54 protein-coding genes and 1 riboswitch (1 of these 55 only partly in view) are annotated in these 52,515 nt (G+C 42.5%); of the genes, 31 read left to right on the top strand and 23 right to left on the bottom strand.

The genetic code is table 11. The features are described from left to right. Positions 1-217: 217 nt before the first annotated feature. Positions 218-772 carry a chromate efflux transporter ChrA gene (chrA, locus tag ACIQXU_RS14600; protein WP_402955437.1) on the bottom strand — a complete coding sequence of 185 codons (555 nt, stop codon included), beginning with the start codon at positions 770-772 and terminating at the stop codon, positions 218-220. Further along, positions 772-1,359 carry a chromate efflux transporter ChrB gene (gene chrB, locus ACIQXU_RS14595; protein WP_402867579.1) on the bottom strand — a complete coding sequence of 196 codons (588 nt, stop codon included), beginning with the start codon at positions 1,357-1,359 and terminating at the stop codon, positions 772-774. The genes chrA and chrB overlap by 1 nt, the downstream gene beginning before the upstream one ends. 273 nt (positions 1,360-1,632) lie before the next feature. Between chrB and ggt the strand changes: the two genes are divergently transcribed. The 5 genes from ggt (at position 1,633) to sipW (ending at position 7,425) form a co-directional block, all read left to right on the top strand. Beyond that, on the top strand, positions 1,633-3,213 hold the full coding sequence (gene ggt, locus ACIQXU_RS14590; RefSeq protein ID WP_402990350.1) for a gamma-glutamyltransferase: 1,581 nt from the start codon (positions 1,633-1,635) through the stop codon (positions 3,211-3,213). A gap of 700 nt (positions 3,214-3,913) precedes the next feature. After that, positions 3,914-4,507: a TasA family protein gene (locus tag ACIQXU_RS14585; protein WP_402990347.1), complete on the top strand. Its 594-nt coding sequence runs from the start codon at positions 3,914-3,916 to the stop codon at positions 4,505-4,507. A gap of 77 nt (positions 4,508-4,584) precedes the next feature. Beyond that, complete coding sequence (locus ACIQXU_RS14580; protein ID WP_402990370.1) at positions 4,585-6,174, top strand: M4 family metallopeptidase; 1,590 nt, start codon at positions 4,585-4,587, stop codon at positions 6,172-6,174. 230 nt (positions 6,175-6,404) lie between these two features. After that, a complete protein-coding gene (locus ACIQXU_RS14575) occupies positions 6,405-6,878 on the top strand; it encodes a hypothetical protein (protein WP_402955444.1) in 474 nt (157 codons plus the stop codon). Positions 6,879-6,909: 31 nt separating this feature from the next. Then, positions 6,910-7,425 carry a signal peptidase I SipW gene (gene sipW, locus ACIQXU_RS14570; protein ID WP_402990367.1) on the top strand — a complete coding sequence of 172 codons (516 nt, stop codon included), beginning with the start codon at positions 6,910-6,912 and terminating at the stop codon, positions 7,423-7,425. 106 nt (positions 7,426-7,531) lie between these two features. Here sipW and uraH read toward each other — a convergent pair whose 3' ends face one another. Genes uraH through ACIQXU_RS14555 form a run of 3 tightly spaced genes read right to left on the bottom strand, consistent with a single transcriptional unit; the run spans position 7,532 to position 9,775 of the window. Further along, complete coding sequence (uraH, locus tag ACIQXU_RS14565) at positions 7,532-7,891, bottom strand: hydroxyisourate hydrolase (protein ID WP_402867583.1); 360 nt, start codon at positions 7,889-7,891, stop codon at positions 7,532-7,534. Between the two features lie 46 nt (positions 7,892-7,937). Next, entirely contained in the window at positions 7,938-8,435 is a 498-nt protein-coding gene (uraD, locus tag ACIQXU_RS14560; protein ID WP_402990345.1) for a 2-oxo-4-hydroxy-4-carboxy-5-ureidoimidazoline decarboxylase, read from the bottom strand. Between the two features lie 14 nt (positions 8,436-8,449). Next, entirely contained in the window at positions 8,450-9,775 is a 1,326-nt protein-coding gene (locus ACIQXU_RS14555; RefSeq protein WP_402990342.1) for a nucleobase:cation symporter-2 family protein, read from the bottom strand. 342 nt (positions 9,776-10,117) lie between these two features. On the opposite strand from ACIQXU_RS14555, the gene ACIQXU_RS14550 reads away from it, so the two are divergent. The 4 genes from ACIQXU_RS14550 to ACIQXU_RS14535 all read left to right on the top strand — a co-directional run bounded on the left by ACIQXU_RS14550 (position 10,118) and on the right by ACIQXU_RS14535 (position 13,876). After that, on the top strand, positions 10,118-10,435 hold the full coding sequence (locus ACIQXU_RS14550; protein ID WP_402990339.1) for a DUF3870 domain-containing protein: 318 nt from the start codon (positions 10,118-10,120) through the stop codon (positions 10,433-10,435). A gap of 148 nt (positions 10,436-10,583) precedes the next feature. Beyond that, a complete protein-coding gene (locus tag ACIQXU_RS14545; RefSeq protein WP_402990336.1) occupies positions 10,584-11,744 on the top strand; it encodes a DUF819 family protein in 1,161 nt (386 codons plus the stop codon). Between the two features lie 15 nt (positions 11,745-11,759). Beyond that, positions 11,760-12,842: a dipeptide epimerase gene (locus tag ACIQXU_RS14540; RefSeq protein WP_402990333.1), complete on the top strand. Its 1,083-nt coding sequence runs from the start codon at positions 11,760-11,762 to the stop codon at positions 12,840-12,842. Between the two features lie 26 nt (positions 12,843-12,868). Further along, on the top strand, positions 12,869-13,876 hold the full coding sequence (locus ACIQXU_RS14535) for a C40 family peptidase (RefSeq protein WP_402990330.1): 1,008 nt from the start codon (positions 12,869-12,871) through the stop codon (positions 13,874-13,876). Positions 13,877-13,962: 86 nt separating this feature from the next. Here the strand turns inward: ACIQXU_RS14535 and ACIQXU_RS14530 are convergent, their stop codons facing one another. The 4 genes from ACIQXU_RS14530 to ACIQXU_RS14515 all read right to left on the bottom strand — a co-directional run bounded on the left by ACIQXU_RS14530 (position 13,963) and on the right by ACIQXU_RS14515 (position 17,607). Next, positions 13,963-14,472 (bottom strand): DUF2798 domain-containing protein, encoded by a 510-nt coding sequence (locus ACIQXU_RS14530; protein ID WP_402990327.1) that lies wholly within the window; start codon positions 14,470-14,472, stop codon positions 13,963-13,965. 149 nt (positions 14,473-14,621) lie between these two features. Next, positions 14,622-15,182, bottom strand: coding sequence for a TetR/AcrR family transcriptional regulator (locus tag ACIQXU_RS14525; protein ID WP_402955466.1), 561 nt, complete (start codon positions 15,180-15,182; stop codon positions 14,622-14,624). 263 nt (positions 15,183-15,445) lie between these two features. Then, positions 15,446-15,820: a VOC family protein gene (locus ACIQXU_RS14520; RefSeq protein WP_402955469.1), complete on the bottom strand. Its 375-nt coding sequence runs from the start codon at positions 15,818-15,820 to the stop codon at positions 15,446-15,448. 170 nt (positions 15,821-15,990) lie between these two features. Then, entirely contained in the window at positions 15,991-17,607 is a 1,617-nt protein-coding gene (locus tag ACIQXU_RS14515; protein ID WP_402990324.1) for a PucR family transcriptional regulator, read from the bottom strand. Positions 17,608-17,897: 290 nt separating this feature from the next. Between ACIQXU_RS14515 and ACIQXU_RS14510 the strand changes: the two genes are divergently transcribed. From ACIQXU_RS14510 to ACIQXU_RS14490, 5 genes are all read left to right on the top strand, one after another. Then, positions 17,898-18,953: an aromatic ring-hydroxylating dioxygenase subunit alpha gene (locus tag ACIQXU_RS14510; RefSeq protein ID WP_402867595.1), complete on the top strand. Its 1,056-nt coding sequence runs from the start codon at positions 17,898-17,900 to the stop codon at positions 18,951-18,953. Positions 18,954-19,155: 202 nt separating this feature from the next. Continuing rightward, positions 19,156-20,403 (top strand): allantoate deiminase, encoded by a 1,248-nt coding sequence (gene allC, locus ACIQXU_RS14505; protein ID WP_402990321.1) that lies wholly within the window; start codon positions 19,156-19,158, stop codon positions 20,401-20,403. Between the two features lie 14 nt (positions 20,404-20,417). Next, positions 20,418-21,674 carry a pyridoxal-phosphate-dependent aminotransferase family protein gene (locus ACIQXU_RS14500; RefSeq protein WP_402990318.1) on the top strand — a complete coding sequence of 419 codons (1,257 nt, stop codon included), beginning with the start codon at positions 20,418-20,420 and terminating at the stop codon, positions 21,672-21,674. A 53-nt stretch (positions 21,675-21,727) separates the two neighbouring features. Then, entirely contained in the window at positions 21,728-23,077 is a 1,350-nt protein-coding gene (locus ACIQXU_RS14495; RefSeq protein ID WP_402990313.1) for an allantoinase, read from the top strand. 384 nt (positions 23,078-23,461) lie between these two features. After that, positions 23,462-24,052 (top strand): DedA family protein, encoded by a 591-nt coding sequence (locus ACIQXU_RS14490; RefSeq protein WP_402990308.1) that lies wholly within the window; start codon positions 23,462-23,464, stop codon positions 24,050-24,052. Between the two features lie 43 nt (positions 24,053-24,095). Here ACIQXU_RS14490 and ACIQXU_RS14485 read toward each other — a convergent pair whose 3' ends face one another. Continuing rightward, the gene (locus ACIQXU_RS14485) at positions 24,096-24,278 is read right to left on the bottom strand and encodes a YjcZ family sporulation protein (protein ID WP_402990305.1); all 183 of its coding nucleotides are present in this window, start codon (positions 24,276-24,278) and stop codon (positions 24,096-24,098) included. 210 nt (positions 24,279-24,488) lie between these two features. Between ACIQXU_RS14485 and ACIQXU_RS14480 the strand changes: the two genes are divergently transcribed. The 5 genes from ACIQXU_RS14480 (at position 24,489) to ACIQXU_RS14460 (ending at position 28,833) form a co-directional block, all read left to right on the top strand. Beyond that, entirely contained in the window at positions 24,489-25,232 is a 744-nt protein-coding gene (locus tag ACIQXU_RS14480) for a metallophosphoesterase family protein (protein WP_402990302.1), read from the top strand. Positions 25,233-25,304: 72 nt separating this feature from the next. Further along, on the top strand, positions 25,305-25,442 hold the full coding sequence (locus ACIQXU_RS14475) for a hypothetical protein (protein ID WP_402867602.1): 138 nt from the start codon (positions 25,305-25,307) through the stop codon (positions 25,440-25,442). 151 nt (positions 25,443-25,593) lie between these two features. Continuing rightward, the gene (locus ACIQXU_RS14470; RefSeq protein ID WP_402867603.1) at positions 25,594-26,517 is read left to right on the top strand and encodes a cation diffusion facilitator family transporter; all 924 of its coding nucleotides are present in this window, start codon (positions 25,594-25,596) and stop codon (positions 26,515-26,517) included. 209 nt (positions 26,518-26,726) lie between these two features. Beyond that, entirely contained in the window at positions 26,727-27,416 is a 690-nt protein-coding gene (locus tag ACIQXU_RS14465; RefSeq protein WP_402867604.1) for a response regulator transcription factor, read from the top strand. Further along, positions 27,406-28,833: a HAMP domain-containing sensor histidine kinase gene (locus ACIQXU_RS14460; protein ID WP_402868516.1), complete on the top strand. Its 1,428-nt coding sequence runs from the start codon at positions 27,406-27,408 to the stop codon at positions 28,831-28,833. The genes ACIQXU_RS14465 and ACIQXU_RS14460 overlap by 11 nt, the downstream gene beginning before the upstream one ends. 54 nt (positions 28,834-28,887) lie before the next feature. Here ACIQXU_RS14460 and spx read toward each other — a convergent pair whose 3' ends face one another. Then, positions 28,888-29,283 (bottom strand): transcriptional regulator Spx, encoded by a 396-nt coding sequence (gene spx / locus ACIQXU_RS14455; protein WP_402867605.1) that lies wholly within the window; start codon positions 29,281-29,283, stop codon positions 28,888-28,890. Positions 29,284-29,462: 179 nt separating this feature from the next. On the opposite strand from spx, the gene ACIQXU_RS14450 reads away from it, so the two are divergent. Continuing rightward, positions 29,463-29,624 (top strand): hypothetical protein, encoded by a 162-nt coding sequence (locus tag ACIQXU_RS14450; protein ID WP_402867606.1) that lies wholly within the window; start codon positions 29,463-29,465, stop codon positions 29,622-29,624. After that, positions 29,621-30,274, top strand: coding sequence for a molybdate ABC transporter permease subunit (gene modB, locus ACIQXU_RS14445; RefSeq protein ID WP_402867607.1), 654 nt, complete (start codon positions 29,621-29,623; stop codon positions 30,272-30,274). Before ACIQXU_RS14450 ends, modB begins: the two co-directional genes overlap by 4 nt. Here modB and ACIQXU_RS14440 read toward each other — a convergent pair whose 3' ends face one another. Then, complete coding sequence (locus tag ACIQXU_RS14440; protein WP_402867608.1) at positions 30,275-30,718, bottom strand: GNAT family N-acetyltransferase; 444 nt, start codon at positions 30,716-30,718, stop codon at positions 30,275-30,277. Between the two features lie 109 nt (positions 30,719-30,827). Here ACIQXU_RS14440 and ACIQXU_RS14435 point away from each other — a divergent pair, with 109 nt between their 5' ends. Both ACIQXU_RS14435 and ACIQXU_RS14430 read left to right on the top strand, forming a co-directional pair. Further along, positions 30,828-31,322, top strand: a complete 495-nt coding sequence (locus tag ACIQXU_RS14435) for a hypothetical protein (RefSeq protein WP_402867609.1) — start codon at positions 30,828-30,830, stop codon at positions 31,320-31,322. 203 nt (positions 31,323-31,525) lie between these two features. Continuing rightward, positions 31,526-31,723 carry a cold-shock protein gene (locus ACIQXU_RS14430; protein WP_028393295.1) on the top strand — a complete coding sequence of 66 codons (198 nt, stop codon included), beginning with the start codon at positions 31,526-31,528 and terminating at the stop codon, positions 31,721-31,723. Between the two features lie 65 nt (positions 31,724-31,788). Here the strand turns inward: ACIQXU_RS14430 and ACIQXU_RS14425 are convergent, their stop codons facing one another. From ACIQXU_RS14425 to ACIQXU_RS14415, 3 genes are read right to left on the bottom strand one after another with little or no spacing between them, the layout of a single operon-like run. Further along, positions 31,789-32,208 carry a flavodoxin domain-containing protein gene (locus ACIQXU_RS14425; protein WP_402990299.1) on the bottom strand — a complete coding sequence of 140 codons (420 nt, stop codon included), beginning with the start codon at positions 32,206-32,208 and terminating at the stop codon, positions 31,789-31,791. Further along, positions 32,198-33,250 (bottom strand): ribonucleotide-diphosphate reductase subunit beta, encoded by a 1,053-nt coding sequence (locus ACIQXU_RS14420; RefSeq protein ID WP_402867611.1) that lies wholly within the window; start codon positions 33,248-33,250, stop codon positions 32,198-32,200. The genes ACIQXU_RS14425 and ACIQXU_RS14420 overlap by 11 nt, the downstream gene beginning before the upstream one ends. A gap of 42 nt (positions 33,251-33,292) precedes the next feature. Beyond that, positions 33,293-35,587, bottom strand: coding sequence for a ribonucleoside-diphosphate reductase subunit alpha (locus tag ACIQXU_RS14415; RefSeq protein WP_402990296.1), 2,295 nt, complete (start codon positions 35,585-35,587; stop codon positions 33,293-33,295). A gap of 137 nt (positions 35,588-35,724) precedes the next feature. Further along, positions 35,725-35,906, bottom strand: a riboswitch (cobalamin riboswitch). Positions 35,907-36,194: 288 nt separating this feature from the next. Here ACIQXU_RS14415 and ACIQXU_RS14410 point away from each other — a divergent pair. Then, positions 36,195-37,124, top strand: coding sequence for a manganese-dependent inorganic pyrophosphatase (locus ACIQXU_RS14410; RefSeq protein WP_402867612.1), 930 nt, complete (start codon positions 36,195-36,197; stop codon positions 37,122-37,124). A 48-nt stretch (positions 37,125-37,172) separates the two neighbouring features. Here the strand turns inward: ACIQXU_RS14410 and ACIQXU_RS14405 are convergent, their stop codons facing one another. The 3 genes from ACIQXU_RS14405 to ACIQXU_RS14395 form a co-directional block, all read right to left on the bottom strand. Continuing rightward, entirely contained in the window at positions 37,173-37,319 is a 147-nt protein-coding gene (locus ACIQXU_RS14405) for a hypothetical protein (RefSeq protein WP_402867613.1), read from the bottom strand. Positions 37,320-37,400: 81 nt separating this feature from the next. Then, positions 37,401-38,849 carry a SulP family inorganic anion transporter gene (locus tag ACIQXU_RS14400; protein WP_402990293.1) on the bottom strand — a complete coding sequence of 483 codons (1,449 nt, stop codon included), beginning with the start codon at positions 38,847-38,849 and terminating at the stop codon, positions 37,401-37,403. 1,135 nt (positions 38,850-39,984) lie between these two features. After that, the gene (locus ACIQXU_RS14395) at positions 39,985-41,199 is read right to left on the bottom strand and encodes an MFS transporter (protein ID WP_402990290.1); all 1,215 of its coding nucleotides are present in this window, start codon (positions 41,197-41,199) and stop codon (positions 39,985-39,987) included. A gap of 230 nt (positions 41,200-41,429) precedes the next feature. On the opposite strand from ACIQXU_RS14395, the gene ACIQXU_RS14390 reads away from it, so the two are divergent. Beyond that, positions 41,430-42,734: a CitMHS family transporter gene (locus tag ACIQXU_RS14390; protein ID WP_402990288.1), complete on the top strand. Its 1,305-nt coding sequence runs from the start codon at positions 41,430-41,432 to the stop codon at positions 42,732-42,734. Positions 42,735-42,907: 173 nt separating this feature from the next. Continuing rightward, positions 42,908-43,537 carry a superoxide dismutase family protein gene (locus ACIQXU_RS14385; RefSeq protein WP_402990285.1) on the top strand — a complete coding sequence of 210 codons (630 nt, stop codon included), beginning with the start codon at positions 42,908-42,910 and terminating at the stop codon, positions 43,535-43,537. A 271-nt stretch (positions 43,538-43,808) separates the two neighbouring features. Here the strand turns inward: ACIQXU_RS14385 and trhO are convergent, their stop codons facing one another. After that, complete coding sequence (trhO, locus tag ACIQXU_RS14380) at positions 43,809-44,774, bottom strand: oxygen-dependent tRNA uridine(34) hydroxylase TrhO (RefSeq protein ID WP_402867619.1); 966 nt, start codon at positions 44,772-44,774, stop codon at positions 43,809-43,811. Between the two features lie 143 nt (positions 44,775-44,917). Here trhO and ACIQXU_RS14375 point away from each other — a divergent pair, with 143 nt between their 5' ends. The 3 genes from ACIQXU_RS14375 to ACIQXU_RS14365 all read left to right on the top strand — a co-directional run bounded on the left by ACIQXU_RS14375 (position 44,918) and on the right by ACIQXU_RS14365 (position 46,644). Beyond that, positions 44,918-45,964: a nitronate monooxygenase gene (locus ACIQXU_RS14375; RefSeq protein ID WP_402990282.1), complete on the top strand. Its 1,047-nt coding sequence runs from the start codon at positions 44,918-44,920 to the stop codon at positions 45,962-45,964. Further along, positions 45,954-46,415, top strand: coding sequence for a GNAT family N-acetyltransferase (locus ACIQXU_RS14370; RefSeq protein WP_402990279.1), 462 nt, complete (start codon positions 45,954-45,956; stop codon positions 46,413-46,415). The genes ACIQXU_RS14375 and ACIQXU_RS14370 overlap by 11 nt, the downstream gene beginning before the upstream one ends. A gap of 67 nt (positions 46,416-46,482) precedes the next feature. Further along, positions 46,483-46,644, top strand: a complete 162-nt coding sequence (locus tag ACIQXU_RS14365; RefSeq protein ID WP_402867622.1) for a hypothetical protein — start codon at positions 46,483-46,485, stop codon at positions 46,642-46,644. A gap of 44 nt (positions 46,645-46,688) precedes the next feature. Here the strand turns inward: ACIQXU_RS14365 and ACIQXU_RS14360 are convergent, their stop codons facing one another. Beyond that, positions 46,689-47,267, bottom strand: coding sequence for a GNAT family N-acetyltransferase (locus ACIQXU_RS14360; protein ID WP_402990276.1), 579 nt, complete (start codon positions 47,265-47,267; stop codon positions 46,689-46,691). A gap of 105 nt (positions 47,268-47,372) precedes the next feature. Between ACIQXU_RS14360 and pdxR the strand changes: the two genes are divergently transcribed. Continuing rightward, positions 47,373-48,767 (top strand): MocR-like pyridoxine biosynthesis transcription factor PdxR, encoded by a 1,395-nt coding sequence (pdxR, locus tag ACIQXU_RS14355; RefSeq protein WP_402990274.1) that lies wholly within the window; start codon positions 47,373-47,375, stop codon positions 48,765-48,767. A 45-nt stretch (positions 48,768-48,812) separates the two neighbouring features. Here pdxR and ACIQXU_RS14350 read toward each other — a convergent pair whose 3' ends face one another. Then, complete coding sequence (locus ACIQXU_RS14350; protein ID WP_402867625.1) at positions 48,813-49,235, bottom strand: MarR family winged helix-turn-helix transcriptional regulator; 423 nt, start codon at positions 49,233-49,235, stop codon at positions 48,813-48,815. Between the two features lie 318 nt (positions 49,236-49,553). After that, entirely contained in the window at positions 49,554-49,757 is a 204-nt protein-coding gene (locus ACIQXU_RS14345; protein WP_402867626.1) for a hypothetical protein, read from the bottom strand. Positions 49,758-49,884: 127 nt separating this feature from the next. On the opposite strand from ACIQXU_RS14345, the gene ytvI reads away from it, so the two are divergent. Next, on the top strand, positions 49,885-50,931 hold the full coding sequence (ytvI, locus tag ACIQXU_RS14340; RefSeq protein ID WP_402990271.1) for a sporulation integral membrane protein YtvI: 1,047 nt from the start codon (positions 49,885-49,887) through the stop codon (positions 50,929-50,931). 370 nt (positions 50,932-51,301) lie between these two features. Here ytvI and ACIQXU_RS14335 read toward each other — a convergent pair whose 3' ends face one another. Next, positions 51,302-52,515, bottom strand: partial view of a hemolysin family protein gene (locus tag ACIQXU_RS14335; protein ID WP_402867628.1) — the 3' portion only. It continues 139 nt past the right edge of the window; only the last 1,214 of its 1,353 coding nucleotides appear in the window; the start codon falls outside the window, past its right edge; its stop codon occupies positions 51,302-51,304.

Raw genomic sequence — 52,515 nt, 5'->3', positions numbered from 1 at the left:
TCGATGCAGGCGATGCTTACTTTCGCTGCCATGAATTTAAAGAAGATGGCCAATTGGACATGGCGAGATTCAAAAATGGCCTAATATAGTGGGCTAGTAGAGACCCAAGCTCTTAATCTTGAGCAAAATTCCAAGAAAATATCAAAAGGGATTCGGAATGAAACCATTCCGAACCCCTTTTGTCTACAAACTGAAACCACCTTTAAGGTGGTTTTTTTTATGTGATCGGGAGGATGAACCCTCCATAGGCAAAGGCAAAAATGATGACGAAGGCAGGGTGAATCTTGAATTTCCCCAATGCTAGGAAGGCAATTCCGGCAATGATTAAGGAATGAATATATCCAATGGAGCCGACAGCGTCAGCAGCCATATGCCATGTAAGCAATAGCATCATGATGGCAATCACGGGCTGAACGAGTAAGGACATGCCTTTTACGATGGGCGACTGCTTGTATTTTCGCAAGATTTTCAATAAATAAATCAAGGCCACGGCAGAAGGAATGATCGTCCCCGCCAAAGCGACGAAGAACCCGGGCCATCCGTAAACATCGTAACCGACATAGGCGGCGATTTTTGTGGCAATCGGTCCTGGGAGGGAGTTTCCAAGCGCAAGCATTTGTGAGAATTCCGTATTAGAAAGCCAACCATAGCGGGTGACAATTTGGTCGTACATAAGCGGAATCGAAGCTGGACCTCCTCCATAGCCAAGGATATTCGCTATGAAAAATGCCAAGAACACAGCTACACCAATCGGGATGAAAATGGCACCCATTATGCTGATTCCTCCTTCTTATCCTGTTTCTTATTTTTCAATCTGTTCTTCAATTTAAAATGAAAGGCACCATATAAAAGGAAAATCATGATGACGATACCAGGATGCAGGGAAACGACCTGAAGAAGTAAGAAGGAGATGGAAAAAAATAAGATGCCAAGCACTTTCCCTAACCCTTTAACGGCCTTTTCACCAAACTCATACGCCATTTGTCCAAGCATGACAGCAACGACTGGCATCACGGCAGCAATCATATTGGTAATCATCGCCGAATTACTGAGGACGTTTATGAAGGCGATCAAGAATACCATGGCAAAGGCAGATGGTAAGATATGCGCCGCCACACTTACGATGGCACCAGGCCATCCTTTCAGTTTGTACCCCAGATAGGCGGCCATCTTTGTGGCAATCGGACCAGGGAGTGTATTGGCAATGGCCAATGTATCACCGAATTCGTCATCATCTAGCCAATGATAACGGGAAACTGCTTCATGCCGGATGAGTGGAATGACCGATGGACCACCACCGAACCCTAAAATCCCCGTCCGCATCATTCCTACGGTTAATTCGCCGTATGGATTGTTCACATTGATTCCTCCTCTGTACGAATAATATTTTCCATGATTATCTATTAATCATAACAAAATAGATTTCGAAATGCTCATAAAATTTTAATGAAAGTATCGAATTGTACTGTAATTATATAACTTATTAGTTCAATAGATGATTTAAAGATGAAAATGATTTCTATTTGTTAATAAAAACAAATAAGTGTATTACGTATTGTGAGTGAATGGTTTATAATACAAATATAGTTAATTTTCAGAAAAATAAAATAAATAGATGAAAGGAGCAACTGTATGACACAATCGATTATCGGAACGAAGAGCATGGTAGTGAGCCCTCACTATTTAGCATCGATGGCGGGAAATCATATTCTCGAAAAAGGTGGCAATGCGTTTGATGCAGCGGTGGCTGTCAGCGCCTGCCTGGGTGTTGTTTATCCGCATATGACGGGACTTGGCGGTGATATGTTCTGGCTGAATTATGAAAATGGTGACGGGAAAATAAGTGTTTATAATGGTAGCGGACGATCTGGGGCAAATGTCAGCCGTGAAACTTATGCAGGGGAAGCGGCCATTCCCTTTCGTGGCATAAGGAGTGCCATCACCGTTCCGGGAATGGTAGATAGCTGGGATGCTATATTAAAAGAATTAGGTACCTTATCATTGGCTGAGGTTCTTGTACCGGCAATCGACTATGCGGAAAATGGTTTTCCCATTACGAAGAACCAAGTGGACTATACAAAGCAGAACTGGGACTGGCTTTCAAAGATGCCGATCACGGCCGATATTTATGCACCAGGAGGAAGAATTCCGGAAGTGGGGGAACGTTTTTTCCAAAAAGACTTGGCTCGTAGTTTAACCTGGATTGCTGAACGGGGGAGGGATGTTTTTTATCATGGCGAACTTGGCCAATCCATCGTTACTTATTTGCAGGAACAAGGTGGACTGTTAACGGCTGCTGACTTTGCTAACCATGAAGGTAACTGGGTCGAGCCCATATCCACTACCTACCGGGACTATACCATTTATCAAGTCCCACCCAACTCTCAAGGATTCGTCGGTTTGATGGCATTAAATATTCTAGAGAACTTTGACTTGGAAAACATGAAGCATGGTTCTGCCGATTATTATCACCTATTGGCTGAGGCGTTAAAAGCAGGGTTCCGTGACAGAAACGAGGTATTAACGGATCCCGAATTCTTTGATATTCCACTGGATAAGCTGCTTGATAAGCGATACGCTGCCAAGATTGGGGCAGCCATTCAACAAACGAAGGCAGAAAAGGTGGCAAGCCCGCCGATGGGCAGTGACACCGCTTATGCCGCCGTTGTAGATAAGGATGGAAATTCCGTATCATTCATTCAGAGCCTGTACTTCGAATTCGGATCTGGCGTCGTTGCCGGTGATACAGGAGTGATTCTTCAAAACCGGGGGTCTTTTTTCTCGCTTGATTCCAACCATGTCAATACTTTGGAACCTAACAAGCGTTCCTTCCATACCTTGATGCCGGCAATGGCCTGTAAGAATGGAAAACCTAGCATTATTTACGGAACACAAGGTGGGGAGGGTCAACCGCAGACGCAAACCGCAATCATTACCCGAATGATCGATTATGGGATGGATCCCCAAACGGCCATCAATGAGCCTCGTTTTGTCTGGGGCAGGACCTGGGGAGAATCTAGTGAGGCGTTACGCATCGAAAGTCGTGTAGAGAAAGATACTATTGAGAAACTTCAAGAAAAAGGGCATCTTGTCGAAGTCGTGGAGGAGTTTGATGGGGCGATGGGACATGCGCAGGCCATCCGAATCGATGAGCATGGATTCCTTAAAGGTGGAGTCGACCCACGGGGAGACGGTGCAGCTGTCGGATCTTGAAAAGAGTACGAACGTAACCTCGATATAACCTGATTTCATTTCATAAAAAACGTAGGGCCCAGGCTTTTAAGCCGGGGCCCTACGTTTTTTACTATTACTTTTGATAGAGTTACTAACTTTGAGGTAAATAGTATTCACTCTCACTAAATGTATTTTAAATGAATAAAATGTTAGTCAGATCCTACAGATAATACTACTTTAGTCTAGTGATATGTCGAATATAGGTAAAAAATACCATGTTAATCTTCGGTAGCTACCTTTTAATATACGTACCTGGCAATTCTGACGCCATTATAAGACGACTATCAGAAGCTCTTTCTCGCTATTTTCCTACTTTTATACAAGGATTAATTTAGGGAAAATGTCGAAGAATAAGGGTAAATGAGTGATTTAACAGAAAATATTTTTTGAAATCCTAAAAGATTATAAACATATAGGACTATATACAATAATATGTAAAATTAGGTAATATTGTGTAAATACATTCTTTATTGAGAACTAAATAATCTTAATAAAGAATATCATAGAGTGAATGTACTCCTAGATTAGTATGGAAAAGCTGCTTCAAGAGTATTCATACGAGTAAAAAATAAAAGGGAGGAGATATATTTATTTTATATTCTGTATTATACGACTTGTAACATGAAGACGGTTACTAAAGATTTTGAGAAAGTAAAATAGAGATGCGGGGGGAATTGAAGTGGGTATGAAGAAAAAGTTAGGTTTAGGTATTGCATCAGCAGCATTAGGACTATCACTGATTGGTGGGGGTACATATGCTTATTTCAGCGATCAAGAAGTAACGAATAATACGTTTGCAGCAGGTACATTGGATTTGTCCATTAATCCACAAACCATCGTCAATCTTGAGAATATGAAACCGGGTGACTCAAAAACAACTGAATTTAAATTAGCGAATAATGGTTCGTTGAAAATTAAAAACGTCAATCTAAAAACGGCATATTCGATAGTCGATGCGAAGGGTGACAATGGTTCTGAAGATTTCGGGAAGCATATCCGGGTGAATTTCTTATGGAACTGGGACAAAGAGAATGAACCTATTTTTGAAACAACTCTACTAGAATTGAAAAATATGGATCCAGATGTTGTTAAAAAGAATGTTCTTGACCCTTTCTTTGCAAAAAATGGTGGGCTTGAACCGGGTGCTGTAAATGATCTTTGGGTACAGTTTGAATTTATCGATAACGGTGAAGATCAAAATGTATTACAAGGCGATCAACTTAAACTTGACTGGACATTTATCGCCAATCAAACGGCTGGTGAAGCTAAGTAAAATTTCTCATATACCTATGAGAAGTAATTTAAAAACTATTTATCAGGGAGATGAGATAATTGAAAGTAAATAAGAAAATGGTTTCTACTACTTTAGCTCTATCCGTTTTTTTAGGGACGTTCGGTACAGGTGGATCGCTTGTAGGTGCTCAGGATAATATTAAATATAATGATGAATATAAAACTCCTTCTTTTATCGGGGAAACTTGGTCCCCAAAAGGGAAAAGTGGCTTAAGCAAGAAGGAAATCGCCTATTCTTTCCTTAATGAGAATAGTAAGAAGTTTAAATTAAAAGGTGATATGAAAAAAAACTTTAAAGTAATAGATGAACAAGCTGATAAAGAAGTTGGAACCCATCACTTTAGACTGGTTGAACAGTATAAAGGAATTCCTATATACGGATCGGATTCGACGATAGCGATTGACGAGAATAATAATGTTACGTCTTTCTTCGGTGAAGTAGTACCTGATCTAGAGAATGAAAATATCAAGACAGAGGTTGCCATTTCTGAAACAGAGGCGATTGAAGCAGCAAAACAGGATATTGAAAAGAAAATTGGCAAGGTGGATCAGTACGATGGTGACATTGCCGTTGAACAGTATATTTATGAATTCGATGGAGCATTTCATAATACGTTTCTAGTTAAAGCTTCAACTATTGAACCAGAGGTTGGATACTGGCATTATTTCATTGATTCTACCAATGGAAAAATTGTAGATAACTATAATGCTGCCCATGAAGTTACGGCATTCGGTAATGGCGTATTTAATAACAAGCAGATGTTTGAAGCGCAATTTGCTAACGGAGTGTATGGACTCACTGATGTGACAAGAGGAAAAGGCGTAGTCACCAATGATGCAAAGAATGGCAATCGACTAGTCACAAGTCTTATTAAAATGTTTAAAGACGGTGCTGCTGTAGATGCACACGCAAATGCACAAAAAACCTATGATTATTTCAAAGGCACATTTGGGCGTAATTCGGTGGATGATAATGGCCAACAGTTAATTTCTTCGGTCCATGTGAATAATAATTGGAATAATGCATCCTGGAATGGAAGAACGATGTCATATGGTGATGGTGATGGCATCGCCTATCATAATTTCGCTGGAGGGTTGGATGTTGCTGCGCATGAGATGGCGCATGGTGTGACTCAACATACAGCAAATCTAGTCTATCGAAATGAATCCGGGGCATTGAACGAATCCATGTCAGATATATTTGCTGCCATGGTAGACAGAAGTGATGAAGAATGGCTAATTGGAGAAATGATCGTTAAGGATGGAAGAAAGGGACTGCGTTCCATGAGTAATCCTGCAGAAATCGTTGACGTCAGAACGGATAGCGGATTTTCTCCAGATCATTGGAGTAAAAGGTATACAGGTACTTTAGATAGTGGTGGCGTTCATATCAACAGTAGTATCAATAACAAGGCCGCTTACCTGATCTCAGAGGGTGGAACCCATTATGGGGTTACCGTGAGTGGGGTTGGACGTGAAGCGACAGAACAAATTTATTACCGCGCCCTTTCAAAATACCTGACAGCCAGTTCAAACTTTACAATGATGAAAGAAGCCGCCATTCAGGCTGCAACGGATTTATATGGAGCTAGCTCAAAAGAAGTTAGAGCTGTAAAAGCCGCATATATCGCTGTTGGTGTGAACTAAGGATTTAAAAAGTGGAGGTGTCCCAAAAGTGTTCTTTTGGGCACTTCTTTTATATCGAATACTTGAAGTACATTCTATACATAGGAGTTCCAGAGCATTAGTCTAGGAATCGTAAATCTGAAAGGCAGCAAGCACTATAAAGAATGAAGCCTAGGAAGAAGGGGTTTCCAATACTAAATAAAAAGGGAATTTGGAAGAGAAAAAAACTATTATGGACATTAACCAAGCTGGTGGCTATATGGTATTTATTTTTAGGAACAGTGGTGGCTGTTACGGGGCAAACGAATGCCTATTACACCGACATGGAACTAGTAAACCAAGAGATTCAAATTGGGACTTGGGAGATAGCCGAGGACATGGATTGCTCTAACGCAAAAGAGAATGAAAATCATGAAGAATGTGAAGAAGTGAAGGAACCGATCGACGATGAGCCAGATCCAAATGAAAATCAGGAGAATGAGAGTGCTGAGCCCGAAACTGAGGAGAATGAAGAAGCAAAGGACTCTGATGAAAAAGTAGAGGATTCCACTAAAGACGAAATTGAAAATAAGCCTAAAGAAAACGAGGCTATCGATAAAGAAAAAGAAGAAAGTGAGTTACCGATTAAAAAGGACCCTATTACAGAGGATGAGAACACAGATGGTAAGGTAGATAATAAGTCAGGAGGCGAAGAGTTTGAAAAGAACGCTGAAAGTAATAAGTAATTTGATTACAGTGGTACTATTTTTAAACTTAATGGTAATGGTATTTCTTATCATATCTTCAAAAGCGTCTGGGGGGGAACCCCAGGTTTTGGGGTATCAGCTTAAAACTGTTTTGTCCGGATCGATGGAACCTACCTTTCAAACCGGGTCAGTTATTGCTGTCAAGCCGCTAAGTTCAGACGAGAAACTAGCCCTTAAAAAAGGGGACATCATCACATTCCAAACAAGTGAGGAAATACTCATAACGCATAGGATTGCCAAGGTGAACAGTAGCGGAGAGCACGTTCTTTACGATACGAAAGGTGATAATAATAAAACGATAGATGCCGATCCGGTTCTATCCGATAATATTGTAGCTCTATACTCTGGATTCACTATTCCTTATGTAGGATATTTCATCGATTTCACCCAATCAAAAGAAGGTGCTGCTCTCTTACTGATTGGTCCGGGTTTATTGCTCTTAGCTTACTCAGGTTTTTGCATCTATCAAGGATTAAGAGAAATGGAATCAACTGAAAAACTAACACCCAAGAAAAAAATAGTGTGATGGTGTATGGGCTTAAAAAGTCTAATCAATAAGCAGGAAACCCCCGGCAAAGGGACAATGCATATGCCTCTTTGCCGGGGGTTTGTTTGTAGTATTCCTAAATTCATTAACTTCCCCGGTATACCTGATAGCCCCATGGGGAGACGAGTAAAGGCACATGATAGTGGGAAGCGGGGGACGCTAGACCGAAGCGGATAGGAACTTGGTCCAAAAAGGGAGGGTCAGGTAGCTCAATTGATTGACCGCGGAAGTAATCGCCGATATGAAAGACGATTTCGTACTGTCCGGTTTTTGCCTCTTCCCCGGTGAGGAGAGGGGCATCGAGCCGCCCATCCGCGTTCGTGACAGCTGTTTGGAGTAGCTGCCAGGTAGAGGATGATGATTCGGAGTAATATAATTCAATCGTGACGTTTGCAGCGGGTTTCCCGTGTGTTAAGTCCAAGATATGCGTTGTTAAACCAGACATATATGTCTCCTTATCCCTTGCATTCTTCGGCCAAGGCCGAGACTATTTAGCTTTTGATTTTTTCCTGTAAACGAAAGAACGCTATTTGATAAATCTCTGCTAAGGCCGTTTCAAACTCGGTTTCTTCTGTATGGTGAATCCTCAATTCCATTGCTTCATATATGTCATGCTTATCCTTGCCGCGTACTGCGAGGATGAAGGGGAAGTTAAACTTTTTTTGATAACGTCTATTTAATGAAAGGAAATTTTCGTATTCTAAAACGGTAAGGTCCTTTAATCCCGCTCCTCGTTGTTCCTTGGTCGAGTCAGCTGTCATTTCGACTTTGTCACCTAGGTTTGGGTGCTTCCTTATTAAATCCATTTGCATTTCCTTAGGTGCGTGGTTCACGATATCGACCATGCATTGATGAAGGCTTAATAAGGAAGAAAACGGCCTGGACGCTGAGGCTTGCTCTGGAATCCAAGGTGAGTGCTCGAAAGTATCCCCGAGAATCTCCGTGAATTCCTTATGGCTTTTTTTCTGTAACATCTCCAATGTGATCATGTTCTAGACTCCTTTTATACGCTTTTGGCTAAGAGGTGGTCCGTTTCAGGCACCACTCTTGGATCTGATTTTTTATTGCGGGGAGTTAAAATTAAGTTCAGGATGATGGCTGTCAGGCTACCGGTAATGATTCCATCGCCGACAACGATACGGATCGCTTCCGGCAGGCTCGAGAACAATTCGGGAACGACCGTTGCGCCGAGACCCAAGGATACCGAACATGCGATGACCAATAAATTCGAGTTATCGGAAAAGTCTACATCGCCTAACATCTTGATTCCTGAGGATACAACCATCCCGAACATGACGACGGTGGCTCCACCAAGAACGGCTGTAGGAATCAATGTAGCGAGTGCTGCAATTTTTGGAACCAGTCCAAGCCCGATTAAAATGAAACCGGCCGCGATGGTGATGGATCGTTTTTTCACGCCGGACAATTGAACCAGTCCGACATTTTGTGCGAATGTGCTATAGGGAAAGGCGTTGAAGATTCCTCCTAAAGTGAAGGCTAGCCCTTCTGCACGATAGCCCCGGACGATATCCCGTTCCTTTAAGTCACGCCCGGTTATTTTTCCAAGGGCAAGGAAGGCACCGGTCGATTCGATTAGGATGACCGTTCCGACTAGCATCATCGTCAGGATAGGCGCGATTTCAAAGGTGGGTACGCCGAAGTAGAATGGAGCCGGGACATGAAACCACGAGGCTTCCATGACGGCGGAAAAATCCATTTTTCCTGTAAATGCGGAAACAATCGTTCCTGCGATGATGCCGACCAATACGGAAATGGCGCGGATGAATCCAGTGAAATACCGATTCATCAGTAAAATGATGAAAAGGACACCGAATGAAAGCATCAGGTTTTCTGCTGAACCAAAGTCTTTGCTTCCAGCACCGCCAGCCATGTTTTTAATGCCGGTGGGAACTAAGGATAACCCAATGATGATGACGACTGTCCCAGTCACGACAGGAGGAAATAACTTTAGTAGCTTGCCGAATATATTGGAGAAGAAAATGATGAATAGACCTGCTGCGATGATCGATCCATATATGGCGGAAATGCCATAGTTACTTCCTATGGAAATCATGGGAGTGACCGCTACGAAGGAAGTCCCTAAAACAATCGGAAGCCCAATGCCGAAGAATTTGTTTTTCCATGCTTGGAGTAACGTCGCGATTCCACAGGTTAATAAGTCAATAGCAATGAGGTAAGCAAGCTGTTGAGGAGTGAAGCCTAAGGCGCCTCCGACGATGATGGGCACCAGGATTGCCCCTGCATACATGGCGAGGACATGCTGTAGGCCTAAGGAGAAAACCTTGGACTTGCCAACTTTTTCATTCATATAAGTAAAACTCCCTTCTTGAAAAAAATGTCATATAATATAACGCATGCTTGTTATGATTAATATCATCATAATAAATATTCTGATAATTGTCATTGGGTATTGTAACTAATTTTCAGAGGGGATTATGGACAGACTATATAAAGAGAGAACAAGGTAGTCCAAAGGATGATAGAGTATTTTCCTGCTGGCTTACTTGAAAAGTGGGAATTTGTCGTAATATGCGAAATATATTGACAGATTCATAATGAACATATTAGTATATATGTAATCATTTGGTTGGAATTTAGATATCTCCATATATACCTGTTGGATGTCTGTAATGACAGGAGGCCACTAAGGATGTTTCAGGAAAATACAGTGTACATAGTGGGCGAGTCAAAGGCGGCGTCCAATAATCCGATTACTCAGCAGTTTAACTGCTTTTTTATTGGATTGGTCATTGATAGCGATACACATGAGATCGTGGATGTGGAATGTTCGACTACAATATCGCTTACATCCAAGTTCATTCGCTCCATGTTGAATGGACATTCCATTCTTCAACCTGATGTGTTGGAGAAGGAAATTGAGAAACGGTATTTTGGTTCTTCTCAGAAAGCTCTGACCGTTGCCATAAGGAATGCAAGTATTAAATATCTTCAACTTAATAAGATATAGCTGCTTCTTTTGTTAGACGCAATTGAAATCCAGCTGTTAAAGAGTGTATTCGTGCGCTCTTTGGCAGCTGGATTTTTTTATTAGGGACATGTTGACTAAATCATAGTTTAGTAGAACGGAATCCCTTGAATATAAGGAGGTATGGGAAATGATTCAAGATGGCGTGATGTTTGTCTGTTTTTTATTGGCATTTACTGCTGCGATTGCCGTAGTGGAGAAGAAAGTAGGAGGAAAGTTCTTCAAGTATGTACCTGGCATTGTCCTCATTTATATTGGAGCGGCCTTGATGAAGACATTTGGGCTCTTTTCAGACAGTGAATCAGTCGAAAATGCATATGGTACTGTCAGGGGTCTCCTGCTTCCAGCCATGCTGATGCTTATGTTGTTACAGTGTGATATACGTAAAATATTGAGACTAGGACCGAAGATGCTTTTAACTTTTTTTGCGGCGTCAATCAGTATCGTAGGAGGATTCACTCTAACTTACGTCCTAATGAATGGTTTTTATGCGGAAGGAACTTGGAAGGCATTTTCTGCTTTAAGTGCAAGTTGGACAGGGGGATCCGCCAACATGGTGATCCTGCAAGGGATATTGGATGTACCTGAAAATATCTTTGGTTATGCGTTAATCATGGATACAGTCAATTACTCCATTTGGGTCATGTTTTTGTTCTGGTTGGTACCTCTAGCTGGGAAATTCAATTTTTGGACCAAAGCGGATACCTCTTTCATTGAACAAATGACCTCGGAGCTTGAAGCGGGGGAAAAGACAAAGACGGAATTTGGCTTCGTGGAATTGATCGGTTTCTTGGCTCTCGCTTTAATCGTATCAGCAGGGGCGACAAAAATCGGGGAAAATCTGCCGGTGTTGGGTGCTGCAGTGAATGGGACGACGTGGACCATCATCATCGCTTCGACTGTAGGGTTGCTTCTGGCCGTCACGAAGGTTGGGCGTATCGCGGGCTCCATGGAAATTTCCAAAGTCATGCTGTATATAGTCATTGGCTTAATTGCCTCCCATGCCGATTTTTCACAGCTGTTTCAAGCGCCTGTGTATATTCTATCCGGTTTCATGATTCTGTTCTTCCATGGATTGATCATGGTCATTTTGGCAAAAGTCTTCAAGTTGGATCTATTTACAATGGGAGTTGCCTCATTGGCTAATATAGGAGGGGTTGCTTCAGCTCCGATATTGGCGGGCGCATTTAACCGGGCTCTAATACCCGTCGGAATTCTGATGGCTGTTTTGGGTAGTCTTCTGGGTACCTATTTTGGAATATTTACGTCATATATACTATCAAGCTTTTAAGGAAGGAATGTTACGATGAAGATTGAAAGTTTACAAGTATCAGTGGAAACTCTACCACTCATCAAACCATTCAAGACTGCCTTGCGCACTGCAATGGAAATTGAGAACATCATGGTTTCCGTGAAGTTGGAGGATGGTACGGAAGGATTGGGTGCAGCAGCCCCGACGGTTGCCATCACAGGAGATTCCACTAATGGAATCATGACGGTCATTGAAGAAGTGATCACGCCACATCTCATTGGCCGTGACATCGAGAATATTCAAGTATTGTCTCAGGTAATCCAACAATCCTGTGTAGGCAATACAAGTGCAAAAGCTGCTGTTGAAATCGCTTTGTATGATGCAGCCAGCAAAAGGTGGCAGCTCCCTTTATATCAATATCTGGGTGGGAAATCGAATGAGCTGAAAAACGATATGACAATCAGTATTGATACACCTGATGAAATGGCAAAGGCGGCCTTGTCCCTAATAGAAGGTGGATTTTCAACGATGAAAATCAAGCTGGGGAAGGATTGGAAGAGTGATGTGGAACGGGTCTCCCGCATTCGAGAAGCTGTGGGGGATCAAATCATCATCCGGGTCGACGCGAATCAAGGATGGACAACAAAACAAGCAATCTCCATCATTCATGAAATCGAGGAGAGGAAGCTGAACGTTGATTTGGTGGAACAGCCTGTGCAAGCACATGACATCGATGGTTTGAAAGAAATAAAGAGGTCGGTGAACGTGCCGATCATGGCCGACGAAAGTCTGTTTTCCCCTCGTGATGCCTTGAGACTTTTAAGTGAACGGGCTGTTGATTTACTGAATATTAAATTAATGAAAACCGGAGGAATTCGGCGTGCACTTCAGATCGCGGATATGGCAGAAGTAGCCGGGGTTGAATGCATGATCGGAAGTATGATGGAATCAACCATAAGTGTAGCGGCCGCAGCACATCTGGCAACCGCACATCCAAACATCACGAAGATTGATCTGGATGCACCATTATGGATTAAGGATGAATCATTTGAAGGACTTCAATTTAAGAAAGACCAACTCTTCATTACCGATAAACCTGGACTAGGGGTCAAGAGGAAATCCTCTTTTACTCAATAAAACTTTTTGGAAGGGTGATTATGTAGATGGAAAGAAAAAAGGTATTGGTTTTAGTTCTATCTTTCTTTGCACTTAGTATTTTACTATTCAGTTCAAGTGAAGCAAGCGCAAAAGAAAAAGTGAGAAGTGCCTATGTAGATGTAGCGGTTGCCACTCTGTGGACGGAGCCGGACCTATTAAGACAATTGGATGCTCCTTCTGCGTCGAACCCCGTTGATTTGAATGCCTGGATCAAGTCCATGAAGTATGAGGACAAGCTGTGGCTTGTGGGTAACCTGGAAACACAGGCGTTATATGGGTCAAAAGTGACCATACTCGAAGAACGAGGAAATTGGGTGAAAGTAGCAGTAGCCAATCAGTTGACATCCCGAAATGAAGCGGGTTATCCAGGATGGATGCCAAAAGGGCAATTGAAGACAGCAAAGGCCTTTGAAAAACAACTCTCTAAAGGGTTAGTCCTTGTGGATGCTCCCAAGACTTGGCTTTATTCGGATTCGAAACAGCGGTCGAAATTCATGGAAGTCAGCTTTGATACACGCCTTCCACTTTTACAGGTGAAAAAAGATAAGGTAAAAGTTATGACACCAAGTGATGGAGCCAAATGGATAGATAAGAAAGACGTAGAGATCTATCAAAATGAAAATCAAATTCCAAAACCGACGGGTACGGACATCGTGCAATCGGGCAAAGGATTTTTAGGTCTTCCTTATCTATGGGCCGGAATGTCTGGTTTTGGATTTGACTGTTCCGGGTTTACCTATACGATGTACCACGCTAATGGAATAACGATTCCAAGGGACTCTTCCGTTCAGGCGCAACAGGGGGAAATGGTGAAACGGGAAAACCTTGAACCAGGCGATTTACTCTTTTTTGCCTATGATAAAGGAAAAGGGAAGGTCCACCATGTAGGGATGTATATAGGAAAAGGGAAGATGATTCATTCACCAAACACCTCTACACATGTAAGGATAGATGAAATCGATACATCGGGTTACGGTGAAGAATATGCTGGGGCAAGAAGATATCTAGATTAACTTTAGGCGTTATGATAGTCTAAAGGGGTTCGAAATCTTCATTTCGAACCCCTTTTATTTTGATATTCAGTTCGTCATCCTGGGCATTATTTTATAATGGCAACGGCAGGATCTTTTTTATCTTGATTAGCATGTATTTTTACCATGGCCATTCTTGCAAGGGGTTGAATGACTAAACTCTCAGCAATAAGAACGATGAAGAAGTTTCTTGGCCAATATGAAATAAAGTTGCTAAAGGTATCCGAATTAAAACCGTTACCGATGATTCCGCCAATGAAAGTCATGCACATGGACATGCCGAATACAGTGAATACGATACGGAATAAAATCTTTGCGTTAAAGCTATCTGTTGGTTGAGTGAACTTTTTTACCATGTTTTCTGCAATGCGTCCTACAAGGACTGGCTCAATGACCATGGCGATAATAAACATGATTGGCCAAATTTTGATAATATCCATTGCAACTTCCCCGTTAAATTCACCAGTTACTGTAATGATACTGAATGACGACATGAATAAAGAGGTAAGAAAACAGATGATACCTCCGTATAATGCGCCCTCTTTGCCGTTTCTTGGTAATCTAGTTTCGTTTTTCAATGTTTTCTTCCTTCCGAAAATACATATTTAGACGTTGTGGCTACGTGATCAATACACGTAAAAAGTATTTACACTACTGATTCTAAGGCGTAATGAAAATCCCTCAACAAGCAAGTCGAGGGGCTTTGTATGGACGTAATTATATTACATTAATACGCCTTTAATAAATTGGGCAATCCCTTCGAAATCGTTCTTAATGGTTCGCTCGAGTTTTTTGTTAAACAAAGCATGATCCCACCTTCGATGGTAGCGGTCAGCATTAATGCCAGTGCCTGAGCTGCTTCTTTGGAAAAGCCATCTTCTATTAATTTGATTGAATAAATATCTTGAATCTTTGTGAAAGTGAGAGCACAAGTGGTTCTCACTGGTTCGCTTAGCGATCCCATTTCGCTTACCATACTACTGAATGTATAACCACTAATCATCCCATCACGATCATACTGAACGGCCAGTTTTTCAATCATCGATTGAGTAGCCATTTGTGTAGTTGGATGTTGTTGGAAAATTTCTTTCATATCCGAAGTGATAATAGTATTCAAAGATTGAAGACAAGCGATGAGTAATTCTTCTTTTCCGTTGGGGAAATGGTGATAAAGTGAGCCTTTTGAAATGTTACATTTCTTTAAGATTTCATTTAATCCTACGCCTAAATATCCTTTTTTCTGAAAAAGGTTTGTAGCGATGTCAATGATCAGTGATTTTGTATCCAATCGCAGTAAACCTCCTCTAAACCAACCGGTCTGTTTTTAAATATATCAAAATAATGTTTTATAAGTCAAGATAATTATAAATTCACATTTTTAAGAAATTAAAGTTTATCCCCATTCCACAATCCTACTGGGATAACGCATATGTGGATGGTATATACAACGGTATATTCTTTGCTTCCATAAAAAAGAGAGCCTTTAACAGGCTCCTGAATACTCCCAATCATTCTTATTCTTTGTAAGTTCGGTCGAATCTTGGAAGGTATTTAGCTTTTTACCCGTTCAAGCAATTCCATGCGGTTACCGAAAGGGTCGGAAATGAAGAATCTTTTAACACCTGGGATTCTATCGTCCTCCATGACATCGATTCCATTTGTTACTAAATGCTGTTTTAAAGCTTCTATATTCTCTACTTCAAAAGCGGGATGAGCTTTTTTTGCCGGATAAAATGGTTCTTCGATTCCGATATGTATTTGGTGATTGGCGAATTCAAACCAAACGCCACCGCGTTTCTTTAGGGCTTCAGGTTTCTCGACTTCATCAAAGCCTAGCAGGTCCTTGAAAAATGTTCTTGCCTTGTCCTCGCTGCCTTTAGGGGCGGCGAGCTGAATATGGTCAATGGACTTAAAAGTAAATGGCATGTAAATCAATCCCCTCTGGATCCAAATGGATAGTATGTTCTTGATTCAAATCTTACACCTATTGTAATAATAAGGAAATTATAAAGTTGTTATTTAAGTTGATAAGTCTTGCTTATGGTTAACGATCCTAACGTGTTTGTAATGGAAGGATGTAATTGGAAAGATGAAATCTAAGTAGTTAGCAGGGTGTTGATCCTTAAGGCAAGTCGTATTTGCAGTGTGGTTTCAGGGTCTTTCAAGCTCTTCCCAAGTAGTTCCTCGCATTTCTCGAGTCTGTATACAACGGTGTTCCGATGAACAAATAATCTCTTGGCTGTTTCGGAAATTTGGCAATGGGTCTCCAGGTAGACGGATAGTGTCTGCAATAATGGTTCTTGCTCTTCGTTCTTTATTTTCGAAAATCCTTGTAGGGCGAAGTGGTTAAAGTTCTTTAGGTCTTCTTCAGGGATGATTCGTAGCAATTCCATGATGTCTTTTGTCCGGAATGTCTGGATATATCCAGCCCTTTTTGATAGACCGCCTTCCTTGAGGGAGTCATTCGCTTCCTTGAAGGCGTGTTTGATCTGAAGAAATTTCGGGGCCATATGGCTGACTCCGAACGACATGGTACAGTCAAATTGTTTATTCACTGTTCTTTGCAAGGCATGTAAGGAGGATTCTACATATTGAAGGGAACGGTTTGAATCTTCGTTTACCTCATATAAAAGAATGCACTTCTTTCCTTTTGTAAAGAGGTGGATAGGGAGGGTTGAGTCGAGAAGTTCCTCTTCTAAAAATGCATAAACCGAATCGGCTTTTTCCTGTTGCTGTGTATAGTTTTTACTTTCATGGGTTTCGTCCATTTTCCCAACGACGCATATATATGTTTGTTCGTTATGTAAGGAGAACTCTTTTGCCCGGTTTATGATTTCCTCATGTGAGGAGAAGCTGCCATCAAGGACATGGAGGAAGAATTCATTTCGTATATTTCGATCATGCTGTTTGAGTGCGTGCTCTTTCATTAATGCGAAGGAGATGACGTTTGTGGCCTGTTCGATTGTTAAGGTAATCAAATTGTCGCTGGACTTGATTTCTCCTGAAATGGTCAAATATCCAAATGTTTTTCCATCCAGATAGATGGGGAAAACAGTATAGGTTTGCTGATTGGATAGGACTGAAAATGAGAAAAAAGGAGACTTGGTTAGTTGGAAATTGTATCCTTCACTGATAATTTTTTTGATTATTGAAAAAACTGAAGAGGTGCGATATGGATGAATCATCGGTTTAAGGTATTGATCAACCAATGTGATGGGATATTCAATCATATTGGATAAATGATCGAGTAATTTCTGAATTCCTTTTCCACGCATAATGAGATTGGTGAATTGTTTATGTGTTTCCATCGCGTGCGTTAATTCATTGGCTCGTTGATCGAGAATTTGCCGGAGTATGAGATTGGTGATTTCACCGAGAGACAAGTCTGCGGGAAGATCGATGATAGGAAGAGAGAGTTCGTTGGCAAGTTGAAGTATCTCCTCAGGTACTTCCTTCAAGTACCGTCGAGTCTTGATGCCGAGTGCGGCACAACCTTGTTTGGCCATGCCTTCGATGAGAGTCTTGAATAAGAGTGGTTGGTCCTTCAGGTGGTACGCGGTCGTTACGAGAAATTCATTAGGTTTTAGAAAATGGATGATATCCGGGGCATCCATCATGTTGACCGTTTGTACTTCCCCATCCAATCCTAATTCTCCAGCGATAACGTGCATGCCGGGTAAAAACGGCAAATGTAAAAGTTCGGCTACCTTCATCTAAACACACCTCATTCATTAAGATTTTGATTATCTAGGGGTGTGCGAGTGTAATAGTCTTTTCCTATAGAACGTGCTGTGGACTATTTCCTTATCGCCTTCATGATGTGAGTTTTTTTCTATCATATCATACAATTCCTTTGACAATCCTTACAAATTTTCCATTTTATTTTGTTGAGATAGCCAAAATTATATTTTAATGTAAGGTTTTATAACATTGGTGGTGACATAATGTCTGAATATTGGTACTATTTATAAAAAGCTATGAATGAAAAAGGGGAGATGAAGGAATGAAGGAAACCAATGTTGCTACGAAGAAGAAAAAAAGAGTGACACCCTATCCAAAAGAATGCACGTTCAGTAAAGAGGATTGGGATGTATTGACGCAGTATTGGTTTCCGGTGGCGGCGGTCGAGGAAGTGACGGAAAAGCCCCTCGGCATTAAATTGCTGGATGTCCATCTTGTACTTTACCGTGCGAGCGGAAAAATCATTGTGGCTAGGGATCTTTGTCTGCACCGGGGGGTTCCGCTAAGCATGGGGTGGGTGGAAGAAGACAATATCGTTTGTCCTTATCATGGATTTAGATACGGGCCAGAGGGGAACTGCACGGGAATTCCCGCACACCCTAATGCGAAAATATCTCCTCGTCTTTGCATTACCATCTATCCGACGGTAGAACGTTATGGATTGGTCTGGACTTCGATAGCAAGCGATGTTGAGGATATCCCGCCATTGCCGGCATGGGACGATCAGGCATACCTGAATATTCTGCCTCCGTTCATCGACATTGCTGGTTCTGCAGGAAGACAGATGGAAGGGTTTTTGGATGTATCTCATTTTGCCTGGGTTCACTCAGAAAGCTTCGCTGATCGTGATAACCCCGTTGTGCCAAGTTATAAAGTGGATAAAACGGAATACGGCTTACATGTCGAGTATAGAAGTTCGGTCAGCAATTACGGAAAAGACCTGAAACATTTGGAACCGCCGAATTTTGAGTGGCTACGCGTGTTTGACATTTATCCTCCATTAGCGGCGAGGTTGACGGTCCATTTTCCGGAAGGTGGGAAATTATTTATCCTGAATTGCGCTAGTCCGGTCTCGGCTAGGAAAACAAGAATGTTTTCCCCGATGGCGCGAAATTTTGATTTAGATGCACCTCTTGAAGACACATACGAATTCAATTTACAGATATTTAATGAAGATAAGGAAATGGTCGAAAATCAAAAGCCGGAGGAGTTGCCGCTCGATCTTCAAGCGGAAGCCCATATCGCGGCGGATAAGACTTCGATTGCCTACCGTCAACTATTGAGGGAATTGGGGTTAGGCTCAAATTATACAAGTTGATGTGTGAGGGTGTCCTTGTGGACGCTCTCGCTTTTTTTCTACCAAATAAGTTTGTCGTTTAGTGATGGTGTACAAAAATATCTTTGATTTCTAACAGAATTGTCAATGAAGTTCATCATGTAAGCAAGTAAAATAATCCATATAACATAATTTGTGAAGATTCATAACATACAATAGGGCTGAATAAGAGGAGGTAAACGTGATGGCCATGCAAATCAAGGAATCTCTTTATGAAAAAGATGATGTTGCTTCTATGATTGAATGGTTGGCTTCTTACGGGTTAACGGAGAAGCAGGGAGTAACTCGGTTATTATATTCCAAGGCATGGGTGCAGGCCCAGCGAGCATTGAAAATGGAAATGGAAAAAGTGGGTTTACGGACGCATTTTGATAGCGTAGGTAACTTGTTTGGAAGATTGGAAGGGACGAATCCCGGAAGTAAAACAATCCTGACGGGGTCTCATATTGATACGGTTGTCGAAGGAGGGAAGTATGATGGTGCATTTGGGGTCATCGCTAGTTTTCTAGCGGTACAAAGGTTGCATCAAACCTATGGGCCTCCCCGGAAAACGATCGAAGTCGTTTCCTTTTGTGAAGAAGAAGGGAGCCGTTTCCCCTTGACATTCTGGGGATCGAGGAATATCCAAGGGGTGTATGGTCTGGACCAAGTGAAAGGGCTGATGGATTCAGAGGGGTATCCATTTTTGAAAGCCATGAAGGAAGCAGGTTTTGACCCTGATACATATATAACGCCAGTCCGTGATGATATTGAGGGATTCGTCGAGATTCATATTGAACAGGGAAGTATCTTGGAAAAAAATCAAAAGACGATCGGGGTCGTCAGTCATATTGTTGGGCAGCGTCGCTATACGATTAGGGTTCTTGGTGAAAGTAATCATGCAGGCACCACCCCGATGCATGATCGAAGGGATGCAGTCAGTGCAGCTTCGGAATACATTTCTTTTTTAACGAGTAAGGCCAAAGAAATGGACCCTCATTTAGTGGCGACGGTCGGTAAAGTGGATGTGTTTCCAAACGTTCCGAACGTCGTGGCTGGTGAAGTGGCATTTAGTTTAGATATCAGGCATCACCAAGAAGATGTCCTTAATTCGTTTTGTCGGGAGATTTTCTCTACCTTCCAATCTCATGCGGATGGTAACGAGATACAGTTGGAAGTTGCACAGTGGATGGATATCGTGCCGGTTGAATTAAGTACAGAGATGAATTCCTTGGTTCGGGAAATTACCGAAAATCATAAGATTCCTTATCAAGATATCATTAGCGGTGCGGGGCATGATGCACAGGTGTTTGGTTCGATTTGTCCGACATGCTTGCTCTTCGTTCCAAGTCGGGATGGAATCAGCCATTCACCGAGAGAATTTACGAACATTCAGGACTTAGAAAAAGGAATCGATGTGTTAAGCGACCTATTATATAAATTAGCCTATTAAAGGGGGAAGATGAAATGGCATATAAAGAATTATGGACACCGGTCAGGACCATCATGACTCCAGGGCCCGTGGAGGTGGACCCCCGGGTTTTACGGGCGATGAGCACTCCGATTTTAGGGCAGTTTGATCCTGCCTTTACGAATATTATGAATGAAGTAATGGAAATGCTTCGTCTCGTATTCCAGACGAACAATCACTGGGCTTTTCCAATCGACGGGACATCCCGATCCGGAAATGAAGCGATACTATGCAGCATTATTGAGCCTGGCGATAAGGTCCTGGTTCCGATTTTTGGGCGGTTCGGTCATTTGCTGGTTGAAATTTGTGAGCGATATGGTGCGGAAGTGCATACGATCGAATGTCCATGGGGGGAGGTTTTTGATCCAGCGGAAGTCATTGCGGAAATCAAGAAAATATCCCCGAAAATAACGGCAATTGTTCACGGGGAAACGTCCACAGGATGCATGCAGCCGTTAGCGGAAATCGGTAAGGCCTGTCGGGAGCAAGATGTTTTGCTTGTGGTCGATGCGGTTGCATCGATTGGAGGAACGGAGGTAAAGGTGGATGAATGGTATATTGATGGGTTGATAGGCGGTACGCAAAAATGCCTGTCCGTTCCTTCGGGTATGGCGCCAATCACATATAATGAAAGAATTGAAAAGATCATTCAGTCCCGTAAAAAGGTGGAACGGGGGATTGAAACAGAAGAAGATCGTCAACGTATTTCTAGCCATCGTCCCATTCCCTCCAATTATTTCGATTTGGGCATGCTGCAGGATTATTGGGGACCACGTCGTTTGAACCATCATACAGAAGCAACTTCGATGATTTATGCATTACGTGAAGGACTACGCCTTGTGCTCGAAGAAGGATTGGAACAGCGATTTGCCCGCCATAGGCATCATGAGTCCGCACTTGTTGCTGGCATCAAGGCGATGGGGCTTACGTTATTTGGGGATGGGAAAAATAAATTACCATGCGTAACTTGTGTTGAAATTCCAGAAGGGGTGGATGGAGAGCAAGTCCGGTCGATGCTATTGAATGAATTTAGTATCGAAATCGCATCCTCGTTCGGTCCCCTTCACGGGAAGATTTGGAGAATTGGAACAATGGGATTCAGTTGTCGGAAAGAGAATATTCTCTTTGTGCTGGCTTCTTTGGAAGCGGTACTTTTACGCCAAGGGTTCGAGGTGAATCGGGGGGGAGCTTTGCAGGCTGCACTCGACATATACGTAGGGGAATCGGGAAAACGGATCGGAGTGAAATCATAACGGGAAGGTGACTTCCTGTATCTTTTGCCAAACGATTTGAAGGAGTGAACAAGATGTCCACATACGAACTCATTATCCGTAATGGCTACGTGGTATTGCCTGAAGAAGTGAAAAAAGCCGATGTTGCCATCCGGGATGGCATGATTGCCGAGATTGGCAATCTGATCGATGATAAAGGGCTCGAAGAATATGAAGCATCGGAACACTATGTTTTTCCTGGAATGATTGATGTTCATGTCCATTTCAGTGAGCCGGGACGTGCCCATTGGGAAGGGTTTGAAACCGGTTCGCAGATGATGGCAGCAGGCGGATGCACGACCTATTTTGACATGCCATTGAATGGGATCCCTTCCACGATTGATCAACTGGCGCTTCTTGAGAAGGCGAAAATCGGTGAAGCGAAGTCGGTTGTCGATTTTGGTTTATGGGGTGGTTTGGTACCCGGAAATATAGATGAATTGGAAGGGCTAGCTAAATCAGGGGTCATTGGTTTTAAGGCCTTTCTTTCTGCGACGGGCAATGATGAGTTTGAACGGGCGGATGATTTAACTCTGCTTCATGGTATGCGGGAAATCGCCAAGTTGGATAAGATTTTGGCACTGCATGCCGAAAGTGATTCAATTACTCGCTGGTTGAAGCAAGGGAAAGAGGAGCAAGGATTATACAGCGCTGACGACTATGCGGCGACTCGTCCCGTATTAGCAGAAGCAGAGGCAGTCGAACGAGCCATTACATATGCAGAATTGACAGGATGCCGACTGCATTTTGTCCACATCAGCAGTGCATTGGCGATAGAAAAGATAGAACGGGCCAAGCGACGTGGCCTGGATGTAACCGTCGAAACCTGTCCTCACTATCTACTATTCAATCAAGCTACACTCATCGAGAAAGGGTCGGTCGCAAAATGCGCACCTCCACTCCGTGAGAGGGACGAACAGGAAAAGTTAATTGCTTTATTAATAGAAGGAAGGTTTGACATGATTTCATCAGATCACTCCCCAAGTCCTTATGAAATGAAGGATCCTGCGGTGCATAACCTGTTCGAGGCATGGGGTGGAATAAGTGGCGGGCAGTTTTCCTTACTATCGATGATCGAACTGGCCATTACATACGATATTCCTTTATCGAAAGTGGCTGATTGGATAGCGGCAGCACCTGCTGAGCGATTTGGACTTTCTTCAAGAAAGGGACAAATCAAGGAAGGAATGGATGCAGATCTTGCTGTTATTTCCCTGAGTCAAAACTATACAGTCAGTAGGGACAATTTTTATGCGAAGCATAAGCAAAGTGTCTATATGGGCCACACCTTCCCCTGTCAAATAACCGCCACCTTCAACAAGGGAAAGCTAGTCTATGATAAGGGCGAAATCAGGAAACAGGCGCGGGGAACGTGGCTAAAATAGTAGGGAAATCGAATTGCACATCTAATATTACAATATTATATGAAGTGGAAAGAAGGTGATTCTCCTATATTTGGATCGCCTTCTTTCGTTGTTTTTGCGGAAAGGGTGAAATGAAAAATCTATATAGTGTAGACTAGTATAGGTATAAGTAGCGATGAATGCAGGGAAGAGACTATCCTCCAACGGTATTAGAAAAATATCCCGGTAATAAAACGTTGACTCTTTATGAACCGTTGTTATAGGATTACGGTATGAAAAAATGTGTAATAGGTATAAAATCCACACGATAGATACCGGTAACTGTCCTTTTAGCAAACAAAGGGTGCCCGTGAACAGCGGGGGCATCCTTTTTTATATGTAATTGTCAGAAAGGGGGAAACCTCTATGGAATCTTTGATCATGGATATGATCGAAGCGTTTAAATCTTTATCTTATTTCGGGGTGTTGCTTGCGTTAACATTTGAATTCATCCCAGCTGAAGTCGTTCTGCCGCTTGCCGGCTATTGGGTATATCAAGGTGAATGGAATTTAGTCTTGACAATACTGGCTGGTTCAATTGGTGGGGTAACGGGTCCATTGACACTTTACGCCCTAGGAAAGTATGGGGGAAGGCCGCTAGTAATGAAGTTTGGGAAGTACTTCTTGGTGAAAGAGGAACAGCTGAACAAGGCTGAGTACTTCTTAGATAAGTATGGAGCGGGAATTGCCTTTTTCGGAAGATTTGTTCCCGGAATCCGTACGGCCATTTCATTACCTTGTGGTATTTTGAAAATGAATATCTGGAAATTCATGCTTTATACATACTTGGCGATGCTTCCCGTGACCACGATTTATGTATATCTAGGATATAAGTTAGGGCCGCAATGGGAGCAGGCTGGAGCGATTTTCGCGCAATACGCGAACTTCTTGCTCATCCCAATCGTCCTGATCGTCATTTGGCTGTTCTTCAAAGCAAAGAAAAAAACGAATCAATAACAAAGAAGGCGCCGTTTCAGGCGCCTTGTTTTTATTTAACCTGTTAGCAGCATCCGCCGTAGCCGCCACCGTAGCCGCCACCATAGCCGCCGCCGAAGCCCCAGCTACAACCAATGATGACTAGTAGGATAAACAGTACGATTAATAAGGCAAAGCCGTTATCGAAACCGCCACCGCATCCATCGTTACAACTTTCGTTACATCCATTATGATTATGACCACCCATTAAATTTCCTCCTCATAACATTTATGATTTACATACCTAGCAAAACATCTTTACTGGGAATACTCCATACTATGTATTCTAGGCCGAAGTGTTTGCTTATTCATTAAAAATGGGCGTGGGTAGACAGGGGGAGATGAGCCCGAATAATTTTTCCTGGATTTTAAAGATGTTATAATATACCACATATATAGAAGGGGGCTGGTCTTCTCCGTGAAAGTTGCGATTATGACAGATATACATGGCAATGCTTCGGCATTGAAAGCCGTTCTTAAGGAAATTGATGAAAGAAATGAAGTGGAGCGAATCTATTGTTTGGGGGATATGATCGCAATAGGACCCGATACCAATGACGTCTTGGATTTGTTATTTTCGAGAGATGACCTAACGATGATCAGTGGAAATCATGATGAAGCCGTATTGGCCATTGTTAAAGGGGAGGAACATCCAACGGGACATGTCCATGTTAAAGAGCACCATGAATGGATTGCGAAAAGGATGGACCCCCTATTCGTGCCGCTCCTGGAAAAACTGCCTCGCACCCTGGAGGTTCCGGTTCATGACCGCACTCTTTTCTTCACCCATTATCATATGGAAAAGGAAAAGGGGAATGCACACATCAGTGAAAATCCCTTCAGCAAGATCGTTGCACCCAATTTAGCTAACTTGGAGGCCCTTTTTAGAAATCGGTCAGAGGATTTGATAGGATTTGGGCATCATCATCCTCTTCATCACTTTCAAAACGACAAAACGATTTTCCTGAATCCCGGATCGCTTGGGTGCAATAGTGAACCAATTGCACGGTATGCCGTGGTTACCATCGAGGACAACGGCATTCAGGTTCATCTGGGAAATGCGTCGTATGATAATGCTGCCTTTCTTTCGTCCTACAAAAAGTTACAGGTCCCGGAGCATGAATTCATTATACGTGCCTTTCATGGAAATCAGATGATATAGATCCAAGCATAAAATATCTTCCTAAGGATATGATAAAAGTCAAACTGTTACATATTCGAGGAGGAGAGTCCCATGAAGGATTCGGAACAGAACCGTCATCTTCAAGATCCCGAAAATGCAGAGCAGCAACATAGCCTCGTCTGTAATGATGAATTATTCAATAAGGACTTGCGTGCGATCGTCGATGATACCATGCAAAATGAAGGATAGCTTGTTAGGACACTGTAGGACATCGCCTGCAGTGTTTATTTTTGCCCTCCCGTACCTTTTACGCTTTAAATGGGTAAGTCAATCATTTGAAACCATTCTGAAATTATCCCATACTATATATAAGGTTATAGATACGAGAGGAGGGGAAATCATGGGACATCATGAGGGTCACTCCCATGACCACGGACACCACCATCATCATTCAGATAATAAAAAAGCTCTGCTGGCGTCGTTTGTGCTAATCTCGACATTCATGGTAATCGAAGTGATTGGAGGGTTCATGACGAATAGTCTGGCCTTGCTATCGGATGCAGGGCATATGCTGAGCGATGCAGCGGCTTTGGGGCTCAGTTATGCAGCGATAAGGCTAGGCGAGCGAAAGGCGACCCAATCCAATTCCTTTGGATACAAGCGTTTCGAAATCATTGCCGCCTGTTTAAATGGTTTGACGTTAATCGTAATCTCGGTATTCATTTTCGTAGAGGCGATTCGGAGGTTTGTAGATCCGCCTGAGGTTCAAAGTTTGGGAATGCTAATGATTTCAATCATTGGCTTGTTTGTGAATATCATTGCCGCATGGATTCTAATGAGTGGCGATAAAGAAGAGAACCTGAATGTACGGAGTGCTTTCTTACATGTAATCGGCGATATGCTCGGTTCAGTGGGCGCCATTGTGGCAGCACTATTGATTTACTTTTTCGATTGGGGAATGGCGGACCCCATCGCGAGTATGATTGTCGCCATTCTAATAGTTATAAGTGGGTATAGAGTGGTGCGCGATTCTTTCCATATTCTAATGGAAGGCACACCAGAACGAATCGACATGGAAGAAGTGAAAGAAAATTTGAAGGAATTGCCGCATGTATCGGATGTCCATGACCTCCATATCTGGACGATTACCTCCGGATTTCTCTCGTTAAGCTGTCATGTCGTCATTGATGCTGGTGGAGACCACGATTCAACCCTTGCTGTTGCCCAAAAACTGCTTCATGACCGACATGGGATTGAACATAGCACGATCCAAGTGGAAAAACAGGATGTGGGGTGCCCGAACCCGCATGAGACATGTAATTGAAACAAGGCCGGCTCATCGATGAAGCCGGCTTTTTTGATGTGTCGTATTTCGGATGAAACCGAGAAGTGTCCAAAAATGTCGAGAAATGATTAGATGAACATATTCCTGACACATTAAGGGGATATGATGGGGGATAAAAGACTGATGCACAGTTAGGTTGGATAATGCAATATGATTCAACTATAATTTTAAGAAGGAGGAATTCCTTTATGAAAAAAATTCTAGTCGTTGAAGATGAAATTGCCATTTCGATGGTGTTGAAAGCATATTTACAGCGTGAAGGGATGGAAGTCGTACAAGTTTTCGATGGACTCAAGGCTATTCCGACCTTCGAAGAAACGAACCCTGATCTGGTTCTACTTGATGTGATGCTGCCTGGTAAAGAGGGCTGGGACATCTTGAAAGAAATCAGGGAGAAGGATATGTGTCCTGTGATCATGCTGACGGCATTGAATGATGTGGATTACCGCCTATCCGGCTTTAAGTCGGGAGCGGATGATTATATTTCCAAGCCCTTTGTGGCGGAAGAAGTGATGGCCCGGGTGCATGCCGTTTTAAGGAGGAGCTCGACACCTGTAGTCGAAGAAAAACATGTACATCAATTTGGTAGCTTGTCCATTGATAACAAGGCCTATGCGGTGCACTTAAAAGGGGAGGAAATTAGCTTGACGCCCCGTGATTTGTCATTGCTCATTTTTTTCGCGAAGCACCCCAATCATATTTTCACGAGAGAGCAACTCCTCGATCAGGTGTGGGGCATAGACTATGACGGAAGTGACCGTGCCGTGGATTTGGCTATCAAACGAATCAGGAAAGCCCTCGATGCCTGGCCATCATCCGAAGGGGAAATTAAAACGTTGCGTGGATTGGGGTATCAATTGAGTGTCTATGAAAACTAGGAAACGGACTACCTTGCAGCTCTATTGGACAAAAAGATATGTATTGACGTTGATTTCGGGCTTATTGCTATTATCTGTCTTTTCCTTATGGTGGATGGAAAAAACGGCCCTGGAATATAGGCTGAGCCTGCTTAAGTATTTAGCGGATGAAACGTCCGACCGGGCAATGAAGGAGAATGGCCAAATTGTCGTCGGTCCCATCCTTTCCGAAATCGTGGAAGAAAGGGAAAAAATCCTTCAGCTCAATAAGCAACCGATCATTTATATCGTTGATCCTGATGGCAGTATCATCTATACGATGCCTCAATTATATCTTAATGAAGATAATAGTAAGCTTCCTCACGCCATTATGGATAGTCAGGAATTGATCCAGAAGGTCAAGATTTCCGAAAACAAGGTATTTGTCGTCAAGTCGCCGATCACATTTGAAGGCGAGACAAAGGGGTGGGTCGTCATTGCCCAGGAAGAAGGGGCTTTGAAGGAAGTCAACCAGGATCACGGTTTGCTTGCATTCCTGATAGGAGGTTTGCTATGCCTTGGGACGGGCGTCATTTATTTTCTTTCAAGAAAGATATCGAGACCCATCCAAGATGTGGCTAACGCTGCTGTCCAAGTGCGGGAAGGCAACTATGATATCCATTTTAAAGAAGAAGAGGAGATACGCGAAGAAGAGATATACGAACTCGTGGAATCCTTCAAGGAAATGACAAACCGGTTGAAACTCATGGAGAAATTACGGGCCGAATTGCTTGCTGGTGTCACCCATGACCTGAAAACACCGGTCACATCCATTAGCGGGTTGATTCAAGCGGTAAGGGATGACGTGGTTACTGGCGAGCAAAGTAAGGAATTTCTTGATATATCCTTGAAGGAAACTCAACGCCTACAGGTGATGATCGAGGATTTGCTGGATTATAATGCAATGTCGGCCGGTGCCTTTAAAATTCGATTGGAAAGAGAAAATCTAAATACATTCATTCAGGAGATCGCTTATCGTTGGCAGATTACCCAGGAGGATCAGAACTTCACCCTGAATGTGCAGGTTCCGGATGAACCGATTCATGGGCAGATTGATTCACTGCGGATGCAGCAAATTATCATAAATCTGTTGAACAATGCGAAGCATTCCCTGGATGGCAATGGTCAAATCGAGATAGGTCTCTATGATCTGGAAGATTCCCGAATAGGAATCGACGTGAAGGATAGTGGACGCGGCATTCCGCAACATGAACAACAGTATGTGTTCGAACCCTTTTATCGGGGCGAAAACAAAAAACTGAAAGTGCGTGGATTAGGATTGGGCCTTCCCTTCAGCAAGATGCTTGCTAAAGCACAAAAGGGAGACCTCGTGTTGAAAGAAAGCAATGAACAAGGGACGATTTTTACCATTACAGTAGAGAAATCAGCGCGGGTATAACAAAAAAAGGGTTGTCCATTTCTAGTGGACAACCCTTTTGTCAGGTATAGTTGATTAGGCGAGTTGGCTGATGGCACGCCACAATTGAATGTGACGGACTTTTCTTGGAAGGAAGCGGCCCATTTCTTCTTCATTATAGCCAGCATGCAAATTCTTATGATCAAAAATGATCGGGCGACGTAATAAATCTGGATTTGCTTGAATGAGCGTACAAAGGTCGTTAAGTGGTGTATTGTTTATATCGATATTCAAGCTTTTGAATTTTTTGGAACGGGTTGAGATGATTTCATCTGTACCGCCTTCCGTTTTACGTAAAATCGCTTTGATTTCTTCTATAGATAAAGGTTGAGAATATAAGTTCCGTTCATTGTAGGAAATTTCATTTTTTTGAAGCCAAGCTTTTGCCTTACGACATGCTAAACTGCTTGGTGTAGTATAAATTGTAACCATTAAAATCGACTCCCTTAAGGTTTCATATTTTTTATAGGTTTTTTTTGGGTTTTTGCTTTTTCGGTTTATGGGTTAAAATTATTTTGTATTTGTTATACTCTTACTTTAACGTTTGTATGTGTCAGCAATATGTCAAGAAAAATAAACTTAAAAGTTTTTTTGGAAAAGGGAGAATTCGAATGTGGATGTTTAAAATATCGGGAGTGCCTGCATCTGAAGGAAATCCGGGGAATAGGATGAGGGTGGCTGAGCCGTTTTTAGCTAAGGAAAACTATTTCTTAGAAGAGCAACTGTTGCGTTTTCCTTCATTGATGATGTCGACTGTGGGGCAAGGATCATGACCGCGGACTTTTGGTCACCTGTTAGACTGTCCGTTCAGATAGCCGGAATCTCGGGAATCCTCGTCTTTATTATAGGAATCATGCTTGCCCGCATCATGGCCAAAAAGCGCTTCAGAGGAAGGGTCATCCTGGAAACCGTGTTTTTGCTGCCCCTCGTATTGCCGCCTTCCGTCGTTGGTTTTTTACTGATCGTGTTTTTCGGTAAAAACGGAACGCTAGGTCAAGTCATCGAGAAGGTGTTTAGCCAACCAATCATGTTCACCTGGTGGGCGGCGGTTATTGCTTCTACCGTTGTAGCCTTCCCGCTTATGTACCAATCGGCCAAAACGGGCTTTGAGGGCATAGATGAAGAAATAGAAAATGCCGCGAGAGTGGATGGAGCGGGTGAATGGAAGTTATTCTGGTATGTATCCCTTCCATTAGCCGGCAAATCCATCCTGACCGGAGCGATATTGAGTTCAGCAAGAGCCTTGGGGGAATTTGGGGCGACACTCATGTTTGCTGGAAACATCCCGGGACAGACCCAGACGATACCGACCGCGATATATATAGCCATGGATTCAGGGAATATGACTCTAGCCTGGCTATGGGTCGGTGTGATCATCGCCATCTCTTTCATCATGCTTTTCATCGTGACGTACATAAAATGATTATTTTTCGTATAAACTAATGAAAAATTGAGGTGCGACTTCCACGTCTTTCTTATGAATAAAGCCATTTTTTTCATACAGTTTACGTGCAGGCATGTTCAAGGTACCGGTCGAAACGGATAGCTTCTTCCATGGAATCGTCAGTTGTAGGTGGGTAAGAAGGGCCTGTGCAATGCCTTTTCGGAAATGATCTGGGTGTACGACCAATCGGCAAATCTCTATCAGTCCATTTTCACTTTTATAGGAAATGGCCCCGGCAACCGTATCGTCAACAAAAAAACCGATAAATGTTTCTTTGCAGCGTAAGAATTGATTAAACGTTTCTACCAATGGGGGTATTTCGTCAAATCTAACTAATTCCGCTTCCACTGCATAGGCTTTTTTTTGAAGGGAAAACAGTTGTTGTCCATGGATGGAGCGTAATTCTGGAATATTCATCATCATGCGTAAATCATCTCCTTAAAATCCATTATAATAGAAGTAGGTAAACAGAATGATGGTTTCTTGTGTTATAATCGACAAACAAGATGAACTAATGAAATGAGGAAGAAATTTGTTAACATTTGAAGAAAAATTAAGTATCATTGAAACTTTCCCGGAATTAGAACGGAAAGATGTTTCACTAGGACGCGTCAATTTCCATTTTCCCGGCAGTGTTCAGGAGAAGAAAATTGTCGTACAGCACCTGCATCCGAATGGCAATGGCTTCGTATACGCAGGGCATTTGAAAAAGAAGGAAACAGACCGCAAAGGATTCATCAATATACGTGACTATTCCGAAGAGGAATTAAAAGCATTGATCAAAACTGCCCTATCCTATTTATCCGAACCTCCTGTTATGCAAGAAGAGGAGGCGGACGATGAGTTCGCTAGGTTGGAGGGAACTTGGATTGGCCGTGAAAAGCAGGAGCTTTCGCTTGTTAGAGAAGATCAGCTTTGGAACGTATACTCAGGACCGAACTTAGAGGAGTGTTTCGAAAGTCCAATCGAAGCGGAGCGCTACTTATTGGATGAAGGATTCCGTCAAAGCAAAAAAAGAAAAATGTAGAATTTTAGGATAATTTGTCGGCAAAATTACTCCCATTAATATTGTTTTCAGTTAATTACCCATGATATAATATGGGTAATTATTTTTGTTCGGAATAAGTTGTTTGATAGAAGGATTTACCGTTTTAGGGTTCCTCTTGAGACATTATCCAGAACCAAAAATAGTATAAAAATGGATTTTTTCCAAACACAGGAGGAACTAACATGGTACAAGGTAAAGTAAAATGGTTCAACGCAGAAAAAGGTTTCGGTTTCATCGAAGTTGAAGGACAAGACGACGTATTCGTACATTTCTCAGCTATTCAAGGTGAAGGTTTCAAAACACTTGAAGAAGGCCAAGAAGTTTCTTTCGAAATCGAGCAAGGCGCTCGTGGACCACAAGCTGCTAACGTTCAAAAATAATTGAATGTTAATAAAGACCCCAATTTGGGGTCTTTTTATTTTGTATTTACAAGCTTGGGAGTTTGTTAGTTTGTAAATAGAGAGGCGAACTTTTTTATCCTGGGTAGGTCCACTTCTTGATACATTTGTTCGATTTTCAATGTAGCGACCAATTGGCTCTTGGCAAATAGCATGTCCCGAAATTGGTCGACGGCTCCGCAAAAATGATTGTAATTGGTTTCACCCGTTCCGAAGACTCCTGTTTTCAGGTGGGAAATCGGCATTTGCTCTAGCTCCGAATAGAAGGCGGACATTCTGGCAGGAAGCTCGCCATTTCCCCAAGTATAAGTACCGACAATCAACGAATCATACTCATGCACTGTACGTATATCAAATTCAAGAACCCGAAATAGCTCTGCTTCGGGCAAAAGGGATGCAAGGACTTCAGCAAGCGCCTTTGTATTGCCGCCTGCCGAATGATAGACGATGGCGGCTTTAAAGCTCATCGAACCCGTTGCTTGCATTTACTTGGCTATAGGTCCTTGATTTTTGCTCGAAGAAGTCGGTCTTCGTCAGCCCGATGGATTCATCGTCGAACGTTTTGATCCAGGGCATCGGGTTCTCGCTATACTCTTGATACAAGTTTTCAAGTCCAAGCATGCGTAATCGTTTGTTGGCGATATATTCAATATACTCGTTGAACTCGTCCAAATCGAGATCTGCTTTTGTTTGGATATCCTCAAGCATATATTCGGACCATTCTTTTTCAAGCTCGACGGCCTTTTCAATCGTCGTATAGATGAACTTCGTATTGTCTTCATTATTCAGTTCCGGATATTCATACATTAAAATTTGTACAAGCATGCCAATGAAATCGAAGTGGACCATTTCATCGCGATGAATATAGGAAATCATCGTTGCCGAACCGGTCATCAGATTTTGCCGGCCCAGATTGTAGTAGAAGGCGAAAGCCAGGTAAAAATAGATCCCTTCAAGGTTCGTGGAATGGATGAGCGCCTCGAATAAGTGCTGAGGGCTAGGGTCGTCCACAAATGTTTGGTAGGCATCCACGATCGGATGGTTCCGCTTGATTACTTCCGGGTGTTCTTTGATCCGGTCAAAAAGCTGTTTTTGCTTGCCGACAGGAATCAAGGAAGCAAGGATGTAAGAATACGATTCATTATGAATGGATTCCTGCTGGGCCATGTTGGCGAGGATCGCCTTTGCTGCCGGATCCTTGATGTATCGAAGGATCTCCACTAATGTTGGTGTTTGCAGGCTGTCCATCCCGGCAATCATCGTGAGGATGTCGAGGAAAGCGTCCTGGATATCCTCATCCAATTCACCCCACTGCTTTTTATCCTGGATCATGTTCACGCTCGATGGCTTCCAAAAATTGTTGATGAGCTGTGTATAGGTATCATAGAATTTTTCATACTGAATGTCGTTCCAAAGGAGAAAGCCTGATGCTTCTCCTTTGAAAACGCCGGTTGCCTTGGTAGGATGGGTTGGTTCGAGCATCCTGATTTTCTTGATATGGTTTGTCATCTGTAAAATCTCCTTCAATAAAGTAAATTCCATTCCCACTCGTTAACTGGAGCAGCTCTCACAGGCATTGTCGTATTCGGATGAAGTGGAACGAAGATAATAAGTCGATTTCAATCCGCTTTCCCATGCTGTTAGGTGTATGTCCAATAACACTTTAGCCTTGATCGTGTTTTGTACATACAGGTTGAAGCTGATGGCTTGGTCGATATGACGTTGACGTGCTGCATTTTGCTTGATGCTTTCCTTTTGGTCCAAATGGAAGCGCGTTTTTTTATAGTATTCATACGTAGTGGGCGTCAATCCAGGCGCTGTCACTTTAAATTTGAAGTTTTTCTTTTCTTCATAAAACTCGATTTCATATAACGGGTCGATGCCATCCGTGGAATGACCGATTTTGGCAGTCGATGAATTGGGGGCGATTGCCATTAAATAGCCGTTTCGTGTACCATACTGCTGCACTTCTTCTTTTAATTCCAACCATTTTGGATCTCTATAGTCACGAAGGTCGAAATACTCCCCCGTTTGCCAATCGGACCCTTCGAAGTATGGGTAGGTTCCTTTTTCCTTGGCCAATTCATTGGATGTTTTAATGGTTAAATAAGCGATTTTCTCATATAAGGTATCGGCGTACTGAACGGCTTCATCGGACTCCCAGTAGATATTTTGCGTCGCCAGTAAATGATGCCACCCGAAAGTTCCTAAGCCGATTGAGCGGTAGCGCTTATTCGAAATGGAAGCTTGCTTGACCGGTAAGGTATTCACGTCAATGACGTTATCGAGCATGCGGATCTGAATCGGGATCAGTCTCTCCAATACATCGCTGTTCACCGCGCGAGGCAGGTTGATGGAAGAAAGGTTGCAGACAACGAAATCCCCGCTTTTGCGAACTACGACGACATCGCCATCTTCCGTTTCATATTCGTCGGTGATCGTTGAAGGGCTTAAGTTCTGGGCGATTTCCGTACAAAGGTTAGAACAATAGATCATCCCTTTATGCTTGTTCGGGTTCTTTCTGTTCACTTCGTCCCGGTAGAACATATAGGGTACGCCTTCTTCTAATTGTGAAATCATGATGCCTTTCATAATGTCCATCGCTTTGATTTTCTCGAAACTATAGCCTGGAAGTATGCCATTCTCCGCCGCCTCTACAGCAAGGGCGTAATGGTCCCTGAAACTGCCATCCCCTTTTTTCTCGTCATAAAAATCCTCGAGGGAGAACCCAAGGGTTTGCTTCACGGTATGCGGGTCGAAGAGATACCAATCTTTCCGGTCACGCACGGCTTCCATGAATAAATCGGGGATGCAGACGCCCGTGAAGATGTCATGCGCCTTTAAGCGGTCGTCGCCGTTTTGCGTCTTCAAGTCAAGGAAGCTCATGATGTCCTTATGCCACGCATCCAGATAGATGGCGATTGCGCCTTTACGTTGCCCCAATTGATCGACGCTGACGGCCGTTTGGTTAAAGAGGCGAATCCAGGGAGTCGTGCCTGAACTGTTACCGGAAAAACCGCGGATATCAGAACCAAGCGAACGGATTTTCCCGACATATAGACCAACGCCGCCCCCGAACTTGGAAACTTTTGCGGCATCATAGTTTGATTGATAAATTCCGTCGATTGAATCCTCGATTGCATCGATGAAGCATGAGCTCAATTGCCCGTGTGTCTTTCCGGCATTTGAGAGGGTAGGGGTCGCTACCGTCATATATAGGTTCGACATTGCCCAGTAGGCTTCTTTAACAAGCTGCAGTCGGTGTTCCGTTTTTTCCAGTCTCATGATTTCCATGGCAATGATCATGAAGCGCTCCTGGGGAAGTTCATAGACCTTGTCTTTTTTTGGACGGGCCAAGTAGCGATCATTCAAAAGATAGATTCCGATATATGAAAATAGTTTATCTTTTTCCGGATCGATGACCGAACCCAATTCTTCGATTTCCGTTTTTGTGTAGGAGTTGAGAAGCTCTGCTTTATAAACAGGGTAACGTTGGCCTTCATGCTGCTGAGAGAGTTCTTGAATCAATTCATAGAAAGGTCCATAGTTCCGGCCTTCATAGCCCCGGTTCTTTTGGGCATCACGATACATGGCATTCAATAGTTCCCTTGCGGCGACGAATGTCCAGTCTGGGGCATCGATATCGACACTTTCAAGTGCAAGCTGGATCAACTTTTTCGATGTTTGTTCTTCTGAAGCATCACCTTTTCGATCGAGCCATTTAGTAAAACGCTTTTTGAACTTTTCCATATCAAGACGGCCTTCGAAATCCTTGGATAACATGTCCAGCTGGATTGAATTTGTTTCTGTGTCATTTTTTATGGTAGGGTTATATGTTTGAGTCATAAATGTTCCTCCTCTTAAATGTACGCGAATAAAAAAAAACCGCCCAATAAATTGAGCGGATCAAACGATAGGATAAAAGAGCCATGAAAAAATAGCCGTTACACTATCGTTTCATCATCTCAATCCCCGAAGAATAAGAAACTTGAAAAAACCAGGCAGGTCTCCTGACTCATGATCATCCTACTTTGAGTCCTTCCCGTATAGAGAGCTATACAGTGGTTTTCTCATTTCGTCACATTTACAGTTGCGGGGACAGTTCCGGGTTCACACCGGATTCCCTTTTCAGCCATCTCTGGCACCTTGGTTAATAATTCTATATATAGTTATTTATGTTGTTAGAAAAGTCAATATCTAGTATGTATGCTTATATTATCGTAAGCCATCCATGCTGATAATTCAACATATATATTTGTGAAAAACTGATTCATATCTATTGACAAGGTCGGATAAAGGAAGAGGATGATGAAAGAATATAGGGAGGAATACAAAATTCCATCGCGGAATGTCAGGGTTTTTGTGTTAAAATAAATTGCATAGCAAAACTAGGGATTCTGGTTATGAAAAGAAAAATCCCTGCCAAATCATTTAGGAAAAAGGAGAAAAAATCGTGGAAAAAATATTAGTTTTTGGACATAAGAATCCGGATACCGACACTATCTGTTCAGCAATCGCTTATGCTGACCTAAAAAAGCAGCTGGGCATCCAAGCTGAACCTGTTCGTCTTGGTGAAGTGAATGGTGAAACACAATATGCGTTGGACCAATTTAAATTCGAAGCACCCCGCCTTGTTGAAAAAGTGGCTGGGGAAGCGGATGGCGTGATTTTAGTCGATCACAACGAACGTCAGCAAAGTGCCGAAGACATTGACCAGGTACGCGTATTGGAAGTCATCGACCATCATCGTATCGCTAATTTCGAAACAAGTGATCCTTTATATTACCGCGCAGAACCAGTTGGCTGCACGGCTACTATTTTAAATAAGATTTATAAAGAAAACGGAATTGAAGTGCCTAAAGCCATTGCAGGACTTATGCTTTCAGCCATCATTTCCGACTCTTTATTATTCAAATCGCCTACTTGCACGGAGCAAGACGTCGCAGCTGCTATGGAATTAGCGGAAATTGCTGGCGTGAATGCTGAAACATATGGCTTGGAGATGCTAAAAGCGGGTGCTGACCTGAGTGACAAAACCATCGATCAGCTCATCACACTTGATGCAAAAGAATTTTCAATGGGAACGGCAAAAGTTGAGATTGCTCAAGTGAATGCTGTTGACCCGAATGAAGTGCTTGCAAAGCAATCAGAAATTGAAGCAGCGATTCATGCAGTTATTGCCGCGAAAGAATTGGATTTATTCTTATTCGTCGTAACGGATATCTTAACGAATGATTCCGTTGCCTTGGCTCTAGGAGCATCAGCGGATGCAGTGGAGAAAGCGTATAACGTAACATTGAATAAGAACATTGCTGTATTGGAAGGCGTCGTATCACGTAAAAAACAAATTGTACCAGTTTTAACAGATATCTTCGCTAAGTAATAAAAAAAGGACTCGATGCCACTTTGAAAGTGGCTTCGAGTCCTTTTTTCAATTCAACGCTTCTTTCTCTTTTTCATACGCAATCACGATAAGCTCTTTGTTTGATTCCTCACGTATTTTTCCTTCAAAGAGTTTTAACTCATTGAGAAGGTCAGGTGATAAATCTGCTGCAGTATAATCCTGTTCGGATGACATGATTTTCCCTCCAATCCAGAGTATCATTCACTCTAGTTTGGCGGTTCAGCAAGAATTTATGCAGGGGAGCCATGCATCCTTTTACTTTTCATATGAGGCGAGGCTCTTTAGCAGCTGAGAACTTTCCTGATCAAGGCCAAGCACTTGAACCGTTTTCCCCTGTACTCTGTATTTTAAGATGACTTTCTCGACGGCTCCTACAGCCGAGGCATCCCATATTTTCGAATTGGAAAAATCAATGATGATGGAATCTGCTTTTTCCTTCGTATCAAACTTCGAAATGAAGTCCTGGACCGATGCAAAAAACATCTGGCCTTTTATTCGATAAGTGATTTGCCGATCCTGGTTGTCCGCTGTTTTCTCGACAGACACTTTTGAAATTTTAGCCGAGAAGAAAATCATACTCAAGAGTACCCCGGCGAATACGCCTTTGGATAAATCATGCGTATAAAGAACAACGATAACCGTTACGATCATGACTATCGCCTCGGTTTTAGGAGTGATCCGAAGCCTCTTCAAGGAGGACCAATCAAACGTCCCGATGGAAACCATGATCATGACCGCAACAAGGGCGGCCATCGGAATTTTAATGAGGACATCATTCAATAACACGATCAAGATTAACAAAAAGGCCCCGGCGACGAAAGTGGACAGCCGACCTCGTCCCCCGGATTTGATATTGATACCGGATTGTCCAATCATTGCACATCCGGCCATCCCGCCGAAGAAACCGGCCACGATGTTCGCTATTCCCTGACCTTTGGCCTCCCGGTTTTTATTGCTATCCGTATCGGTCATTTCGTCAACGATTTGAGCCGTTAGTAAGGATTCAAGCAATCCGACAAACGCTAGGGCAATGGAATAAGGAAAAATGATGGCCAATGTCTCGAATGACAAAGGGATATCCGGAATCAAGAACATGGGAAGAGCCTCGCTCAATTGCCCCATGTCGCCTACGGTCCGTACAGTAGCCCCTGTTGCAACGGCCACGATGGTCATGAAGATGATTGCGACCAGCGGGGAAGGAACGACCTTGGTTATCCGTGGGAATAGGTAGATGATGGCGAGTGAACCAGCTGTCATGACATACATGACCCACGTTTCCCCTTTGAAATGAGTGAGCTGAGCCATGAAAATCATAATGGCCAAAGAATTCACAAAGCCAGTCATAACCGGCTTCGGTATAAACTTCATGAGCTTCCCAATTTTAAAGACGCCCAGTAGAATTTGAAGGATCCCAGTTAATATAGTTGCGGCAAGTAAATAGTTCAAGCCATGATCCTTTACAAGGTCAACCATCACGAGTGCCATCGCCCCGGTCGCCGCTGAAATCATGCCTGGTCTTCCACCAACAAAGGAGATGACGATGGCGATGCAGAAGGAAGCATACAATCCCACCATCGGGTCGACCCCGGCAATGATGGAGAAAGCTATTGCCTCAGGAATTAAGGCCAGGGCAACGACGATTCCGGAAAGTACGTCTCCGCGAACGTTGCAAAACCACTCCTGTTTTAATGTAGATATATTCAAAACGACACTTCCTTTTTCTCTATATAAGTATGGATTGGCTATTGTAACGTACTAGATTATAGCATGACTTCATTATTCTATCTATGGATTCATAATTGAATGGAAATTTCCTTATTTATATCAATTAGGCCAAATAGAAAGATCCAAGTGGGCCACCTTCAACAAAAAAAGACCCGAGATGGTCTTTTTTTGTTGAACTTACGAGTCATAAGTAAATTCCGGTTCCTTACACTGTGGGATGAATGAAATAATACTATGAAAGGGGTGGACTTGATTGCATGAGTATGTAGAAGCATTAGAGAGAGGAGGGGGATATGTCCTGCTTATTCTTCTTTATGTATAATGCTAGATTTACATGCTGTACAGGTTACTTCTTTGTAATGCTTGAAGATGATCTTTCTAAGGTCTCTTCTGGTTAACATAGCGAATACGTTGTATCTCGTACCACATACACAGGTATGTTTGTCTTTTACGATGTGTCTTTCATCCGTTTTGATAGTAGGAAAAAGCATTTTAACCCTCTTTTAAACTAATTTTAGGCGAAAAAAACCAAGAAAAAAGTAAATCTTGGAAATCTACCCACCACGACAAAAGCTTGATATGTCTGGTTTGTGGATTTTCACCTTAAATAATCTTAACATAAAAAAGAATCAAATCTATAAATATACAGAAAAACACGATAATGTTTAAAAAAACAGAAGGAGGAAGACGAGGAAATGAATAGATATCCCTAGGACTTAGGTTTTTCGTTTAAGAACTTTTCCCGACAAGATCTGCAGGTGATATCGGAAACCGATTTAAACTTAACCTTCTTCAGGTCTTTTTTCTCGAATATTCCCCGGTAGTTATGAATAATTCCACATTCACAATAACGCTGATCCTTGATGATGTGAACTTTTGCATAATATGTGAAGGTCGGATACATGTTGACACCCCTTAATAGGTATATATTACTAGGTATATAATACTATTTTATCGTGAATATGTAAAAAAATAAATCTTTAGAAATCAGGCGAAGAAGAGTTCTGTTACAGAGAGGGTTCAACCATCTTGTTGGGTAAGTTTGAATGAAAAAGAAGACACCCGTTAGAAGGATCATCTAACGGGTGTCTTCTTTTTGCTAAAGGTCTTCTAATCAATGTGAATGCCGGGCCAACTCCGGGTTGCGATGCAACGCCAAATACAGGACCAGTCCTGCTATCAGCAGCAGGAAGCTGGTCGTTATAAAAACGGCTGAAAATCCATAAAATCCTGCAACCATCCCTCCCATTGCCGGGCCGATGATATTGCCTAAAAAACGGAGACTAGTATTATATCCAAGCACTTCCCCCTGCATGGCAACGGGAGCCTCTTGGCGGATATAGGCAATCCTTACAGGGATAATTCCTCCTATGACTATACCTAATGCAAACCGTACAAATACAAGTTGCCAAAAGTGATTGATGAAAGCTCCAGGCAAATATACGAGTGCTGTGAGGAAAAGAAGGAGCACCAGAATCTTTATATGCCCATGGTGGTCGCCTATCCTGCCCCAGTACCTGGCCATCAATAAGTTTCCGAGACCAGCTGCGGAAAAGGCGATGCCTGAGTAAAAGGCCAGATTAGTAGTTCCGTGCAGTTCCCCGACATATAAAGATAGAATGGGTTGGATGCTGAAATGAGCCACCTGGACAATCGTTGATATGAGCATGACATTCACTAGAATGGGGTTCCGTAAAATGTGCGAGAGGACCTCCCGGCTCGAATAACTGGCTTTTGTTCCTTTTTGTCGCTGAACTTGATATTCCTTGGTTGCGAATACAAGAAGTCCAGAGACGAAAATTGTGATGGAAGTGAACTTAAACGCTGTTGAGTAGCCGAGAGTATCCGCAAGTACGCCGCCAATCAATGGTCCGAAAAGGGAGCCGGTTATATTCCCCGTTTGAAGAGTACCCAAGACCCTTCCGGCAATCTCTTTAGGTGTCTGTGTGGAAATGAAAGCTTGTGACATGGAGATGAATCCAGTGAATATGCCCATGAACATTCTTAATAAGAACAACTGCAGGACATTTTCTACAAATCCCATCAAGAAAATCGATAGGCCCATACCGAAGGCGCAGGCAATCAGGATTTTCTTTCTACCATAACGGTCCCCGATTCGTCCCCAAATGGGGGAAAATAAAAAGGCGGTCACAAAGGTAATTCCGAATGTCCACCCCGACCAATGCTGGACATATTGTGCCGAATAATTGCCAAATGTACCGATGTATAACGAGATGAAGGGAAGAACCATCGTCATGCTACCACCGATGAAGAAGTTGGCAAACCACATGATGAAAAGATTCCTTTTGGCCAATTTATGAACATCCATATACATGTAACACTTCTTTCTACCTGATATTTACTATTCAGTATACAGATTTACCAATTTCTATTAAATGTATTTGATTCAGACATGCTTCAGGGCAAGAAAAAAATCTAGTTTGAAAAAGTTGTTTTTTAATGAAATACCCAGTGTTATACTAACTAAATACTAATTTTTCAGAAAATATAAAATATTTGATGAAAGTTAATATTTCAAATAGTAAGGGGAGAGTCTACATGTTATCGATTCTTGGATTTTGCATGATTTTTACATTTCTTATTTTGGTCATTTCAAAGCGACTTTCTGTAGTGGTTGCCTTCATTTTCACTGCCATCCTTTTTGCATTGATCGGTGGGTTTGCGTCGGAAATGGGAGAAATGATGATGGCAGGGATTATAAAGGTAACGCCAACGGCCGTTATGATTGTATTTGCTATTTTATATTTTGGTTTGATGCTAGACGTTGGTTTATTTGAACCTATGATTGCCAAGATACTAAGCCTTGTGAAGGGGGACCCACTAAAGGTTGTGATGGCCACTGCCATCATCACGATGCTAGTAGGGTTAGATGGTGACGGGTCTTCCACCTTTATGATCACCGTAACAGCCATGTTGCCGCTCTATATAAGGTTAGGGATGAATAGGCTTATATTGGCGTGTGTGGTTGCTTTAGCTGCAGGCGTCATGAATATCATCCCTTGGGGCGGCCCGTTGGTAAGAGCAGCAGCCAGTCTACAAGTGGAAGTATCAGACTTATTCATTCCGCTCGTTCCGGTCATGATTGCAGGGCTGATATGGACGCTGTTTTCCGCCTATATCCTTGGGAAGAAGGAAAGAGCCAGATTGGGCATCACTACATTGCAGACACCAATGCCTTCAGGGTTAGGTGAACAGGCCGCTGCGGTTGAAGCTACTAATGGTACAACCATGAAGTTTTGGTTTAATTGGTTATTGACGATCGCGTTAATGGTATTTTTGGTAATGGAAGTGTTGCCTCTGCAAATCTTATTCGCTTCTGCTTTTGCCATAGCATTATTCGTTAACTTTCCAAATCCAAAAGAACAGCAGGAAAGGATATTAAGCCATGCCAATAGTTTTGTTATGATCTGTACACTTATCTTTGCAGCGGGTATTTTCACGGGCGTCTTCACGGAAACGAAGATGATGGATTCGATGGCCTCTTCCATCGTGACCGTTATTCCAGATTGGCTTGGTGCACATCTACCTGTTGTTGTGGCACTTACTAGCATTCCGATGGGCTTCATTTTTTCACCTGACGCATATTACTTTGGAATTATTCCCATCATTAGCGAGGCTGCGGCGAACTTTGGAATTGCCCCAGTTGAAATCGGGAGGGCCGCTTTATTAGGTCACTCCACAACAGGTTTTCCCTTATCACCCTTGGTTCCTGCCACATTCATTCTGATTGGGCTGGTTGGTGTGGACTTTGGTGATCATCAAAAGTTTCTATTTAAATGGGCTTGTGGGACAACGATTGTTATGACGATCGTGGCTATCATTCTTGGGGTGATTCCATTATAAGAGGTGAGTCTAATAAACTAGTATGGAAAATCTTTTACTGTGAGATTAGTTAGATTTTTTATCATGCTCATAGAATCTATTTTCCCATTTATCCCTCTCTCTGTTTATCCTTTCAAAATAGTGGAAATGATTAAGAAGACTATACATAAATGAAAGAGAGAGAGAGGGTACTGATGATGAACTATAAGCAAAAGCTGCTGTTGCCAGCATGTGCCACCTTTTTGTTGTATGGATGCAATTCAGAGGATAACTCAACGAATGCAGACAAAACCGTGGAAGATTCAAAACCGGTACAGGGAACCCAAACGGAAGTGGACCCACAAGCACAGGCGGAAGTTAAGGATACTGCGGGTAAAACTTTAGGTACTGTCAATTTTTCCGCGGAAGAGAATTCCGTCTTGATCGAAGCGGCACTGGAAGGGTTAGAACCCGGTTATCATGGGTTTCATATTCATGAAAATGCAGCATGTGAAGCGGATGCAAAGGAAGGGCCTTTTACTACAGCCGGGGGGCACTTCAATCCAACAGATGAAAAGCACTCCAATCATGCTGGGGATATGCTTCCTCTTTTTGCTAAAGAAGATGGAACGGCCAAATATACAGCCACGTTGGATAACATGACAGTGGAACAACTGAAGCAAGAAGAGCTTTCGGTCATCGTTCATGCAAATCCGGACAACTTTGCCAATATTCCTGACCATTATGAAGCGGATGGAGAAAAGGGCCCGAATGAGGACACGTTAAAAACAGGTGATGCCGGTGACAGGCAAGCATGCGGGATTGTAGTAAGCACAGATAAGTAAGGGCATGAGCGATTCTTCTATGGAGGAATCGCTTTTTACATACTATTTGTAGCTTAGCTTGGCCTAAATCAACCACGAACGGCGATAATTCGACCGCAATCCGAATTATTTCAACCATACCAAGCAATATTTCAACCACGCAACATATTAATTCAACCATAGACAAAAAAGCTGAAAAAAAAGGATTTTTCTATCGTGATATAGAAGTAAGAGAAAAGCATGAAAAAAAACCGAATCAGGACAAGGAGTCGATTGATTCGGGTTTCATGGCTTATTCTGCTGTAGCCGTTTCTTTAATAAGTTGTAGTCGTTCTGCGACTTCTTCTTCAGACAAGTTATGCTCTACTACATAGCGATTACGTGGGTGCACCCGACATTCGTGGGAACAGCTGCGTAAGTGTTTGTGCTCGTTTTCTTCACTGCAAAGGATTTTCTTGTTGCATTCCGGGTTCGCGCAGTTCACATAACGCTCACATGGTTCTCCGGAGAAGATATCCCTGCCGACGATGACATGTTCCTTTTGATTGATCGGAACGGCAATTCTTTGATCGAATACATACATTTGACCATCCCAAAGATCGCCTTGCACTTCAGGGTCTTTTCCGTACGTTGCGATGCCTCCGTGAAGCTGGCTGACATCTTCAAAGCCTTCTTTGACAAGCCATCCGGAGAATTTCTCGCAACGGATTCCGCCTGTGCAATACGTAAGGATTTTTTTACCTTCAAACATCTCTTTATTCTCACGTACCCATTCCGGAAGTTCACGGAAATTCGTGATATCTGGCTTGATTGCGCCGCGGAAGTGACCCAAATCAAATTCATAGTCATTTCTCGCATCAAGTACGACTGTATTTTCATCTTGCATTTGCTCGTAAAATTCTTTTGGGCTTAAGTAATTCCCTGTCGTCTGGTTTGGATCGACGTCATCTTCCAATCGAAGCGTAACCAGTTCATTTTTTGGACGGACATGCATTTTTTTGAAGGCATGGCCATCGGCTTCATCGATTTTATAGACCATATCAGCAAAGCGGGGATCGCTTTTCATCATGTCCATGTATTTTTCGGTTTGTTCGATTGTACCGGATACCGTACCGTTGATCCCTTCCTGGGCAACTAAAATCCGGCCTTTCAATTCAAGTTCTTTACATGCCGCAAGATGTTCGGCAGCGAACTCTACGTGATTCTCGATTGGTGTATACAAGTAATACAATAAAACTCTATATGGTTTTGTTTCCATTTTTTAATTACCACCTATGATTTATATTTGCAAGATATAAAGGGTGATCAGTTAAGACACTTTTCTCTTACAGACAATCATTATACCAAGAAAACATAACTTTGATAAGTGAATCATGAAAAATGGAAAGGGGCCTGTTATAAATGCTTCAAGATTTAATGAAATATCCCATCATTCAAGCCCCAATGGCTGGAGGCGCATCCACACCGAAACTGGCCGCAACGGTTTCTGCTGCAGGAGGATTGGGGTTTCTCGCAGCTGGATATAAAACTGCAGAGGAAATGAGAAACGAAATGGAAGAGGTGCGCCGATTGACTGGGCGGCCTTTTGGCGTGAATGTGTTCGTGCCAAGTAAAGAGGTTGTGGATGAATCCAGACTCACCGCCTACCGGGAAAAAATACAAAAAGAGGCGGAAAGTGTAGGGGCTTCAATAGGGGAACCCATGAGCGACGATGATGACTGGGTCAATAAAATAGCCGTGTTAAAAGAACTCCGGGTCGCCGTTGTGAGTTTCACATTTGGGTGTCCAGAATCCGGTATCATCAAGGAACTCCAACATGCCGGTACGCTTGTTACGGTATCGGTGACGAACCCTACAGAGGCACAAATTGCAGTTACGGCGGGAGCGGATATCCTTTGTGTACAAGGGATTGAGGCAGGCGGCCATCGTGCCAGTTTTGATAACGAGTCAGAAAGTGACCAAGCGCTTTTGGAATTGATCAAGATCGTAAAAAAAGAAACGAACGTGCCGATAATTGCCGCAGGCGGATTGATGGATGGAAAAGACATTGCCGGTGTTCTTGCAGCAGGGGCAGTAGCGGCACAGTTGGGAACCGCTTTTCTATGTTGCCCGGAAAGTGGCGCAAGCCCAGCTCATAAGGCAGCGCTCCATAATCCACGGTTTACCGAAACGGCGATCACCCGGGCATTTAGCGGCCGCCGTGCTCGGGGGTTGGTGAATCGCTTCTTAATGGAATATGACAGGGTCGCCCCGGCAGCCTATCCTTATGTTCATCACATGACGAAACAGATGCGAAAGGTGGCGGGACAAAAAGGCGAACCTGAATTGATGGCTCTATGGGCAGGAGAAGGATACAAACGGAGTCGAACGCTTCCCGCCTCGGTATTGATGGGAGAGTTGGTTGAAGAAATGAATATAGAATCTAGGAGAGTATGTCATGAAAATTAGACCCTTGAATCCAGGCGAGGCACCACCGATGGAGTTACTGTTGCTTGCTGATCCTTCAAAAGAATTGGTTGAGACCTATTTGGAGAGGGGCACGTGTTTTGTCGCTGAATCGGATGGGCTGATAACCGGCGTGTATGTCTTGAAGGAATTGTCCGATGACACGATAGAAATCGTCAACGTTGCTGTAGCGGAACAATACCAAGGTGAAGGCCAGGGGAAAAGACTGGTCAATCATGCGGTTCATCATGCGAAGTCACTGGGGTATCACTCCATCGAAATCGGCACGGGTAATTCAGGGATGGGGCAGCTGGCCCTTTATCAAAAATGTGGATTTAGAATAACCGAAATCGATCGCGATTTTTTCACGAGGAATTATCCAGAGCCCATTTATGAAAATGGGATACAGTGCAGGGACATGATTCGTTTATCTCAAACCATCGGGAGCACCTAATGCCGTTAGGGAAATCAATCCAATGTAGGCATCCCATCTTACTGGATAGAGCATAGGAGGAAAAATCATGCTTTTCGGCGATTCCATTTATCTATTGTTTGCGTTGCTCATGCCACTTTTTTTCGCTATTGTCGTATTCATATTCATTCGTTCTATTAAAAAGCAGAATGAATCTTTACAGCAAAAGGAGAAGGAAAGTACAGCTCATAAACAATCATCCGAAAATTAATCCATGGTCAAGAGAGTGTCCAAATGAATGGGCACTCTCTTGATTCATTTCCCCAAAAACCCTTCCAACTTCTGCTTCACATTCGGCCACTCTTCTTTGAGGATGCTGAACACCATGGTGTTTCTGACTCTCCCATCTTTCAGTACTTTTTCTTTTCGTAACATCCCCTCTTCAACAGCTCCAAGCCTAGCAATGGCCGCACGTGAAGCTCTGTTCAGCTCATCTGTCCTGAATTCTACACGATTCATGTGCCACGTTTCAAAGGCATGCTGTAAAAGTAAATATTTGCATTCGGTGTTGACGGCTGTCCTCCACTTTGAAGGGTGATACCAGGTCGAGCCGATTTCCACTGTTTGATTATCGAATCGTATATCCCTTAGGCTTGTGCTGCCGATAACCGATTGAGTCGAAGAATCGATTACCGCAAAGGGATGGTGCTGATTCTTTTCCCTTGATAAGATGCCTTGCTGTACAAATTCCACAGCGTCTTGATGAGACAAAATCTTCGTCGCACTCCACACCCAGATTTCTTTGGGGAGGGAGGCTGTGTAAATCGGTTCGATATGATTTTCCATCAGGGGTACCAGTGAAACGTATTTCCCGGTTAATTCAAACGGCTTCATGTTCATTCCTCCAATCAAGTAATATCCTGATTATAAAAAAAATCTGGTACTATAATAAGAACCAGAACTGTTATAATTTATGGAACCAGTAAAGGGGTGGGCGCCATGTACGAAATCACTTTTCAACTCGAAAAAACAAAGGATCGACCATTATATGTTCAACTGTATCACTATTTGAAAAGGGAAATTCAGAATGGGCAAATAAAGGCTGGAATGAAGTTACCCTCAAAACGAAAGCTAGCCGTTCATTTAGGTATTGGCTTGAATACGGTGGATTCAGCTTATCAGCAGCTAATCGCGGAAGGGTATGTGGAGAGCCGGGTGAGAAAAGGATATTTCGCAGCGGAAATCGATCGGATTTCTTCCATTATGGAGCAAGTAACCACGACTAGTAATCCAGAGACCATTTTGCCAATTGTAACCAACATGATAGATTTTCATTATGGCCATGTGGATATCGACTCCTTCCCACATACCGTGTGGAAAAAGTGCATGAATAATACGCTGTACCTTCAGGAAAGGGACATGTTCATCAGCGGGGACCCTCAAGGGGAGCATGGTCTTAGGAACGAAATTGCGGACTACCTTTTTCAGTCAAGAGGGGTGCGGTGTGTCCCTAATCAAATCATCATCGGAGCGGGTACACAGTATTTCATTCATCTTTTGCGGCTTCTTCTTGGCAAGGAGAGAGTATTTGGGTTGGAAGACCCCGGGTTTCATCGGGTGAGAGAAGTATTGAAAGTGGAGGGAGCTGAGATGAGGTTCATTCCTTGTGATGAAAGCGGGTTGTGTGTGGAATCATTAAAGGAAAGCCAAGCTGATATCGCCTATGTTACCCCTTCTCACCAATTCCCGTTAGGAATGATCATGCCCATATCACGAAGGGTGGAATTATTGAAATGGGCAGGTAGAAAGAATGGCTATATTATTGAAGATGACTATGATGGAGAATTCCGACATACAGGCAAACCTATACCGTCTCTGCAAGGTCTGGATACAGGTGGAAGGGTAATCTATTTAGGCACGTTTTCTAAATCATTGATTCCCACGATTAGAGCGGGATATATGGTACTACCTCCTGAGTTAGCCGATCTTTACCAAAGAAAATTAAAAGGATACAAACAGACCATTTCCAAAATGATCCAAGAAACGGTCTGTCTTTTTATAAAAGATGGCCATTGGGAACGGCATCTGAATAGAATGAGAATCTTGTATCGAAAAAAGAATCAAGTGTTGCTTGCTGAACTAGAAGAAACCTTCCATGATCAAATAACGGTAATAGGAGAGAAGTCCGGACTACATATTCTAGTGCAAGTCCATAGTGATAAATCCGAAGCCGAGCTTATTCAAACCGCTGAAAGAAAGGGAGTGAAGGTGTACCCCACTTCAGTTTATCATTCAAAGAAAGACAACCATCCAACCATTTTGATGGGATATGGCGGTTTATCTGAATCAGATATCAAAGAAGGGATTCGCCTGTTAAAAAAGGCGTGGCTCTAGCTTTTGAATCGCTTATATAAAAGGGATTTAAAAGAATGATGGCAATTAATCTCTAATATTATTTAGAATTTTAAGCAGTGTTTGGAAAAATAAGTCCTGCTCCTCTTCGGAAATGCCATCTAAGGCTTTTCCTTCGATCTTATCCGCAATCTTCATGCATTTCATATGTACTTCTTTTCCTCTGGGCGTGAGTTCAATTCGCTTTTCCTCTTCATCCTTCCCAGGGACTTGTTTGATCATATGGTTCTCTTCCATGCTATTCACGGAACGGGTAATGATCACGCTATCAACGTCTAGATAATTGGATATGTCATTGATGGTAGAATAACCACAGTTCTTTAAATAATTCAAGATTGTCCATTGGTTATGATAAATATTCAGGCTTGTGATCTGTTCGTTCATATTTTTTACGATAGTTCTGGATAATTGTAAATGTTGATGGAATAGCTGATTTTGTTTGTTTTTCATATAATTCTCCTTCATAATGAGCGGCCACTTCATTATAATTTATAAATTGAAAAAGTCTAAGATAAAGAAAGATTCATATGATTCATTTTACTCATAACCGATTTTATCTTCAAGACATGTAAGGGGTATCATTTGTCGTACTTTGTGAGTAGTTGAACATAAACAAGTGCCAAAAAGAGAATGACCCTTTGTATTATACGACAAACATACAGAAATTTTAAGTAGCGTCTTGAAAATCATGGGGAACTATCTTTTTCCAATTTGCCCCTTACAAAAATATCAACTAAAAAAACCAGCATGGAAGCTGGTTTTTTGTCGTTAAATTCTTTCGCTTGCGGAGCGGTGTTTGGTTTCTTCTTTATTTCGTTCTTCTTCTTTTTCGTATTTAATGTCTTCTAGTGGCAAATCGTCGATGGGCATGACAAGCTGATCACGTTCTAGTTGTTTCTCTTGATTTTCTTTGAAAGCCTTGGATTTATCATTACGTTCCTGCAGAGTTTTATCTTTTTTTAAGTTATCCATAATCGATCCCTCCATCTCTTTCCTTATCTTTTCCCTTGAAATGAGAAAATAAAACGTATAACCGAAATATATGGGAGATTCTTTCATAAATATAGGAGAAATAGGAAAGGGCAAGGGGGTGTAGTAATTGAATTTCGCTATGTTTTTTCGCTGGTTTTGGAAGGCGGCTATCCTTTTAGGGATTATATTCTTGATTCCTTACTCGTGGGCGCTGATTTTTGCTCTAGTAACCGCCATCATATTGGATGGATTAGTGAACTTTATAAGCAAAATGTTAAACGTACATCGCCTCTGGGGCGTGTTGGTTTCCTTCATTATCTATGTAGGTGGCTTTATCGGCTTGATTTATTTCTCGCTTTCCGTTCTAATCAAACGGATTATCGTCCATTCTGAAAAGCTACCGATTTTAATTCGAGAAATTTATCTCACGGCAATTTTGCCGGTCATCAGGCAATGGGAGCAATATTCCCAAACGTTGCCGCCTAATCTCATTCAGTCAATCGAACTTACGATGGAAAAAGGGGTCATGGCTCTTGAGGGGTTTACGAAGGACTTTGTCCAGGACATGGTTCAGCTTGTTACGCTCGTACCCGCCTTTTTTATAGATTTCTTAATCTATTTAATTGCTTTATTCTTAATCAGTCTTGAGCTTCCGATGTTGAAGAGAAAGCTAGTTTCTTTTTTAAGGGAGTCAACCTACCAAAAAATCACCATGGTTTATCAAGATCTTAGTATGGCGGCTGTCGGGTTCTTTAGGGCGCAGATTGTATTGAGTTTATTCACGTTCTTGATGGCCTATGCGGGACTATGGATCCTAGATGTGAAATACACCTTGATCTTGGCTCTTTTAATCGTCATCGTCGATATTCTCCCGATATTGGGAACAGGGTCAGTGCTCGTTCCTTGGGCTGTCATTGTATGGACGCAAGGAAATCATCACCTTGGCATTGGTCTAATCATCTTGTTCCTGGTCATAACCGTTGTCAGGAGGACCATTGAGCCAAAAATCTATTCAGCAAATATGGGTTTAACCCCGCTAGCGTCGCTTGTCAGTCTTTATTTAGGATTTAAAGTGCTGGGGGTAATCGGACTTTTCCTAGGGCCGGCTATTCTCATCGTTTATAATACATTGAAGAGGGCTGGTGTCATCAAGCTTCATCATTTTAAAATATGAGCCATTGTTAGAAATTCTTAATGGAGTTTACTGAATTGGACATATCTTTAACCGTTTTACCTTTTCCTTTACAATGATTGCAGTTCCGTGAAAAGAACTGTAGATAGCGAGTTTTGCCTTTCCCTTTGCATTGCTGGCAAATGGTTATAACTTTCATCAGTCTTCACTCCTTAATTATGATGATGTTTCTTTAACAGTATGAAACAAGAAAGGTAGAACTATACCTCAATCACTATAAATAGAGGGGGATTTCTTACTATAATATGAAAGTTTTTTGTCTCATGTACCATAATGAAAGTGAAATCATGGAAGATGCCATGATGTAGGGTAGAAAAAACCCCGTCCTAATAAACTAGGGCGGGGTTTTCCATTAAGAAACGATTTCAGTCTGCGACATTAAAGGAAATTCCTTTACTTCGCTAACTGCTTTTGCAGGTTTATAAATCTCGATATAGCTGATATGGTGGTCTTCCATTTCTTTTATTTTAAAATGGTAAGGTCCATAATTCAGAATATCGCCTTGTTTGGCTTCGTAGTTCTCGGTAAGAATCCAGCCACCCATCGTATCGATATCTTCATCGTTGATATCGATGCCAAGTAAATCATTTATTTCACTGACCAATACCTTTGCATCGATAATATAATGATTTTCTTTCACTTTACGAACGTCAGGGACTTCATCTAAGTCGAACTCATCCCGAATATCACCGACAATCTCTTCCAGGATATCTTCAACGGTCACTAATCCCGATGTGCCGCCATATTCATCCATGAGGATTGCCATGTGTACACGTTCTTTTTGCATCTTTAAAAGTAAATCGTGGATGGGGATGCTATCGATGACACGAATGATCGGACGAACATAACGATTGATCGTAGATGTTGCCTGATTTTTCTTGTCTATCATTTCCGTGAAAAGTTCCTTGATATTGACCAGTCCGATGATATGGTCTTTATCACCATCGATAACTGGGTATCGAGTGAAGTTTTCTTCAGCCATGATGGAAAAAAACTGCTGTATGGTATCATCTTTGGAAATCGTGGCGATTTCGGTACGAGGAACCATGATTTCCTTTGCTATGCGATCATCGAATTCAAAAATTTTATTCACATATTTAAACTCAGATTGGTTAATTTCGCCGCTTTTATAGCTTTCTGAAACAATGATGCGAAGCTCTTCTTCCGTATGAGCCAAGTCATGCTCAGAAACTGCTTTTAATCCAAACATTTTTGTTAGCACTCTTGCAGAGCCATTAAGTACCCAGATGAAAGGATACATGACTTTGTTAAATCCAATTAGCGGTTTGGCAATGAATAATGTTACTTGCTCTGCTTTTTGAATGGCCATCGTCTTTGGTGCCAGTTCTCCCACCACCACATGAATGAAGGTGATCAAAGAAAAGGCAATCGCGATTGAAAGGATATGTGAAGCAGATTCAGGGATATTTAATTGAGTGAGAAGCGGGCCCAAAATACTTTCAACTGTCGGTTCTCCCAGCCACCCAAGTCCTAATGCCGTAACTGTAATTCCCAGTTGGCATGTTGACAGGTATTCGTCGAGATTGGATGTGACCTTCTTTGCTG

Origin of the sequence: Peribacillus sp. NPDC097284 (assembly GCF_044761765.1) — a bacterium.
In the GTDB taxonomy this organism is placed as follows: domain Bacteria; phylum Bacillota; class Bacilli; order Bacillales; family DSM-1321; genus Peribacillus.
This window is presented reverse-complemented; position numbering and strand designations above follow the sequence as displayed.

Coding starts and splice junctions, on each gene's coding strand:
- chrA (WP_402955437.1), bottom strand. CDS start 772: ATGGGTGCCATTTTCATCCCGATTGGTGTAGCTGTGTTCTTGGCATTT.
- ggt (WP_402990350.1), top strand. CDS start 1,633: ATGACACAATCGATTATCGGAACGAAGAGCATGGTAGTGAGCCCTCAC.
- ACIQXU_RS14580 (WP_402990370.1), top strand. CDS start 4,585: ATGGTTTCTACTACTTTAGCTCTATCCGTTTTTTTAGGGACGTTCGGT.
- sipW (WP_402990367.1), top strand. CDS start 6,910: ATGGTAATGGTATTTCTTATCATATCTTCAAAAGCGTCTGGGGGGGAA.
- uraH (WP_402867583.1), bottom strand. CDS start 7,891: ATGTCTGGTTTAACAACGCATATCTTGGACTTAACACACGGGAAACCC.
- uraD (WP_402990345.1), bottom strand. CDS start 8,435: ATGATCACATTGGAGATGTTACAGAAAAAAAGCCATAAGGAATTCACG.
- ACIQXU_RS14555 (WP_402990342.1), bottom strand. CDS start 9,775: ATGAATGAAAAAGTTGGCAAGTCCAAGGTTTTCTCCTTAGGCCTACAG.
- ACIQXU_RS14550 (WP_402990339.1), top strand. CDS start 10,118: ATGTTTCAGGAAAATACAGTGTACATAGTGGGCGAGTCAAAGGCGGCG.
- ACIQXU_RS14545 (WP_402990336.1), top strand. CDS start 10,584: ATGATTCAAGATGGCGTGATGTTTGTCTGTTTTTTATTGGCATTTACT.
- ACIQXU_RS14540 (WP_402990333.1), top strand. CDS start 11,760: ATGAAGATTGAAAGTTTACAAGTATCAGTGGAAACTCTACCACTCATC.
- ACIQXU_RS14535 (WP_402990330.1), top strand. CDS start 12,869: ATGGAAAGAAAAAAGGTATTGGTTTTAGTTCTATCTTTCTTTGCACTT.
- ACIQXU_RS14520 (WP_402955469.1), bottom strand. CDS start 15,820: ATGCCATTTACTTTTAAGTCCATTGACCATATTCAGCTCGCCGCCCCT.
- ACIQXU_RS14515 (WP_402990324.1), bottom strand. CDS start 17,607: ATGAAGGTAGCCGAACTTTTACATTTGCCGTTTTTACCCGGCATGCAC.
- ACIQXU_RS14510 (WP_402867595.1), top strand. CDS start 17,898: ATGAAGGAAACCAATGTTGCTACGAAGAAGAAAAAAAGAGTGACACCC.
- allC (WP_402990321.1), top strand. CDS start 19,156: ATGGCCATGCAAATCAAGGAATCTCTTTATGAAAAAGATGATGTTGCT.
- ACIQXU_RS14500 (WP_402990318.1), top strand. CDS start 20,418: ATGGCATATAAAGAATTATGGACACCGGTCAGGACCATCATGACTCCA.
- ACIQXU_RS14495 (WP_402990313.1), top strand. CDS start 21,728: ATGTCCACATACGAACTCATTATCCGTAATGGCTACGTGGTATTGCCT.
- ACIQXU_RS14490 (WP_402990308.1), top strand. CDS start 23,462: ATGGAATCTTTGATCATGGATATGATCGAAGCGTTTAAATCTTTATCT.
- ACIQXU_RS14485 (WP_402990305.1), bottom strand. CDS start 24,278: ATGGGTGGTCATAATCATAATGGATGTAACGAAAGTTGTAACGATGGA.
- ACIQXU_RS14475 (WP_402867602.1), top strand. CDS start 25,305: ATGAAGGATTCGGAACAGAACCGTCATCTTCAAGATCCCGAAAATGCA.
- ACIQXU_RS14470 (WP_402867603.1), top strand. CDS start 25,594: ATGGGACATCATGAGGGTCACTCCCATGACCACGGACACCACCATCAT.
- ACIQXU_RS14465 (WP_402867604.1), top strand. CDS start 26,727: ATGAAAAAAATTCTAGTCGTTGAAGATGAAATTGCCATTTCGATGGTG.
- ACIQXU_RS14460 (WP_402868516.1), top strand. CDS start 27,406: ATGAAAACTAGGAAACGGACTACCTTGCAGCTCTATTGGACAAAAAGA.
- spx (WP_402867605.1), bottom strand. CDS start 29,283: ATGGTTACAATTTATACTACACCAAGCAGTTTAGCATGTCGTAAGGCA.
- ACIQXU_RS14450 (WP_402867606.1), top strand. CDS start 29,463: ATGTGGATGTTTAAAATATCGGGAGTGCCTGCATCTGAAGGAAATCCG.
- modB (WP_402867607.1), top strand. CDS start 29,621: ATGACCGCGGACTTTTGGTCACCTGTTAGACTGTCCGTTCAGATAGCC.
- ACIQXU_RS14440 (WP_402867608.1), bottom strand. CDS start 30,718: ATGATGATGAATATTCCAGAATTACGCTCCATCCATGGACAACAACTG.
- ACIQXU_RS14430 (WP_028393295.1), top strand. CDS start 31,526: ATGGTACAAGGTAAAGTAAAATGGTTCAACGCAGAAAAAGGTTTCGGT.
- ACIQXU_RS14425 (WP_402990299.1), bottom strand. CDS start 32,208: ATGAGCTTTAAAGCCGCCATCGTCTATCATTCGGCAGGCGGCAATACA.
- ACIQXU_RS14420 (WP_402867611.1), bottom strand. CDS start 33,250: ATGACAAACCATATCAAGAAAATCAGGATGCTCGAACCAACCCATCCT.
- ACIQXU_RS14415 (WP_402990296.1), bottom strand. CDS start 35,587: ATGACTCAAACATATAACCCTACCATAAAAAATGACACAGAAACAAAT.
- ACIQXU_RS14405 (WP_402867613.1), bottom strand. CDS start 37,319: ATGTCATCCGAACAGGATTATACTGCAGCAGATTTATCACCTGACCTT.
- ACIQXU_RS14395 (WP_402990290.1), bottom strand. CDS start 41,199: ATGGATGTTCATAAATTGGCCAAAAGGAATCTTTTCATCATGTGGTTT.
- ACIQXU_RS14390 (WP_402990288.1), top strand. CDS start 41,430: ATGTTATCGATTCTTGGATTTTGCATGATTTTTACATTTCTTATTTTG.
- ACIQXU_RS14385 (WP_402990285.1), top strand. CDS start 42,908: ATGATGAACTATAAGCAAAAGCTGCTGTTGCCAGCATGTGCCACCTTT.
- trhO (WP_402867619.1), bottom strand. CDS start 44,774: ATGGAAACAAAACCATATAGAGTTTTATTGTATTACTTGTATACACCA.
- ACIQXU_RS14375 (WP_402990282.1), top strand. CDS start 44,918: ATGCTTCAAGATTTAATGAAATATCCCATCATTCAAGCCCCAATGGCT.
- ACIQXU_RS14370 (WP_402990279.1), top strand. CDS start 45,954: ATGAAAATTAGACCCTTGAATCCAGGCGAGGCACCACCGATGGAGTTA.
- ACIQXU_RS14365 (WP_402867622.1), top strand. CDS start 46,483: ATGCTTTTCGGCGATTCCATTTATCTATTGTTTGCGTTGCTCATGCCA.
- ACIQXU_RS14360 (WP_402990276.1), bottom strand. CDS start 47,267: ATGAAGCCGTTTGAATTAACCGGGAAATACGTTTCACTGGTACCCCTG.
- pdxR (WP_402990274.1), top strand. CDS start 47,373: ATGTACGAAATCACTTTTCAACTCGAAAAAACAAAGGATCGACCATTA.
- ACIQXU_RS14350 (WP_402867625.1), bottom strand. CDS start 49,235: ATGAAAAACAAACAAAATCAGCTATTCCATCAACATTTACAATTATCC.
- ACIQXU_RS14345 (WP_402867626.1), bottom strand. CDS start 49,757: ATGGATAACTTAAAAAAAGATAAAACTCTGCAGGAACGTAATGATAAA.